50 protein-coding genes and 1 riboswitch (1 of these 51 running past the window's edge) are annotated in these 57,324 nt (G+C 62.4%); of the genes, 32 read left to right on the plus strand and 18 right to left on the minus strand.

The window, feature by feature from the left end; all coding sequences use genetic code 11:
- Nucleotides 1–30 precede the first annotated feature (30 nt).
- Together GGR20_RS13955 and GGR20_RS13960 are read left to right on the plus strand one after the other, a co-directional pair.
- The gene (locus GGR20_RS13955; RefSeq protein ID WP_183311982.1) at nucleotides 31–1,251 is read left to right on the plus strand and encodes an ROK family transcriptional regulator; all 1,221 of its coding nucleotides are present in this window, start codon (nucleotides 31–33) and stop codon (nucleotides 1,249–1,251) included.
- 111 nt (nucleotides 1,252–1,362) lie between these two features.
- Nucleotides 1,363–2,619: an EAL domain-containing protein gene (locus GGR20_RS13960; RefSeq protein ID WP_183311983.1), complete on the plus strand. Its 1,257-nt coding sequence runs from the start codon at nucleotides 1,363–1,365 to the stop codon at nucleotides 2,617–2,619.
- 14 nt (nucleotides 2,620–2,633) lie between these two features.
- On the opposite strand, the gene GGR20_RS13965 is transcribed toward GGR20_RS13960, so the two are convergent.
- Entirely contained in the window at nucleotides 2,634–5,081 is a 2,448-nt protein-coding gene (locus tag GGR20_RS13965) for a methyl-accepting chemotaxis protein (protein WP_183311984.1), read from the minus strand.
- Between the two features lie 223 nt (nucleotides 5,082–5,304).
- On the opposite strand from GGR20_RS13965, the gene GGR20_RS13970 reads away from it, so the two are divergent.
- Together GGR20_RS13970 and GGR20_RS13975 are read left to right on the plus strand one after the other, a co-directional pair.
- A complete protein-coding gene (locus GGR20_RS13970; protein ID WP_183311985.1) occupies nucleotides 5,305–6,171 on the plus strand; it encodes a TIGR01459 family HAD-type hydrolase in 867 nt (288 codons plus the stop codon).
- 8 nt (nucleotides 6,172–6,179) lie between these two features.
- A complete protein-coding gene (locus GGR20_RS13975) occupies nucleotides 6,180–7,154 on the plus strand; it encodes a bifunctional riboflavin kinase/FAD synthetase (protein WP_253560264.1) in 975 nt (324 codons plus the stop codon).
- Here the strand turns inward: GGR20_RS13975 and GGR20_RS13980 are convergent.
- The gene (locus GGR20_RS13980) at nucleotides 7,151–8,224 is read right to left on the minus strand and encodes a helix-turn-helix transcriptional regulator (protein ID WP_183311987.1); all 1,074 of its coding nucleotides are present in this window, start codon (nucleotides 8,222–8,224) and stop codon (nucleotides 7,151–7,153) included. The two genes, GGR20_RS13975 and GGR20_RS13980, sit on opposite strands and share 4 nt — an antisense overlap.
- A gap of 314 nt (nucleotides 8,225–8,538) precedes the next feature.
- Between GGR20_RS13980 and ileS the strand changes: the two genes are divergently transcribed.
- The 5 genes from ileS (at nucleotide 8,539) to rsmD (ending at nucleotide 15,270) form a co-directional block, all read left to right on the plus strand.
- Complete coding sequence (ileS, locus tag GGR20_RS13985) at nucleotides 8,539–11,517, plus strand: isoleucine--tRNA ligase (RefSeq protein ID WP_183311988.1); 2,979 nt, start codon at nucleotides 8,539–8,541, stop codon at nucleotides 11,515–11,517.
- Nucleotides 11,518–11,550: 33 nt separating this feature from the next.
- Nucleotides 11,551–12,087 (plus strand): signal peptidase II, encoded by a 537-nt coding sequence (gene lspA / locus GGR20_RS13990; RefSeq protein WP_253560261.1) that lies wholly within the window; start codon nucleotides 11,551–11,553, stop codon nucleotides 12,085–12,087.
- 86 nt (nucleotides 12,088–12,173) lie between these two features.
- Nucleotides 12,174–12,866, plus strand: a complete 693-nt coding sequence (locus tag GGR20_RS13995) for a hypothetical protein (RefSeq protein WP_183311989.1) — start codon at nucleotides 12,174–12,176, stop codon at nucleotides 12,864–12,866.
- 124 nt (nucleotides 12,867–12,990) lie between these two features.
- The gene (locus GGR20_RS14000; RefSeq protein WP_246349612.1) at nucleotides 12,991–14,709 is read left to right on the plus strand and encodes a pseudouridine synthase; all 1,719 of its coding nucleotides are present in this window, start codon (nucleotides 12,991–12,993) and stop codon (nucleotides 14,707–14,709) included.
- A gap of 6 nt (nucleotides 14,710–14,715) precedes the next feature.
- The gene (rsmD, locus tag GGR20_RS14005) at nucleotides 14,716–15,270 is read left to right on the plus strand and encodes a 16S rRNA (guanine(966)-N(2))-methyltransferase RsmD (RefSeq protein WP_183311991.1); all 555 of its coding nucleotides are present in this window, start codon (nucleotides 14,716–14,718) and stop codon (nucleotides 15,268–15,270) included.
- A gap of 43 nt (nucleotides 15,271–15,313) precedes the next feature.
- Here rsmD and GGR20_RS14010 read toward each other — a convergent pair whose 3' ends face one another.
- The 3 genes from GGR20_RS14010 to GGR20_RS14020 are packed head-to-tail and all read right to left on the minus strand — an operon-like array spanning nucleotide 15,314 to nucleotide 17,346.
- A complete protein-coding gene (locus GGR20_RS14010) occupies nucleotides 15,314–15,736 on the minus strand; it encodes a Fur family transcriptional regulator (RefSeq protein ID WP_420827451.1) in 423 nt (140 codons plus the stop codon).
- On the minus strand, nucleotides 15,720–16,538 hold the full coding sequence (locus GGR20_RS14015) for a metal ABC transporter permease (RefSeq protein WP_183311992.1): 819 nt from the start codon (nucleotides 16,536–16,538) through the stop codon (nucleotides 15,720–15,722). The genes GGR20_RS14010 and GGR20_RS14015 overlap by 17 nt, the downstream gene beginning before the upstream one ends.
- On the minus strand, nucleotides 16,528–17,346 hold the full coding sequence (locus tag GGR20_RS14020) for an ATP-binding cassette domain-containing protein (RefSeq protein WP_183311993.1): 819 nt from the start codon (nucleotides 17,344–17,346) through the stop codon (nucleotides 16,528–16,530). Before GGR20_RS14020 ends, GGR20_RS14015 begins: the two co-directional genes overlap by 11 nt.
- A 195-nt stretch (nucleotides 17,347–17,541) precedes the next feature.
- Here GGR20_RS14020 and GGR20_RS14025 point away from each other — a divergent pair, with 195 nt between their 5' ends.
- Entirely contained in the window at nucleotides 17,542–18,579 is a 1,038-nt protein-coding gene (locus GGR20_RS14025; protein ID WP_183311994.1) for a zinc ABC transporter substrate-binding protein, read from the plus strand.
- Nucleotides 18,580–18,733: 154 nt separating this feature from the next.
- Here GGR20_RS14025 and GGR20_RS14030 read toward each other — a convergent pair whose 3' ends face one another.
- On the minus strand, nucleotides 18,734–18,988 hold the full coding sequence (locus GGR20_RS14030; RefSeq protein WP_183311995.1) for a DUF2164 domain-containing protein: 255 nt from the start codon (nucleotides 18,986–18,988) through the stop codon (nucleotides 18,734–18,736).
- 304 nt (nucleotides 18,989–19,292) lie between these two features.
- A riboswitch (cobalamin riboswitch) is annotated at nucleotides 19,293–19,511 on the plus strand.
- A 149-nt stretch (nucleotides 19,512–19,660) separates the two neighbouring features.
- Between GGR20_RS14030 and GGR20_RS14035 the strand changes: the two genes are divergently transcribed.
- The 5 genes from GGR20_RS14035 (at nucleotide 19,661) to cobO (ending at nucleotide 26,559) form a co-directional block, all read left to right on the plus strand.
- Complete coding sequence (locus GGR20_RS14035) at nucleotides 19,661–20,332, plus strand: energy-coupling factor ABC transporter permease (RefSeq protein ID WP_183311996.1); 672 nt, start codon at nucleotides 19,661–19,663, stop codon at nucleotides 20,330–20,332.
- 70 nt (nucleotides 20,333–20,402) lie between these two features.
- Nucleotides 20,403–21,452, plus strand: coding sequence for a cobalamin biosynthesis protein CobW (gene cobW, locus GGR20_RS14040; protein WP_183311997.1), 1,050 nt, complete (start codon nucleotides 20,403–20,405; stop codon nucleotides 21,450–21,452).
- Nucleotides 21,453–21,455: 3 nt separating this feature from the next.
- On the plus strand, nucleotides 21,456–25,358 hold the full coding sequence (gene cobN, locus GGR20_RS14045; RefSeq protein ID WP_183311998.1) for a cobaltochelatase subunit CobN: 3,903 nt from the start codon (nucleotides 21,456–21,458) through the stop codon (nucleotides 25,356–25,358).
- A complete protein-coding gene (locus tag GGR20_RS14050) occupies nucleotides 25,355–25,921 on the plus strand; it encodes a hypothetical protein (RefSeq protein ID WP_183311999.1) in 567 nt (188 codons plus the stop codon). Before cobN ends, GGR20_RS14050 begins: the two co-directional genes overlap by 4 nt.
- Nucleotides 25,922–25,950: 29 nt before the next feature.
- On the plus strand, nucleotides 25,951–26,559 hold the full coding sequence (gene cobO, locus GGR20_RS14055) for a cob(I)yrinic acid a,c-diamide adenosyltransferase (protein ID WP_420827452.1): 609 nt from the start codon (nucleotides 25,951–25,953) through the stop codon (nucleotides 26,557–26,559).
- Here the strand turns inward: cobO and GGR20_RS14060 are convergent.
- Together GGR20_RS14060 and GGR20_RS14065 are read right to left on the minus strand one after the other, a co-directional pair.
- Nucleotides 26,556–27,026: a hypothetical protein gene (locus tag GGR20_RS14060; protein WP_183312001.1), complete on the minus strand. Its 471-nt coding sequence runs from the start codon at nucleotides 27,024–27,026 to the stop codon at nucleotides 26,556–26,558. The two genes, cobO and GGR20_RS14060, sit on opposite strands and share 4 nt — an antisense overlap.
- Before the next feature lie 40 nt (nucleotides 27,027–27,066).
- On the minus strand, nucleotides 27,067–27,960 hold the full coding sequence (locus tag GGR20_RS14065) for a cation diffusion facilitator family transporter (RefSeq protein ID WP_183312003.1): 894 nt from the start codon (nucleotides 27,958–27,960) through the stop codon (nucleotides 27,067–27,069).
- 288 nt (nucleotides 27,961–28,248) lie between these two features.
- Between GGR20_RS14065 and GGR20_RS14070 the strand changes: the two genes are divergently transcribed.
- Nucleotides 28,249–28,722 carry a cobalamin biosynthesis protein gene (locus GGR20_RS14070; RefSeq protein ID WP_183312004.1) on the plus strand — a complete coding sequence of 158 codons (474 nt, stop codon included), beginning with the start codon at nucleotides 28,249–28,251 and terminating at the stop codon, nucleotides 28,720–28,722.
- On the opposite strand, the gene GGR20_RS14075 is transcribed toward GGR20_RS14070, so the two are convergent.
- Nucleotides 28,653–29,384, minus strand: a complete 732-nt coding sequence (locus GGR20_RS14075) for a cobalt-precorrin-6A reductase (RefSeq protein WP_183312006.1) — start codon at nucleotides 29,382–29,384, stop codon at nucleotides 28,653–28,655. The genes GGR20_RS14070 and GGR20_RS14075 overlap by 70 nt on opposite strands.
- Before the next feature lie 70 nt (nucleotides 29,385–29,454).
- On the opposite strand from GGR20_RS14075, the gene cobA reads away from it, so the two are divergent.
- From cobA to cbiB, 4 genes are read left to right on the plus strand one after another with little or no spacing between them, the layout of a single operon-like run.
- Nucleotides 29,455–30,267, plus strand: coding sequence for a uroporphyrinogen-III C-methyltransferase (cobA, locus tag GGR20_RS14080; RefSeq protein WP_183312007.1), 813 nt, complete (start codon nucleotides 29,455–29,457; stop codon nucleotides 30,265–30,267).
- Entirely contained in the window at nucleotides 30,254–31,549 is a 1,296-nt protein-coding gene (locus tag GGR20_RS14085) for a cobyrinic acid a,c-diamide synthase CobB (RefSeq protein WP_183312008.1), read from the plus strand. The genes cobA and GGR20_RS14085 overlap by 14 nt, the downstream gene beginning before the upstream one ends.
- 7 nt (nucleotides 31,550–31,556) lie before the next feature.
- Nucleotides 31,557–33,011 (plus strand): cobyric acid synthase, encoded by a 1,455-nt coding sequence (locus GGR20_RS14090; RefSeq protein WP_246349615.1) that lies wholly within the window; start codon nucleotides 31,557–31,559, stop codon nucleotides 33,009–33,011.
- A gap of 3 nt (nucleotides 33,012–33,014) precedes the next feature.
- Entirely contained in the window at nucleotides 33,015–33,977 is a 963-nt protein-coding gene (gene cbiB / locus GGR20_RS14095; RefSeq protein ID WP_183312009.1) for an adenosylcobinamide-phosphate synthase CbiB, read from the plus strand.
- On the opposite strand, the gene cobU is transcribed toward cbiB, so the two are convergent.
- Nucleotides 33,970–34,506, minus strand: a complete 537-nt coding sequence (cobU, locus tag GGR20_RS14100) for a bifunctional adenosylcobinamide kinase/adenosylcobinamide-phosphate guanylyltransferase (protein ID WP_183312011.1) — start codon at nucleotides 34,504–34,506, stop codon at nucleotides 33,970–33,972. The genes cbiB and cobU overlap by 8 nt on opposite strands.
- A 276-nt stretch (nucleotides 34,507–34,782) precedes the next feature.
- Here cobU and GGR20_RS14105 point away from each other — a divergent pair, with 276 nt between their 5' ends.
- From GGR20_RS14105 to edd, 4 genes are all read left to right on the plus strand, one after another.
- Nucleotides 34,783–35,724: a BadF/BadG/BcrA/BcrD ATPase family protein gene (locus GGR20_RS14105; RefSeq protein WP_183312013.1), complete on the plus strand. Its 942-nt coding sequence runs from the start codon at nucleotides 34,783–34,785 to the stop codon at nucleotides 35,722–35,724.
- A 13-nt stretch (nucleotides 35,725–35,737) separates the two neighbouring features.
- On the plus strand, nucleotides 35,738–37,222 hold the full coding sequence (zwf, locus tag GGR20_RS14110) for a glucose-6-phosphate dehydrogenase (RefSeq protein ID WP_183312014.1): 1,485 nt from the start codon (nucleotides 35,738–35,740) through the stop codon (nucleotides 37,220–37,222).
- Nucleotides 37,219–37,914, plus strand: a complete 696-nt coding sequence (gene pgl / locus GGR20_RS14115) for a 6-phosphogluconolactonase (protein ID WP_183312015.1) — start codon at nucleotides 37,219–37,221, stop codon at nucleotides 37,912–37,914. The genes zwf and pgl overlap by 4 nt, the downstream gene beginning before the upstream one ends.
- A 123-nt stretch (nucleotides 37,915–38,037) precedes the next feature.
- The gene (edd, locus tag GGR20_RS14120; RefSeq protein WP_183312016.1) at nucleotides 38,038–39,852 is read left to right on the plus strand and encodes a phosphogluconate dehydratase; all 1,815 of its coding nucleotides are present in this window, start codon (nucleotides 38,038–38,040) and stop codon (nucleotides 39,850–39,852) included.
- On the opposite strand, the gene GGR20_RS14125 is transcribed toward edd, so the two are convergent.
- A complete protein-coding gene (locus GGR20_RS14125) occupies nucleotides 39,845–40,978 on the minus strand; it encodes a citrate synthase (RefSeq protein ID WP_183312018.1) in 1,134 nt (377 codons plus the stop codon). The genes edd and GGR20_RS14125 overlap by 8 nt on opposite strands.
- Nucleotides 40,979–41,062: 84 nt before the next feature.
- Here GGR20_RS14125 and GGR20_RS14130 point away from each other — a divergent pair, with 84 nt between their 5' ends.
- Nucleotides 41,063–42,136 carry a citrate synthase/methylcitrate synthase gene (locus GGR20_RS14130; RefSeq protein ID WP_183312019.1) on the plus strand — a complete coding sequence of 358 codons (1,074 nt, stop codon included), beginning with the start codon at nucleotides 41,063–41,065 and terminating at the stop codon, nucleotides 42,134–42,136.
- On the opposite strand, the gene GGR20_RS14135 is transcribed toward GGR20_RS14130, so the two are convergent.
- The gene (locus tag GGR20_RS14135; RefSeq protein WP_183312021.1) at nucleotides 42,112–43,668 is read right to left on the minus strand and encodes a VOC family protein; all 1,557 of its coding nucleotides are present in this window, start codon (nucleotides 43,666–43,668) and stop codon (nucleotides 42,112–42,114) included. The two genes, GGR20_RS14130 and GGR20_RS14135, sit on opposite strands and share 25 nt — an antisense overlap.
- Entirely contained in the window at nucleotides 43,665–45,479 is a 1,815-nt protein-coding gene (gene mutL, locus GGR20_RS14140) for a DNA mismatch repair endonuclease MutL (protein ID WP_183312022.1), read from the minus strand. Before mutL ends, GGR20_RS14135 begins: the two co-directional genes overlap by 4 nt.
- 689 nt (nucleotides 45,480–46,168) lie before the next feature.
- On the opposite strand from mutL, the gene GGR20_RS14145 reads away from it, so the two are divergent.
- The 4 genes from GGR20_RS14145 to GGR20_RS14160 all read left to right on the plus strand — a co-directional run bounded on the left by GGR20_RS14145 (nucleotide 46,169) and on the right by GGR20_RS14160 (nucleotide 50,898).
- Entirely contained in the window at nucleotides 46,169–47,626 is a 1,458-nt protein-coding gene (locus tag GGR20_RS14145) for a TadE/TadG family type IV pilus assembly protein (protein ID WP_183312023.1), read from the plus strand.
- Nucleotides 47,627–47,871: 245 nt separating this feature from the next.
- Nucleotides 47,872–49,509 (plus strand): alpha/beta hydrolase, encoded by a 1,638-nt coding sequence (locus GGR20_RS14150; RefSeq protein ID WP_338084931.1) that lies wholly within the window; start codon nucleotides 47,872–47,874, stop codon nucleotides 49,507–49,509.
- Between the two features lie 82 nt (nucleotides 49,510–49,591).
- On the plus strand, nucleotides 49,592–50,434 hold the full coding sequence (locus GGR20_RS14155; RefSeq protein WP_246349616.1) for a DMT family transporter: 843 nt from the start codon (nucleotides 49,592–49,594) through the stop codon (nucleotides 50,432–50,434).
- Nucleotides 50,435–50,445: 11 nt separating this feature from the next.
- A complete protein-coding gene (locus GGR20_RS14160; RefSeq protein ID WP_210283190.1) occupies nucleotides 50,446–50,898 on the plus strand; it encodes a nucleoside deaminase in 453 nt (150 codons plus the stop codon).
- On the opposite strand, the gene GGR20_RS14165 is transcribed toward GGR20_RS14160, so the two are convergent.
- Both GGR20_RS14165 and GGR20_RS14170 read right to left on the minus strand, forming a co-directional pair.
- A complete protein-coding gene (locus GGR20_RS14165; RefSeq protein ID WP_183312026.1) occupies nucleotides 50,895–51,377 on the minus strand; it encodes an SRPBCC family protein in 483 nt (160 codons plus the stop codon). The two genes, GGR20_RS14160 and GGR20_RS14165, sit on opposite strands and share 4 nt — an antisense overlap.
- Nucleotides 51,374–51,709: an ArsR/SmtB family transcription factor gene (locus tag GGR20_RS14170; RefSeq protein WP_183312027.1), complete on the minus strand. Its 336-nt coding sequence runs from the start codon at nucleotides 51,707–51,709 to the stop codon at nucleotides 51,374–51,376. Before GGR20_RS14170 ends, GGR20_RS14165 begins: the two co-directional genes overlap by 4 nt.
- Before the next feature lie 170 nt (nucleotides 51,710–51,879).
- Here GGR20_RS14170 and GGR20_RS14175 point away from each other — a divergent pair, with 170 nt between their 5' ends.
- Genes GGR20_RS14175 through GGR20_RS14185 form a run of 3 tightly spaced genes read left to right on the plus strand, consistent with a single transcriptional unit; the run spans nucleotide 51,880 to nucleotide 53,562 of the window.
- On the plus strand, nucleotides 51,880–52,338 hold the full coding sequence (locus GGR20_RS14175; protein WP_183312028.1) for a hypothetical protein: 459 nt from the start codon (nucleotides 51,880–51,882) through the stop codon (nucleotides 52,336–52,338).
- The gene (locus tag GGR20_RS14180) at nucleotides 52,338–52,571 is read left to right on the plus strand and encodes a helix-turn-helix transcriptional regulator (protein WP_183312029.1); all 234 of its coding nucleotides are present in this window, start codon (nucleotides 52,338–52,340) and stop codon (nucleotides 52,569–52,571) included. The genes GGR20_RS14175 and GGR20_RS14180 overlap by 1 nt, the downstream gene beginning before the upstream one ends.
- Nucleotides 52,572–52,590: 19 nt before the next feature.
- Nucleotides 52,591–53,562: an NAD(P)-dependent alcohol dehydrogenase gene (locus GGR20_RS14185; RefSeq protein ID WP_183312030.1), complete on the plus strand. Its 972-nt coding sequence runs from the start codon at nucleotides 52,591–52,593 to the stop codon at nucleotides 53,560–53,562.
- Nucleotides 53,563–53,564: 2 nt separating this feature from the next.
- On the opposite strand, the gene GGR20_RS14190 is transcribed toward GGR20_RS14185, so the two are convergent.
- The 3 genes from GGR20_RS14190 to GGR20_RS14200 all read right to left on the minus strand — a co-directional run.
- A complete protein-coding gene (locus GGR20_RS14190; protein WP_338084932.1) occupies nucleotides 53,565–54,677 on the minus strand; it encodes a patatin-like phospholipase family protein in 1,113 nt (370 codons plus the stop codon).
- Nucleotides 54,589–55,860 carry a phosphoribosylamine--glycine ligase gene (gene purD, locus GGR20_RS14195; protein WP_183312033.1) on the minus strand — a complete coding sequence of 424 codons (1,272 nt, stop codon included), beginning with the start codon at nucleotides 55,858–55,860 and terminating at the stop codon, nucleotides 54,589–54,591. Before purD ends, GGR20_RS14190 begins: the two co-directional genes overlap by 89 nt.
- 153 nt (nucleotides 55,861–56,013) lie before the next feature.
- Nucleotides 56,014–57,324 carry the 3' portion of a glutamate--cysteine ligase gene (locus GGR20_RS14200; RefSeq protein WP_183312035.1) on the minus strand. It continues 60 nt past the right edge of the window, so only the last 1,311 of its 1,371 coding nucleotides appear in the window; the start codon falls outside the window, past its right edge; it ends in the stop codon at nucleotides 56,014–56,016.

A 57,324-nucleotide genomic window follows, 5' to 3' on the forward strand; every position in this document is an offset into this window, starting at 1 on the left:
TGCCAACCAAACAGCGTTTATCTCTGCGCCATGCGTGACCTACCCGATCAGGATGTGTTCGAACCAATTGTGCGCGGCATCACCCAATCGGGGGTGCGGCTGGCCAATGAACGCGCGGTTCTGACCCTGATTGCAGGCATTCCCGGCGTTTCGAACGCAGACATTGCCCGCCGCTCTGGTCTGGGGCCCCAAACCACAGCGCGCATCCTTGCCGATCTCGAAACGCGTCACCTCATCACTCGCGGCGAGGTGTTACGCGGGCGACGTGGCCAACCCGCGACCCCCTACCAACTCAACCCGCAAGGTGGTTATTCGGTGGGCGTGGAGATCGGCTGGCAGCACGTCGAAATTCTTCTGCAGAATATCGCCGGCCAACCCATCGCGGCCACGCGGCGCTTCCACGACTATCCTAATCCCGAGACAGTCTTCACCGAAATCGCCGCCGACGTCGAAGCGCTGGTCTCAAATCTCCCCGATGACCAGCGCGGCCGAGTCGCAGGGGTAGGGGTTACCTCGCCGGGAAATTTCGGCCCCTTGCTTGCCCATGTGGGAGCGCCCCCATACACCATCGATGCATGGGCCGAAATTGATGTGGGACCACGCCTGACACAGGAGACCGGCTTGCCCGCGCTCTGGGTCAATGATGGCAGTGCAGCAGCCTGGCGCGAGATCACCGCCCACCCCGCGCCGCGGCCCAAGGGCCTGGCCAGCTTTTTTGTCGGGACCTTCGTCGGCGGCGGTGTTGTGTCCGAGGGGGCGCTGGTAGAAGGACCATATGGCAATGGTGCCGACTTGGGCGCGATTGTCGTGCACGATCGGGCAGGCAAACCGGCGTACCTGCACCTAGCGGCCTCGCTTCACGCCCTTGTCTTGAAAGCCATCGATGCGGGTTATGCTGCGCCCGTGGGGTCGCCGCGCAAATGGGACTGGGCTGCGCTCGCGCCGGTGGTAACGCAATGGCTCGATGATGCCGGCCACGCGCTTGCGCAAGCCATTCTGAGCACCACGGCCATGACCGAGGTGGATATTGTTGCGCTCAACGGCGATCTGCCCGAATCGATCCTGTCGCGCCTCGTGGAGTCCACCAGTATCCATCTTGCCCAGTTTCCCGTCTTGCTCGCCCATCGGCCACGACTGACCACGGGTTTGGGTGGGCCCTCGGCAGTTGCGCTGGGAGCGGCCCAATTGCTGTTGTTCCGGCGGCATTTTTCACGCGCCTGGGAGTTGTTTGACCCCGCTCAGGAAAAATAGGCCGGGGGAAGCGCATTTGCGGTGCTTTTTCCCAGATGTCGGGGGTGCTAAGTAAAACAGGCCGAATCCCGGCGAATGACAAGGGGTTTCAGGTCCGCCGTGCAGGCACTTGTGTATTCGTTCATTGCGCTATCCGCAGCCGGATTGGGGGCGTTGGCCTATTTTGGCCTGACCTTCACCCCGGCCAATGCGATTCTTGTCGCTGTAGTGTTCGGTTGCGCCTGTGTCGTGCTGATGGAGCGTGTGCTGCGCCAGCGCGCCGAAAACCGCCTCGAACGAGCCATAGAAGACTTGTCCAGGCTGCTTTCGACTGATGCCCAGGCGGGCGCCGTCCTGGGGCAGCGCATCAACACCATTGCCGATCTCAATCCGGGCCAGCGGCTGGAAACGGTGGAGGCCGACATCTCCGTGCTCGGCACGGTCATCCGCCAGGTCGCCGAGGCTGTCGCCGAGGTCGAGGACAAACTGGCCAAGGTCAATGCCACGCGTCCGGCCGATACCCGCCCATCCGATGCGCGTATGATTTCGGCGCCACCGCCTTCGCCTGCTACCCCAATTGTCGTGCCAGACCCCGAACCGGTTATTCCGCTCGAAGTTTTGCGCCAGGCCATCGAGGAAAACCGCCTCGTCCACCACATTCGGCCCATTGTGCGCCTGCCGCAGCGCCGCGCCATTGGCTATGACTTGGTGCCCAGGCTGATGCTCGAAGATGGCGAATTGGCCGATGCGCCCGATTTCATGCCGCGTCGCGGCGGCAAGGACATCATCCGGCTTGTCGAGGGGACCGGGTTGGTTGAGGCCGTCGCGATTGCCCGCCGCTCGCGCACCGGCGGTCGACCGGCCGTTCTGCATATCCCACTGTCGCGGGCCAGCCTCGGCGACGAGGCCTCGGCCGAGCAATTGCTGGCCACGCTCGATGCCAATCGCGCCATTGCCGACGCCCTGACGTTTCTGGTCAGTGAGAGCGAGTGGCTGGAACTGACCACGCGCGAGCGTGCCGTAGTTGAACAGATTGCGCGCAAGGGCGCCGGATTCTCCCTTGCCCGCATGAAGTCGCTGCGTATCGATTTGGCCGATGCCGCTGCACTCGGCGTGCGGTCCCTGCGTGTCGACGCGGCCAGCTTCATCGAAAGTCCGGACCGGTTCACCGACTTCCACATTTCCGATATCGCCAACTACATGGCGCGCTTCGAAGTGTCGCTGCTGGCGACCGGCATCACCAGCGAACGGCAGATCGTCGAACTGCTCGACAATGATATCCTGCAGGTTCAGGGCGACCATATCGCAGCCGCCGGCCCAGTTCGCAGCGATCTGGTTCTCGAACCGGCCCGAGCGTCCGCCCAGCCATTGCGCCGGGCGGAGCTGTAACTTCAGCGAATCTGCTAGCGGCCCAAACCGCCAACCGCCCGCTTGAGCCCACCCAGCAGCCTGCGTGCGCCGCTTTGCTCGGGCTCCGTAGTAGCTGCGCGCGCTTGGTCACTGCTGCGTCCGAGCGTGAAAATGCCGATCACCCGGTCCAGTTCTCCCGCTTGGACTTCGGTTTGCTCGATCGCGGCATTGGTTTCTTCGACCAGGGCCGCATTGTGCTGGGTCATTTCGTCGAGCTGGCGCACCGCGACATTGACCTCTTCGATGGCCGAGGCCTGCTCGCGGCTGGCGCGCGCCATGCCTTCAAGCAGGCTGGCATTGGCGCTGATCCCGCTCTGCACTGCCAGCAGGCGCTCTGCCGCTTCAGCCACCAGCTTGGAACCACCCTGCACTTCGTTTGCGCTCTGTTCGATCAACACCTTGACCTCCGAGGAGGCCTGGGCGGCACTCTGAGCCAAGCGTCGCACTTCGACGGCCACCACAGCGAAACCCTTGCCCGCCTCGCCGGCACGTGCAGCTTCCACCGAAGCGTTCAACGCCAGCAGATTGGTCTGGAAGGCGATGTCGTCGATCAGACCGATAATATTAGAGATTTTGGCCGAGGACTGGGTAATGCGCGCCATCGCGGTATTGGCTTCACCCATCACTGCGCCGCTGGCTTCGGCTTCCGTGGACACGGTACGAGCTTGCTTGCTGGCCTCGGCCGCTTCCACGGCGTTCTGCGCTACGGTATCGCGCAATTGTTCCATCGTGGCCGAGGTTTCCTCGATCGTGGCGGCCTGTCGCGTGGTGCGTTCGCTCAGATCGTTGGCGCCCGATAGAATTTCGCCGGTGGCGGTCTTGAGAGCGCCTGAAGTGTCCCGCAATTGGCTGATAATCTCCCCCAATTGCTCGGCTACCCCATTGGTGTCTGTCTTGAGCTTGTCGAAGGCGCCTTTATAGGTGCCGGTCACCCGTAGGCTGAGATCAGCCTTGGCCAGCGCCGCCAGCACTTCGCCGGTTTCGCCGATGCCACGATCGACCGTTGAGAGCAGCTCGTTGACATTGCTCGCCAGCCGCTTGAGGTCGGGGTCGGCCATTTCAGTATTGGCGCGAAGCGTGAAATCGCCCTCAATGGCCGCGCCGACCACACGGTCGATATCGGCTTGCAGCTCCTGCATGCGCAGTGCCTGGTCGGCCCGCTCCTCGTTCAGACTATCTTCGCTGGCCCGCAACTCGGCGATCCTCAAGCCGTTCTGGCGGAACACTTCCACCGCCTTGGCCATGTCGCCCAACTCGTCGGCACGCTCGAGGCCCGGCACATCGGTTTCGAACTGGTTGCCGGCGATCTCGCTCATCGTATTGGTCAGCCTGGCGACCGGGCGGGTAATGGTCCGCGCGATCAATACGCTGCAGAGCGCCGAAAGGGCCAGCAGCACCGCACCAATCACGATCATGGTGTTGCGCAGGCCCGCCGAGGGGGCAAGGATTTCCGCAGTGTTCTCCACCGCCACCACAGCCCAGTCCGAGCCGCCAAAAGAGAGCGGGCGGGCCGCCGCCACATGTGAACCGCCGTCGAAATCGGGCAGCACCCCGATGCCCGGCGTGCCATCGAGTGCAGCCGCCACCACTGGGCCGTTCAATGACAAGGTCAGTGCTTCATCCGCTTCCGTTCCCGGAGGGTTATTGCGCACCAGTCCGTCCTGACCCACCAGAAAGACACGCCCGCTCTCGCCTAGCCCCTTGGTACGGGCCAGCACCTCGCTGATCCGTCCCAGCGGCATCTGATAGGCCAGCACGCCCGCCTGCAGGCCCTGGTCATAAACCGGCGCGGCAATAAAGCTCGCCGGCGCATCATTGCTCGGGCCATAGGGGGCAAAATCGGTCAGGAACACATCGCCAGGATTGCCTACCATTGCGGCGCGCACCACCTTGCCCAGATCCGAGTCCGCCCAGAGCCCGCCATTCTCGGCGAAGCTCGTGCCGAAATCGGTTTCCTTCTGCACCGAGTAGACGTTGTTGCCACTCAGGTCGAACAGGAAGACATCGTAATAGCCGCGCGTCTGCAGCAAGTTGCGAAATTCATTGTGCTGGGCGCGGTGGATCTGGTCATAGACCGAAAGTTTTTCCGAAGTGTCGAGCAACAGGCGCTCCCCATTGGGGTGCGGATTGTTCGCCACATAGGCGTTTTGCAGCAGATCGGCAGGTACCCCCTGGCTCTTAAGCGAATGCACGGCCCCGGTGAACGAATAGATCGCCGCGGCCACATCCTTGCGGCCGGCGAACAGCATCAGGTCCTGCCGCACTTCGGACAGATAAGCATCGAGCGCCGCCGTGGCATTGTCCGCCGCCGAATTGAGGCGCTGCTGGGCCTGGCTTGTGACGATGGCATCGCCACTGAAATAGGCTGCAATGCCCAGGCCGGCGCCGGTAGCCACCGCGATGCCGATGACCAGGATCGGCAGGCGAAGAGAGAGTTTCATTTTGCTGAACATCGAAGGGTTGTACCTGCTTCTAGCGTGCACCGAATAACCTTGTCCGTTCGCAGCCCCCTTCCGCGCCCAGATCGTGGGCAGATCATAGGAAATCAGTGGTTAACGAAGCGAGTCTGCGTGTGTCACAGGGCGGCCATATCTGCTTTTTGCTTGATCCTGCGCCGCAAACTGCCACATAGGACCCCATGTGCCACACCAGCCAAGGCAACCCATGACTCAGCCCCTGCCAACCATTTCCGGCCTCTCCGAACTATCCGGCCGCTATGACGCCGTGCTCAGTGATGTCTGGGGGGTAATCCACAATGGGGTCTCGGCCTTTCCCGAGGCCGTCGAGGCGCTGCGGGCGTTCCGCCGGGCCGGGGGCAGGGCGGTGTTGATCACCAACGCGCCACGCCCCTCCGCGCCGATCGTCGCCATGCTCGATCGTCTCGGTGTGCCGCGCGACGCCTATGACGCAATCGTGTCCTCGGGCGACGCGACCCGCGCCATGATTGAGAAATATCGCGGCAAGGCTATCCACCATGTTGGTCCGCCGACCGAGGACGACGCCCTCTATGAGGGGCTGGACCTGCGTCGTACCGATGCGGAGGAGGCAGAGGTTGTCGTGGTGACCGATCTCGACACCGATGACGACACCCCCGAAATGTATCGCGAGCGGGCCAAGCTTTGGCTCAATCGCAGACTGCCCATGATTTGCGCCAATCCCGATCGCGTGGTCGAACATGGCGACAAGATTATCTATTGCGGTGGCGCTTTGGGTGACCTCTACTCAGCCATGGGCGGCATGGTGCACATGGCCGGCAAGCCCTATCCGCCGATCTACGAACAGGCCTTTGCTTTGGCTGAAAAGGCCGCCGGCGGCACACTGGACAAGTCCCGCGTTCTTGCCATTGGCGACAGTGTGCGCACCGATGCGGCCGGCGCAGCCCAGTTCGACATCGACCTGCTGTTCGTTACTGGGTCCATCCATGCCGCTGAGCTCGACGCCTTCGGCAAGCCCGACCCGCAGGCCATTGCCGATCTGATCGCACCCAGTCGCGCCCGCGTCGCCGGCTATCTGCCGCGTCTGGCATGGTGAGACCTGAAGTGACCGGCTTCACCCGCCTTTTCAGCCTCGCCGATATCCCCCGGGACCTGCGCGGCGCCTGCGTGGCGATTGGCAATTTCGATGGGCTGCATCGTGGCCATCAATCCATCGTGGCAGCCTTGCGGGCCCGCGCCGAAGCCGCCGGCGTCCCGGCCCTGATGCTGACCTTTGAGCCGCACCCGCGCGATGTTTTCGCGCCGTCGCCCTTCATGTTCCGCCTGACCCAGGGGGACGCCAAGGCGCGTCTGGCCAAGGCAATGGGGCTTGATGGCATCATCATCCTGCCTTTTGACAAGGCGTTTTCGCAGAACGAGGCGGAAGTGTTTGTCGAAACCATGCTGGTGGAACAACTCGGCGCCCACAGCGTGATTGTCGGCGCCGATTTCCATTTCGGCCGCCAGCGCCGTGGCACCCCTGCTTTTCTGCGGTCGTCCGGCGAGCGCTTGGGCTTTGATGTTGAAATATTGGACCTGATGGATGAGAGCGATGAACCCATTTCGTCTTCTCGCATCCGCGCCGCCCTGTCCGAAGGCGCAGTGACCGCCGCCAACCGGCTTTTGGGCTATCACTGGTTTTTTGAAGGCTGCGTGGTCAAGGGCGACCAGCGGGGCAGGGAGCTCGGCTTCCCTACGGCCAACACCATGACCCCGACCGGGTTCCAGCTTGCTCAGGGGGTCTATGCCGTCCGGGCGCGCCTTGGCGACCGCCTGCTTGATGGCGTGGCGGCCTTTGGCAAACCCATGTTCGATAATCAGTTGCCGCCTTTCGAAACGCACCTGTTCGATTTCGACGAGGATATTTACGGGCAGACCCTTGCCGTCGCCTTGGTCGGACATATTCGCGGGCAGGAGGTCTTTTCCGGTCTCGACGAGCTGATGGCGGCCATGGATCGCGATGCCACCGAGGCGCGCAGCCTGCTCGCCAATGCCACGCCGATCAGCGCGGTCGACGCAAGGCTTGGCTTCTTCGCCTAGCCATCATGCATCAACAGGCGCACCAGTTCGGTTTGCCGGCGTACCCCCGTCTTGTCGAATATGCTGGTCAGCTGGGAGCTTGCCGTCTTGTCCGATACACCGCGCATCTCGGCGGCCGCCTTGCGGCTGCCGGTTTCCACCACGGCCAGTGCCAGTTCGATTTCGGCCCGGGTCAGACCGAAGCGCTGGGTCAGATCACGCATGCGCTGGCGCATCCGGTCCTTGGGGTCTGTAACCATTAATATCGCGCAGGGGCGCAGGGGCGCGGCGTAGTGCATCTCGGCAGAACACGGGGCGCACTGGACCATCAGATCCCCGTCTTGTCCGGCCACCTGTAATCGCCCACCACCCTTGCCAGTCTGCGCAAGGCAATGCGCGATCAGCCGCACCAGGGCCTCGTGGCTTGCCATGTCGGCGCAGCCGATCTGCCCATCACGGAGCAACAATCTCCCGTCAGTCAGCATGGCCTGGGCCCTCTCATTGCAATCCAGTACCCTTCCGGACCGGTCGAGCAACACGGCGCCCTGACCGGCCATGTCCAGCGTGTCGAGGGTCATGCGATTGGCCAATTGCAGTTGCTCGAGCCATTTCCACCGCTCCACCGCACGTTGCACGTCGGGGGCAATTGCGCGCAGCAACTCGATCTGGGTCCTGGTGATCTCACTGCTTGTATTGATCACGAGCGTTCCAAACCATCCAGTGCTGCTGGCAAGGTTGAGTGCGAGCCCATGAATCAGCTTTTGCGGCACGCAGCACAGGTTGTAGAAATCGCTCCGCCGGAATTCGTCGATCTCGGGCAATGCATCGGTCAGCGTGATCGCCCCCACGCTCTGGCGGGCGACGGCATGCATGATGATGTTATTCTGATGGTAGATATCGCGATAACGGGTGATGAAGTCCGGTTCGGAGCGTGGTGCAAAGAACTCGTCGGTGCTGCCTGGCCGTCCCCCGCCCAGCACTGCTTCACTGGCGCCCAACAGGTCGGAGAGCTTCAGCAGGAAAGCTGGCCATGCCGCTTTCGACGCCGCCGTCGCCTGCAAATCCTCGCGTAGTCGCTCATGTGAGTCCATGCGCGCACCTGCTGATCGGGTTCCACACCGTAGAACGGTTTCGAACTATAGCACATAGTGGGACGCGTCAGTGCAATGCGGTCAGCTAACGGTTAAAGCTGCTGGAGGAAGGTTGAAGCGTTGTCCTTCGTCCCGCCGCTGACAACCGCTTCCCCCCATTGGCCAACCCAAATTTCTGTCCTTTCGGTGATATCACGCCACTGTTCTGGGATCGCGTTGTGCTGGCGTGAATCGGGTCGAGAAAAATCAGTCTTTGCCCCATGCGCCATGCCTTGCTAAAAGGCGCGCAATTCTTCCAAACCGATTGCCGATCCATGAACGACACCGCACCCAGCGCGACCGAAAAAGACTATTCGGCCACGCTCTTCCTGCCGGAAACCGAATTCCCGATGCGCGCTGGCCTGCCCAAGCGCGAGCCCGAATGGCTCAAGCGCTGGGAAGACATGGATATTTATGCCCTGCAGCGCGAGCAGGCTAAGGATCGTCCGCTTTTCACCCTGCATGACGGCCCCCCCTACGCCAATGGCAACATCCATATCGGCCACGCGCTGAACAAGACGCTCAAGGACATGATCTCCCGCTCCAAGCAGATGGCGGGGTTCAACTCGGCCTATGTGCCCGGTTGGGATTGCCACGGCCTGCCCATCGAATGGAAGATCGAGGAGCAGTACCGCGCCAAGGGCAAGGACAAGAACGACGTCCCGGTGGTCGAATTCCGCCAGGAATGCCGCACCTTTGCCGAGCAATGGGTCGATGTTCAGCGCGAGGAATTCAAGCGCCTTGGCATCCTGGGGGAATGGGATAATCCCTATCTCACCATGAGCTTTGACGCCGAAGCCCAGATCGCCCGCGAGCTGATGAAGGTCTCGATGAGCGGCCAGCTCTATCGCGGCTCCAAGCCCGTCATGTGGTCCGTGGTCGAACGCACCGCGCTGGCCGAAGCCGAAATCGAATATCAGGACCACGAGAGCGACACCATCTGGGTGAAGTTCCCAGTGGTTCCTCGGAACATCGTACGCGACGGTGCGGAGATGAAGGCCGATCCCCATCGCACTCCCGAGGCACTTTGGACCGCCTCCGTCGTCATCTGGACCACCACGCCTTGGACCATCCCTGCCAACCGCGCCATCAGCTTCTCGTCCCGCATCGAATACGGCCTTTACGAGGTCACCGAAGCGCCGGCCGAGAACTGGGCCAAGGTTGGCGACAAGCTGATCCTGGCCGATAAGCTGGCTGCAGAAGTCTTCACCAAGGCCAAGGTCACCGGCTTCGAAAGGCGAGCTGCTGTAGCTGCCGACGAACTGGCATCCATCACGGCCACCCACCCTCTGCGCGGCCACGCCGATGGCTACGCATTCGACGTCCCCCTGCTCGACGGCGAACACGTCACCGACGACGCCGGTACCGGCTTCGTGCACACCGCGCCCGGTCACGGCCTGGACGACTTTGGCATCTGGATGGAATCCACCCGCCTGCTCAACGAACGCGGCATCGACCCGAAGATCCCCTACTGTGTCGACGATGGCGGCTTCTACACCAAGGACGCCCCGGGCTTCGAGGGCGCCCGCGTCATCGACGACAATGGCAAGAAGGGCGACGCCAACCAGCGCGTCATCACCGCGCTTGCCGAGCATGGCAACATCATCGCTCGCGGTCGCGTCAAGCACCAATACCCTCATTCCTGGCGTTCCAAGAAGCCGGTCATCTTCCGCAACACCCCGCAGTGGTTTGTCTATATGGACAAGGACATTGAAGGGGAGGCGGGTGATACCCTGCGCGCCCGCGCCCTCAACGCCATCGATGCAACAAAGTTCTACCCTGCCACCGGGCAGAATCGCCTGCGCGCCATGATCGCCGATCGTCCCGATTGGGTCCTGTCGCGCCAGCGCGCCTGGGGCGTGCCGATCACGGTTTTTGTGCACAGGCAGAGCGGCGAAATCCTCCGCGACGAAGCGGTCAATCACCGCATCGCCCAGTCCTTCGAGGAAGAGGGCGCCGACGCCTGGTACCAGCCCGGGGCCGCCGAACGCTATCTCGGCGCCGACTACAAGGTCGAGGACTATGAGATGGTCCGCGATGTGCTCGATGTCTGGTTCGACTCGGGCTCGACCCACTCATTCGTGCTGCGCAACAAGCAGAAATGGCCGCATCTGAAATTCCCGGCCTCGATGTATCTCGAAGGCTCTGACCAGCATCGCGGCTGGTTCCACTCCTCCCTGCTCGAAAGCTGCGCCACCAATGGCCACGCCCCCTATGACAGCGTCCTCACCCATGGTTTCACCATGGATGGGGAAGGCCGCAAGATGAGCAAGTCGCTGGGCAATACCGTTGCCCCGCAGGACATCATCAAGCAGTTCGGCGCCGATATCCTCCGGCTCTGGGTCGCATCGTCCGACTATTCGGAAGATCTGCGCTTGGGCAAGGAGATCATCCAGACCACGGTCGACAGCTATCGCAAGCTCAGGAACTCCCTGCGCTGGCTGCTCGGCAATCTGGCCCATTTCAGGAAAGACGATGTCGTCGATCCCAAGGACATGCCCGAGCTTGAGCGGTTGATGCTGCACCGTCTGGCCCAGCTCGACACCGGCGTCCGCGCCGCCTTCATTGAGTATGATTATCGCAAGGTGGTGACGCTCCTCACCAACTTCATGAATATCGAGCTCTCGGCCTTCTACTTCGATGTTCGCAAGGACACGCTCTATTGCGATCCGATCTCGTCGATCAAGCGCCGCTCGGCGCTGACCGTGCTCGATCATCTGTTCAATGCGCTGACCGCCTGGCTCGCCCCCATTCTGGTCTTCACCATGGAAGAATGCTGGTTGGAACGGCACCCAGAGGAGGGCTCCTCGGTCCATCTGCGCCAGTTCCCCGACATTCCGCAGACCTGGCTGGACAACGAGCTGGCGGCCAAATGGCAGCTCATCCGTGCCGTCCGCCGTGTCGTCACCGGCGCGCTCGAAATCGAGCGTCGCGAAAAGCGCATCGGCTCCTCGCTCGAGGCCGCGCCAAAGGTGTTCCTTGCCGACGCCCGCTATGTGGTCGCGCTTGAAGGTCAGGATCTGGCCGAAATCGCCATTACATCGGCCATCGACGTCAAGCAGGACGAAGGTCCTGGTGAAGCCTTCCGCCTCGACGATGTGCCGGGCGTTTCTGTCATGCCGGCCTTGGCCGAGGGCAAGCGCTGCGCCCGCTCCTGGAAGGTCTTGCCCGAAGTCGGCTCCGACCTGGACTACCCCGACGTCTCGCCGCGCGACGCCCAGGCCCTGCGCGAACGCGCTGCTGCGGGCCTTTGAGCATTGGCCCGCTTGCGCCGCTTTGACACTTCCGTGATCGCCTCCCTCATGGTGGCGATCATCGCCTTTGGGCTGGATCGCGCGCAAAAGGCGTATCATATCGCTGCGGAATGCTACGCCATCGGCCAGGCCGCCTGCGTCAATGTCCCCTATTTCTTCGAGCCGATCACGCTGAACGGCTGGCGCGGCGGTGAAATGCTCAGCGTCACCCCGTTCTTCGACTATGTGCTGGTCTGGAACACTGGAATTTCCTATGGCTTGCTTGACGGCCTGCCGGCCTGGGCCTTGGGTGCGATCATGCTCGTCGCTATTGTGGCGCTCTCGGTCTGGTGGTGGCGCAGCACCGAATTTTTGGTGCGGCTCGGCCTGGCGCTTTGCGTGGGCGGGGCCCTCTCCAACGCGCTCGATCGTCTCATCTATGGAGCGGTGGCCGACTTCTTCCATTTTCACTGGGGAAGTTGGTCATTCTACATCTTCAATGTAGCAGATGTGGCCATCACGCTGGGCGTCATACTGCTCTTTGTTGATCTGCTGGGCCTGTCCCGCCGCCGCATAGCTAAATCGAGCTGAGCGGCAAATCATCACCGTGCTGCCAGAATCTGGTCTTAGTGCTGAGAATGCGCTATAGAGGCCGCCGATATCGTAAGGGAATTTGCATGCGGATCGCATTGACGGGGCAGGGTGCTGCCATTTCTGTCGCCACACGCACAGGTCTTGCTGCTCTCGGGCTGCTGGCCAGCCTGGCGCTTGCGGCCTGTACGACGGTGGAAGGCACCAATGCCCTGACCGATTTTGGCACCTTCGAGCGCGAAGTGATGAACACGACCGCGCGTGGCGTCGGCCTGATCCCGGGCGACGCGCCAAAGGAAGACCTGACCGCTGCGCGTGCACCACTTGTGTTGCCCAAATCCGATGCCAATTTGCCATCGCCCAGAACTCAGGTTGCCGCGGCGCAATTGCCTGCCAATAGCGACACGGTACAAATCGATACCACCAATCTCAGCGAGGCCGATCTGCGCCTGCTGCGTGATGCCCGCGTTGTCGACATGCGCACCCTTGGTGGCCGCCCGTTGACCGAAGCCGAGGCCCGTCAGCTTACCGCCCGCATGCAGGGCGCGAACATGGCCGTCTCGGCCAATAATGAGCGTCCGCTTTACCTCCCGCCGGCGGACTACTTCACCCGCGTCGGCGACGCCCAACTGGTCTGCCGCGCTGCCTCGGGTGAGTTGGTCTCCTTGCGGGATGACCGCTGCCCGGAAGACGTGCGCAAGGCTCTGCAATCTGGCGGCCCAAGGTCCACAGGTCTCGCCTCGCAAGAAGCCAAGTTCACCGATAGGGACAAGCTCTAGCAGGCTCTCTTTCGCATATTTTTAGGGGTCGGACTGATCCGGCCGCTCTGCCTATTTACCGCGCCGCCCGCCACAGCGATCCTGCTCGTGGCATCATGGGTCCCGCATGTCAGAAAGTGCTCCAATGAGCGACACCCCAAAACAACCCGAATCCGCTGATCGTCTGGCAAAAGTCATTGCCCGGGCCGGCCTCTGCTCCCGCCGCGATGCCGAGGGCTGGATTGCCGACGGCCGCGTGGCCGTCAACGGCAAGACCGTGCTCACCCCGGCCTTTAACGTCACCAGCCGCGACAAGATCGAGGTCGATGGCCTGCCGCTCGCCGCGCGCCAGGGTACCCGCGTCTGGCTCTACAATAAGCCGGCTGGTCTGGTGGTGACTGAAAAGGACCCCGAAGGCCGCCCTACGATCTTCGAGGAACTCGACCGCATGGGATTGCCGCGCGTGCTCACGGTGGGGCGTCTCGACATCAATACTGAGGGCTTGCTGCTGCTTACAAATGACGGCGGCCTCAAGCGCGTGCTGGAATTGCCTTCCACCGGCTGGCTGCGCCGCTATCGCGTGCGCGCCTTCGGTTCGGTCACCCAGACCCAGCTCGACAGCCTCAAGCACGGCATTACAGTTGATGGCGTGCAATACGGCCCGATCACCGCCACGCTGGAGCGCGAACAGGGCTCCAACGTCTGGATGGTGCTGGGCCTGCGAGAGGGCAAGAACCGCGAAGTCAAGAACGTGCTGGGTTCGCTGGGCCTCGAAGTGAACCGGTTGATCCGGATTTCCTACGGCCCGTTCCAGCTTGGCGATCTGGCCGAAGGCGGTGTCGAAATGGTCAAGGCGCGCATGTTGCGCGATCAGCTCGGCAAGAAGCTGGCCGAGTCGGCCGGTGTCGATTTCGAAAGCGAAATGCCTGATACCGCCCCGGTCCGCGATGAACGCCCGGTTCGTTCCCCGCGTGACAGGCAGCCGCTGCGTCCACGCCCCCCTATGGGCCGGGACGGCGCGCGGGATCGCGATGAGGGCCGCCCGATGCGGCCGCGCCGCATCCATTTCGAGGATGATGGGCGCGCCCCTGAGGCCTTTGAGCCCAAGGGCGATGGTCGCTCCCGTCGGGATCGCGATGAACAGCCCGCTCGCAGCTTCGGCAAATCCGCCGGCCGTCCCGAGCGGTCCGATCGCCCCGAAGGCCGCAAATCCTTTGGCGACCGGCCCCCCCGCCGCGATGGCGACAAGCCGGCGCGCGGAGGCTTTACGGACCGCCCCAAACGCGACTTTGGTGACCGGCCCGCACGTGGTCCGCGAACAGACCGTGGCTTTGAGGATCGGCCCAAGCGCAGCTTTGGCGACAAGCCGGCACGGGGCGGTTTCTCCGACCGTCCCAAGAAGGACTTTGGCGACCGCCCGAAACGCGATTTCGGTGACAAGCCTGCCCGTCCGCAGGGCGAGCGTCCTGCCCGTGGCCCGCGTCCCGAACGGAGTTTCGATGATCGCCCCAAGCGCGACCATGGCGATCGCCCGCAGCGGCCGTATGGCGACAAACCCGCGCGAGGTCCCCGCCCTGACCGACCCCAAGGCGATCGGCCGGCCCGCGGCGACCGACCCTATGGTGATCGTCCGCAGCGCGCCGACGCCCGCCCGGGCAGTAAATCCTTCGGAGACCGCAAGCCCTTCGCCGGCAAGCCCGGTCGTGCGGCCAAGCCCTATGCCGGCAAGCCTGGCGGCGCGCGTCCTGCGGGCGGCCGTCCCGGTGCCAAGCCCTATGCGGGCAAGTCCGGTGGTCCGCGGCCTACTGGCGGACGTCCCACAGGCGGGCGGCCCTCCAGTGGCCCGCGCAAGCCGAGGGGCTGATCGCGCATGCGCATCGTCGCCGGCAAATTTCGCGGCAAGCAATTGTCATCCCCCACGGATGACAGCATCCGCCCCACGTCGGACCGGGCGCGCGAGTCGATGTTCAACATTCTCGGTTCGCGGCTTGGGCCGGTGCTTGAAGGCAAGCGCGTGCTTGACCTGTTTGCCGGCACGGGGGCACTAGGTCTTGAAGCGCTTTCTCGTGGTGCGGCCCATGTCACCTTCGTCGATACTGGGGCAGAGGCGCGCGGCCTCATTCGCGATCACATCCAGGCCTTTGGCGCCGCCGGCATCACGAAGCTGCTGCGCCGCGATGCCACCGCGCTCGGCACGCCCGGTACCTTTGGTCAGTTCGACCTGATCTTTCTCGATCCACCCTATGGGCAGGGACTGGGCGAAAAGGCCCTTGCTGAACTCGCCGCCAATGGCTGGATCGCGCCCGGCGCCACTATCGTCTGGGAAGAAGCGGCCAATGTCGGGGTCACCATTCCCGTTGGCTTCGAGCTCGACGACACCCGTGAATATGGCGCGGCAGCCGTGCGGTTTCTGACTTTCGGCTAACGGCAGCAATGCAGCCTTGAAGAGAAATGCGGCAGCCCGTGCGTCAGGCCGCCGCCTTCAGGCACACCGCGCATTTGCCGCGAATTTCCATGGTTGTCCGCTCAACCTTGAAGCCGGTCGCCCCGGCCCACGCGCTCAGTCGTTCTTCGGTCACCGCATCGGCGAATTCATCGACCTTGCCGCAACCCTCGCAAATGGCAAATGCGATCAGCCCCTTCCGATGGCAATGCGCGTCTGCGCAGGCCACGAAGGCGTTGAGGGATTCCAGCCGATGCGCCAGTCCGCGTTCCACCAGCTTGTCCAGCGCCCGATAGACCTGCAATGGCGCGCGCAGGCCTTCGCTGCGCAACAGATCGAGAATGTCATAGGCCGAGAGTGGCGCGGGGGCGTGGTTGAGCGTGCCCAGGACCAGCTCCTGGTTCCGGGTCAGGTCTGCGGGCATGACATGGTCATGTGCCATAATGATCTCTCCTGCCAAACAGCCGCGCCGTGGGCACCACCAGCGACAGTAAAAACAGCGCCAGCGCCATCACCACGATGGATGGTCCAGAAGCGGTATCCCAGGTCCGGGACCCGAACAAGCCGCCCACCACCGAAAGCCCGCCCAGTGCAGCTGCGACTACGGCCATCATTTCGGGGGTGGCACTCAGCCGGCGCGCTGTTGCGGCCGGAATGATCAAGAGTGACGTAATCAGCAGAACCCCCACCAGTTTCATGGCAATGGCAATGACACTGGCCATCAGTAGCATCAGGATGATGCGGCTGACTTCCGGGCGCAACCCTTCGGCCTCGGCCAGCTCGGGGCTGACCGTTGCCGCCAGTAGCGGCCGCCAGTTCAGCACCAGAATAGCGAGAATGCCGGCACCCCCACCATAGATGATCGCGATGTCTTCCACCGAGACGGCCAGGATGTCGCCGAACAAAAAGCCCATCAGGTCGATCCGCACCTGGGTCAGGAAGCCGACAATCACCAGTCCGACAGCCAGGCTCGAATGGCTGAGAATCCCCAGAAGGGCATCGGTCGACAGCGTGTTCTGCTTCTGCAGCAGCAACAGTGCTCCCGCCACCAGCGCTGCCACGGCAAATACACCCAGCGTCACATTGACGGAAAGCAGGATCGACAAAGCGACGCCCAGCAGCGCCGAATGCGCCATGGTGTCGCCAAAGTAGGCCATGCGGCGCCACACCACGAAACAGCCAAGGGGCCCGGTTACCGCGGCCAGACCCACCCCGGCAATCAGGGCGCGGGAAAAGAAATCACCGAACATGGTCGCGCTCCCCCCGCTCGTGCTGACGGCCGTGGGAATGCTCATGCTCCCCATGCGCGCCGACCACGCAACCGTCCTCGTGGTGCTCGTGGTCGTGATGATGTTCATAGATCGCCAGTGCCGATCCGGCCCGGTCGCCGAACAGTCGCAGATATTCGGGACTGGCCTTGACCGCATTGGGCGTGCCTCGGCAGCAGACATGGCCGTTGAGGCAGATGACAGTGTCCGTTTCAGCCATCACCACGTGCAGGTCATGGCTGATCATCAGGATTCCGGCTTGTGTGGTGTCGCGGATCTGCCGGATCAGCTGATAAAGCGCGACCTCGCCCGAAAAATCCACGCCCTGTACCGGCTCATCCAGCACCAGGAGGTCGGGCTTGCGGATCATCGCGCGGGCAAACAGCACCCGCTGAAACTCGCCGCCCGATAGTTCCTGCACAGCCGCTTTGAGCAGGCGTGCTGCCCCCACCGCCTCGAGGGCTTCCCTGATCTCGTCAAGTGAAAACCGTCCCGTTAATGTCATCAGCCGTTCAACGGTCAGTGGCAGCGTCCAGTCGATGGCCAGCTTCTGGGGCACATAGCCGATGGTCAGGCCCGGCTTGCGGGTCACCATGCCCATGCTCGGTCGCAAAACGCCCGTCACCATCTTGGCCGTCGTCGATTTGCCCGATCCGTTCGGTCCGATCAGCGTGACGATCTCGCCCCGTGATATCGTCAGGTCGACGCCTTCCACCAACACCCGTCCGCCACTCCGCACACCGGCGCTGGCAAGGGTGATCAGGGCTTCTCTCTGCCGATGGTCATGCATGAATTCAGGGTATCCTTCGCTCCTTCCCCTTCTTCAGGGGAAGGTCCGGTGGGGGTCGCTGGTCCACTTCGCGTGCTCGATGAAAAGCCCAGCAACCCGTCTTGACGCCAATCAATACGTTATAGCATAACACTGCTGCAAGCGTAATAACATAACACTTCGCTCTCGACCCATTCGTTGCCAAGAGGCCAGATCATGACAAAATTCACCCTCCCTCTCGCCGCCTTCGCAACCCTGATGCTCACCGGCACAGCGCTGGCAGCGCCCAGTGTCGTGGCGTCCACCAAGCCCGTCCACTCGCTCGTCTCCGCCGTCATGGGTAACACCGGCACCCCGGCGCTCATTGTCAAAGGCTCTGCCTCGCCGCATACCTATTCGCTGCGCCCCTCCGATGCGGCGGCCCTTGAGGCAGCTGATATCGTGTTCTGGACCGGCCATGGCATGGAGCTTTTCCTGGCCGACGCTCTCGAAACCTTGTCCACCAATGCCCAGGTGGTCGAACTGGCCGAAGCCCCCGGCATCGAATTGCTGCTTGTCCGCGAGGGTGGGGCTTTCGAAGCCCATATGCATGACGGGGAAGACCACGAACACGACCATGAGGAAGAGGGCCATGAGGAGGAACATGGCCATGACAACCACGACCATGACGACCACGGTCATGGCCATGACGATCAGAGCGGCGGCGCGCACGATCACGAAGGGCACGACCATGCTCATGGCGAAGGCGATATGCACTTCTGGCTCGACCCCGAAAACGCTAAGCTGATGGTCGCCCATATTGCCCAGACGCTGTCCGCCGCCGATCCCGACAATGGCGCCGCCTACGCCGCCAATGCCGAGGCCGAAACGGCCCGGCTCGACGGCCTCTCAGCCGAACTGACGGCCACTCTTGGGCCCGTGGCCGAAAAACCCTTCATCGTGTTCCACGACGCCTACCAGTATTTCGAGAACCGCTTCGACTTGACGGTTGCCGGCACCGTCACCGTCTCGCCCGAAGCCATGCCCGGCGCCGCCCGCATCGACCAATTGCGGGCCAAGGTGGGAGAGCTGGGCGCCACCTGCGTTTTCGCCGAGCCCAATTTCGAGCCGGCCATCGTCCGTACCATCGTCGAAGGCACCGAGGCCAAAGCTGGCACTCTCGACCCTGAGGGCAGTGCGCTGACCGAAGGCCCGGACCTCTATCCCGAGCTCCTGCGCGGCCTGGCCAATGGGCTGGTCGACTGCCTGAGCTGAAGCGCAAGCTGATGCCAGGCTTGGTTCAGGTCTAGAGTAGCATGATGTCCCCGTGAAATCTCGGGGGCGACAGGCCGACCGGCCGCGCCGGCGTCGAGCACTCGTGCCGATTACCAAAGGGCCTGCTCCGATGCACCGGGACAGGCAGGCGCAATCAGCGCAAGTGTTTGGTCACCTGCTCGAGCGAGAAGATCTCGTCGCTGACATCATCGATCTTTTTCCTCACCAGCGCCTGCGCGTCGTAGAGACCGCGATTGTAGAAATAGGCGCCCATCTTCTCGGCGAAAAATCCCATTAGCAGTTCCGCCGGAATGGCGCCGATCGATTGGTCCAGCTCTTCGCGGAAATAGTCCTGGATCTCCCCGACAATGGCCCGGGTTTCCTCGCGGCTGAACGTAATCGGTTTCATGGCATTGCTCCTTGCTTCAGGAGCCGTTCATAGAGCGAGTCGCTTCTTGTTGTGGATGTCGGCTTGCGCCAGTCTGGCGCCAATGGAGGAGACCACACCGTCACCCTGCGCCCTGCCTCTTGCTCCTGATGCTGCTCGCCGGCCCGGTTGTTGCTGCCGAGATTGCCTGCGAAGGCGATCGCCCGGTGCAATCCAACAGTCCTTTGCTTGATAAGGTCAACGCACGAGTGGATCTGATTTGTCAGCTACCCCCATCCCAACTATCGCGAGTAAGCTCGGCATTGACCGGCGGCCCGGCTGCGCCTAACACTGCCATCAGGTTGGTTCCCCGCGCGCAAGTGCGCAACGGGATCAAAAGGGAACACGGTGCGGCGTACCCATCAGGGACCAAATCCGTGGCTGCCCCCGCAACTGTAAGCGGCGAGTGCCCGCCAAAAGCCACTGATCTTCTTTGGGAGATTGGGAAGGTGGTGCGGCACACTGACCCGTGAGCCAGGAGACCTGCCAGCCTCTGATCGAATACTCGACTGTCGGTGGGACAGATGGAGGCCAAGATGTTCAAGCCGTCCGGCTAGCCCTGGATCGGGACCCGGTGTCCCACGCGCCATGCTGCGAGAGCATCATCGCGCGCTGTTGCCACATCCTTGTCATTCTCATTCTGGACTCCTGATCATGCATATCGAACCCGAGCTCGTATCCCCCGAAAAAATGCTGTTGGCCTATGGCACGGCTGCCGCTGCCGGTGCCATGACGGTCAAATTCGCGGTGGACGCCATCGCCGAACGCGGCGTTGCTTCCCTGGCGGCGCGAACCGTGCTGGTCTCAGCCGCCGTCTTCACGTTCTTTGAGATTTTTCCGCACTTCCCCGTAGGCATCAGCGAGGTACATTTCATCCTCGGCTCGACCCTGCTGCTGGTCTTTGGCGCGGCACCTGCCGCCATCGGCCTGGCGATTGGGCTGCTGCTTCAGGGACTGTTCTTTGCGCCATTTGACCTGCCGCAATATTTCGCCAACGTGACGACGCTGGTGGCGCCTTTGGTGGCCATCAAGTTCCTGGCCGATCGGATCATTGCGCCGAATACCCCCTATGTGGATTTGCGCTACGGTCAGGCGCTGGCCTTGTCCGCCGTCTATCAGGGCGGCGTCGTGGTCTGGGTCGGCTTCTGGGCGCTCTACGGCCAGGGTTTTGGCGCAGAAAACCTCACCTCCATCGCGAGCTTCGGTGGCGCCTACATGCTGGTTGTCCTGCTTGAGCCTCTGGCCGATCTGGCGGTTCTGGCTGGTGCCAAGCTGGTACGGGGACTGGCAAAGACCGGTCTCGTAACGCCGCGCCTCTACGCCTGAGTTTCGTTTCAATTCCAAAGACGCGCGTCCCCCGCAGGAGGCGCGTCTTCTTTATGCAGGCGAACCTGATATGACCACCAAGATTCCGACCACTGTCATCACCGGCTTTCTCGGCGCCGGAAAAACCACCCTTGTGCGCCACATGCTGGCGCACGCGCCCAAGGGCAAGCGCATTGCCCTCATCATCAACGAATTTGGTGATCTGGGCGTGGACAAGGATATTCTCGCCGGCTGTGGCGATGAAACCTGCCGCGAGGAGGACATGGTCGAACTCTCCAACGGCTGCATCTGTTGCACCGTGGCCGATGAGTTCATTCCCACCATGCAGGCCTTGCTGGCCCGCGAGGAGAAATTCGATCACATCGTCATCGAAACTTCGGGTCTCGCGCTGCCCCAACCGCTCATCCGCGCGTTCAACTGGCCCGAAATCAAGGCCCAGGTCACCATCGACGGCGTCGTCACCGTCGCCGACGCGGCCGCCCTCGCCGAAGGCCGCTTTGCCAGCGACGAAGCCGCCGTAGATGCCCAGCGCCGGCAGGACGAAATGCTCGACCACGAGACCCCTCTCGGGGAATTGTTCGAGGACCAGCTTTCCGCCGCCGACATGATCGTCATCAACAAGACCGACCTGGTCGATCCAGCCATGCTCGATGTGGTGGAAGCCAATATTCGGGCCGAACTCAGGCCCGGCGTTGGTGTCATCCGGGCCGCCAATGGCCATGTCGATATCACGGCGCTACTCGGCATGGGCATGGGCTCCGAAGACGATATTGCCAACCGCCCCAGCCACCACGAGCTGGAACATGGCGGGGAAACCCATGAGCACGACGATTTCGATAGCTTCTCCCTGACTTTGAACTCTATTCAAGGCAAGGATCACCTGCTTACGACCATTGAAGCGACCATCAAGGCACATGACGTTCTCAGGCTCAAGGGCTTCGCTGCCGTCCCCGGAGCTGCCGCCCGCCTCGCCATCCAGGCCGTGGGCCCCCGTGTCACCGCCTATTTCGACCGGCCCTGGAAACCCGGCGAGGCCAAGGTGACCTCGCTCGTCGTCATCGGCGAACAGCCGCTCGACCGCGCCGCGATTACCCAAAGCCTGGAGCAGGCGGCGGCCTGATCCATGCACCTTCTCTCCGCCCAGGCCGGCGCGATCCAGCAGGAGGGCGAGGCCATCGACCTCGCCCAGTCCCCCGGGGACTACGTCTTCGCATCTTCGGCAGACAGCGAACTGACCATGCTGGCGGGCGCCGCAGACCGGGCAGGGGAGACCGGACTACGCCTCGCCAATACGCTGCGCCTCTCCAACAATTTGTCCGTCGATATGTGGCTGGAGCAAACCGTCGCTCATGCCAGGCTGGTCGTGCTCCGCCTCATCGGCGGCGCGGCCTATTTTCAGTACGGCGTGGACGAACTGACCGCCCTTTGCGCCAATCGCAACATACCCCTCGTCCTCCTCCCTGGCGACGCCAATCCCGATCTGCTCCTTCGCGACCGCTCCACCATCCACCCCGACGACTGGACGAGCCTGCACCACCTCTTTATCGCCGGCGGCCCCGACAATGCCGACGCGATCCTGGAGGCCTTCAGAACGCTGGCAGCGGCTTCACCTCTCTCACTGGGGGCGAGGTCGGCGGCATCGCCGCCGGGTGAGGGGCTTTCGAGCGTCCTGCAGGGCAAATCGCTCCGGTGGAGCGATTTGAGAGAGAAAGGCCAGGAGAGCTATGCTCGACTGGACAGAGGAAGCGCCCCGCACCCGTTCCCCCGCTTCGGCCTTTGGCACCCAAAAACCGGCATGACCGATGAAGCGGGTCTTCGCGCCACCCAGGAACGGCCACCGGCCGACTCCTCCCCCTATCAGGGGGAGGCCGGGAGGGGGTACTTCGATGCAACGCCTCACATCCCGATCCTCTTCTACCGTGCCGCCCTCGAAGGCGCCGGCACAGCAACGCTCGAAGCCCTTATTGCTGAACTGGAAACACGCGGGCTGGCCCCGGTTCCCATTGTCGTTTCCTCGCTCAAGGAGGCAACCTGCATAGCCTTCGTTCAGCAGGTCTTCGCCACCTTCCCACCGGCCGCAATTTTCAACCTCACCGCCTTTGCCCTCGGTGTCGCCGATCTCGATGAGGCATCGAACCCCTTCACCGGCACCGATGCCCCGGTGATCCAGCTCATCCAGTCCGGCCGTTCCGAGAGTCAATGGGCCGCCGACCCGCAGGGCCTCTCGTCGAAAGACATGGCGATGTATCTCGTTATGCCCGAAGTCGATGGCCGCATTGGCGGTCTTCTGGTGGGCCACAAGGCCGACGCCGTCTGGCACGAGCGAACCCAGTGCCCGCTTTCCGCCTATGCCCCCGACCATGGTGGCATCAGCCGCGCCGTCGATCTCGCGTTTAACTGGGCTCGCCTCCGCGCCGCCTCCCGCGCCGAACGCAAGGTCGCTTTTGTCCTCGCCAATTATCCTATCCGCGATGGTCGCCTCGCCAATGGCGTCGGCTTTGACGCCCCCGAGTCTACCACGCGCATGCTGATGGCAATGGACAAGGCGGGGTACGATCTCGCCACGGCCACAGGCGTGGCGGCCTACCCAAAGTCCTCCTCCGATCTCATCGCCTGCCTGCAAGCGGGCCCCACGAACGCCAGTCCCCAACGCGGCCATTCCGACGCGGTCCTGCCGGTCAGCCGCTACATGGAACTCTTCACCGCGCTACCGGTCGAAATTCAGGAAGCGGTCACCGCCCGCTGGGGCGACCCGACGACTGATCCCTTTATCCGGAACAACGCCTTTCACCTGCCAGCCCATCGTTTCGGCAATGTGACTCTCATGCTCCAGCCCGCTCGCGGCTATCATCTGGATGAAACCGAAAGCTATCACGATCCGGCCCTGGTGCCGCCGCACGCCTACATCGCCGGCTATCTTTGGCTGAGGCATGAGTTTGGCGCCCATGCCCTGATCCACAATGGCAAGCATGGCACGCTCGAATGGCTACCCGGTAAGTCGGCGGCGCTCGATGCTGATTGCTATCCCGACGCCCTCTGGGGCCAACTGCCCCATTTCTACCCATTCATCGTCAACGACCCGGGCGAGGGGACCCAGGCCAAGCGCCGCACTGGGGCTGTCATTATCGATCATCTGGTGCCCCCGCTCACTCGTGCCGAGACCTATGGCCCGCTCAAGGATCTCGAAGCTCTGCTCGATGAATACTATGCAGCCTCGGGCATGGATCGGCGCCGCCTCAACGATCTCAAGCGCCGTATTCTTGATTTCACCCGCGACAGCCGGCTCGACCAGGACATCAGCCTGCCCGAAGGCGAGACCGAAGCTCTGATCAAGATCGACAACTTCCTTTGTGACTTAAAGGAAGCACAGATTCGCGACGGCTTGCATGTGTTCGGGGCCTCGCCCGCGGGAGGGTTCGCGCGAGACCTCGCCGTCGCATTGGCCAGAGTACCCCGGGGAGAAGCGCCCGGGGATAATTCCCTCATTCGCGCCCTCGCCGATGATTTGAAGCTCGGTTTCGACCCGCTCACCGCCAAGCTGGGCGATCCCTGGACCGGGCCTTCACTGGACGCCCCGACTTCCATGCAGGGAAGGGTGCGTCGGGTTGGCGACATGGTCGAGCAACTCGAACTGATCGCCGCCGACCTCGTCGCCGGCACGCGCAAGTGCCCGCCCGATTGGCTCGCCACCCGCGCTGTTCTCGACACTGTCGAAACCATTATCAAGCCCCGCCTCGCCGCCTCGGGACCTGCAGAAATGCAGGCTTTTCTCGAGGCGCTCGACGGCAGGTTCATCGCCCCCGGCCCCTCCGGCGCCCCCTCACGCGGCCGCCTTGATGTCCTGCCCACGGGCCGCAATTTCTACTCGGTTGATGCCCGTGCTGTCCCCACTCCCAGTGCCTGGGAACTCGGCAGAAAATCGGCAGAGAGTCTGGTCCTGCGCCATCTGCAGGACCATGGCCACCACCTCGCAGCCGTAGCCCTCTCGGTCTGGGGCACGGCCAATATGCGCACCGGCGGGGACGATATCGCCCAGGCGCTTGCCCTGATTGGCGCGCGCCCCACTTGGGACCCGGGCTCGCTGCGCGTCTCGGGCTATGAAATCATCCCGCTGGCCAAACTTGGCCGCCCCCGCGTTGACGTGACCCTGCGCATCTCCGGCTTTTTCCGCGACGCCTTCCCGGCCCAGATTGCGCTGTTCGACCGGGCCGCCCGCGCCATTGGTGCGCTGGACGAGCCGAGCGAAGACAATCCCATCGCTGCCCGCATGCGCGCCGAAGCGCTGGGACTAATGGCCGAGGGCAAGTCCGAAGCAGATGCTTCGCTCGAAGCAGGCGCCCGAATTTTTGGTTCCAAGCCTGGCACTTACGGCGCCGGCCTGGGTCAACTCATCGACAATGGCAATTGGACCGAGAAGGCCGATCTCGCCAATCAGGCGCTCGCCTGGGGGCAGTATGCCTATGGCGCCAAGGCGGCGGGCCTGCCCATGCGGACCCGATTTGCCGCCCGGCTTGGCCAGCTAGACGCCATCATCCATAACCAGGACAATCGCGAGCACGACCTGCTCGACAGCGACAACTACTACCAGTTCGAGGGCGGCCTCTCAGTCGCCGCCGAAACCCTTTCGGACCGCAAGCCAGCGACCTATCACAACGATCATTCGCGGCCCGAACAGCCCAGGATTCGGACACTCGACGAAGAAATCAGCCACGTCATGCGCTCCCGCGTGGTCAACCCGAAATGGATCGCCGGCATGCAGCGCCACGGCTATCGCGGTGCCTTCGAAATCATCGCCACGGTCGATTTCATGTTCGCCTTCGCCGCCACGACAGGCGCGGTAAAAACCCACCATTTCGACCTCGCATTCGAGGCCTTTGTCGAGGACGAGGTCGTGCGCAACTGGCTGATCGAGGCCAATGCCTATGGCTACGACGAACTGCTCGCCAAGTTCAACGACGCCCGCCAGCGCGGCCTCTGGTTGCCACGCTCAAATTCCGCCTATGCTTTCCTTTCGGGGGAAGCATGAACAACACGATCATCTATCTCATTGGTCACTATGGCGTGGGCAAATTCACCATCGCCCGGGCCATCGCCGAAGCCACCGGCGCGCGTGTCTTTGACAACCACCTGGCCAACAACGTCATCTTTTCGCTGATCCGGGAAGACGGGAAGACCAAGATACCGGAACGGGCCTGGGACCTGATCATGACCATCAGGCGTCAAGCCCTTGTCGCCATGACTGAACTGGCCCGGCCGGAGGCCTGCTTCATCCTGACTAACGCGCTCATGGATGCCGACCCGATGGACCGGGCAGCATTCTCCGAAGTGCAGGCTGCTGCCGAGCAGCGTCGTGCTTGCTTTGTGCCGGTTACCCTCTTGGCTTCCGACGCCGCGCACGACATACGTATCCCTTCGCCTGATCGCGAGCAGCGCCTCAAGATGACCGATGCCGACGGCGCCAAGAATGTGCGCGCAACGCGACAACTGCTGCGCATCACCCATCCCCATCACCTCACGATCGATACTACTGATCTGCCGCCACCGGAAGCGGCACGTGTCATCATCGACCACGCGGAGCGCCTCGCATGACTGACAAACCCGCCAAGAAAACCGACCTGATGACCGAGGCGGAGCGCGACGCGTATCATGCCGAAAAAATGAAGAAGAAGAAGGCAGCACGGGACAAGATCCTGTCCACCAAGACCGAGGAGAAGGGGCTGCTCATCGTCCATACCGGCAAGGGGAAGGGTAAGTCGACGGCGGCCTTTGGCATGGTGTTTCGGGCCCTGGGCAATGGCATGCGCGTCGGGGTTGTGCAGTTCGTCAAGGGCGTCTGGAATACTGGCGAGCGCGACGTGCTCGACAAGTTCCCCGATCAGGTGACCATCAATGCCATGGGCGAGGGCTTTACTTGGGACGTTGCTGACCGGCAGCGCGATCTCGCGGCTGCGCGGAAGGCCTGGGATCAGGCCAAGGCGCTTATCGCTGACCCGGACTACGACATGGTGCTGCTCGACGAGCTCAATATCTGCCTGCGCTACGACTATTTGCCGCTTGAGGAGATCATCGAAACACTGGGCAATAAGCCGCGGGAGAAGCACGTCATTGTCACCGGCCGCAATGCCAAGGACGAACTGATCGAAATCGCCGATCTGGTCACTGAGATGACCGAAATCAAGCACCATTTCCGGGCCGGCGTTAAAGCGCAGAAGGGCATCGAGTTTTAGCAGCCCATTGGCATGAAAGATCGCGTCAGTCCGTCGATGACGCCGTCCATCGCTGCCAGATCACGAACATTGTATTCGATCAGGTAGGCGGCATAGCTGGCCCCGTCGCAGAGCGGAATCATGCGCTGATAGAAGATACGGTGATCGCGTTGGCCAGAGAACACCGCCCATTGCGGTGTCGAGGCCTGATAGGTGATCGCCCAGTTTTCCTCGTTGGCGAAGCGTTGCCGCTGTGCGACCTCGGCTTCGAAATCTTCGAGAAGACGGCCGCCCCAGACAGTAAGGACCTGCTCTGACTTCAAAAGGTAAAAGGCCTGCCCGTCGCCATTGTCGCTTTCGCCCCCGCCTTCATAGCCGGGCGGAATATCGAGTTCATAGCCGAAGCGCTCGTTGGCATAGTGCGCCCAGAATTGCGCCATGGCAGGCGCGGCGGTCAGCAGCAAGACAATGGCAATCAAATAGCGCATGGCACGACTGTGCCTTTCCTTCCGCCACCGAGCAACCCACTCAGAGGACAACAATGCCGGCATGCTTGGCCTTGTCTTCCGGCTCGACATGAATGGTGATCTGCACATCCTGCACCGCCTCGCGTAATTTGCTTTCGATGCGGTCGCAGATGCCATGGGCATCGTCCACGCTCATGGCGCCGGGCACCACCAGGTGAAAGTCGATAAAGGTCATCTTACCGGCCTGCCTGGTACGGATGTCATGCGCCTCGATTGCCCCATCGGCGCTGGTCGCAATCACCTCGCGAATGGTTTTTTGTGTTTCGCCGGGCACGGCCACATCCATCAATCCGCCGACGCTGTCCCGGATCACGCCCCAACCTGACCACAGGATGTTGAGCGCTACCAGTAAGGCCAACACAGCGTCCAATTGCGCCCAGCCGGTGGCGTAGACCAGTATCAGCCCGGCGACCACGCCGAGTGTCGAGATGACATCAGTCATCAGGTGTTTGCCGTCGGCAGCAATGGCAGGAGATTTCGCAGCCCGCCCCTGACGCAGCAGCACAAAGGCCCAGACCAGGTTTATCGCCGTCGCCACGCCACTGACTGCCAGTCCCTCGACGGGTGCATCAGGCATCTCCGGCGCCAGAAAGCCCGTGATCGACTCCCTCAAGATCAGGATGGCGGCCACAATGATCATCACGCCCACCAGTACAGCGGAGAAATACTCTGCCTTGTGATAGCCATAGGGCAGGCTGGCATCGGCCGGGCGCTGGGCCAGACGCACCGCAATCAGCGCGCCGATGGCAGTCACCACATTGACGATGGATTCCAGCGCATCAGAATAGAGCGCAATAGAGCCGGTCAGCCACCAGGCCAGGAATTTCAGCCCGAGCACAACCAGCCCCACCAGAATGCTCGACGCGGCGATGGCCAGGGTGCGGTCGGCCGCCATGGTGCTCTCCTTGGTCTTGAATATTGGCCATAGCGGACCCGTCGCCGGGTCGCAAGTCATTGTATTTGCGAACGATTTTCAGAGGCATTTGTAGTTGCCGGACTTTCGGACGATGCCGGGGGCAAGCCATTGATTGACCAAGAACTTTGTCCGGCCTAGAACCGACAGCAGCGCAGCGTTCCCTTGATGGAACTGAAACAGAGCTCGGTGCGGTCGACCAATTTGCGGGACAAAGACCGGGGCTGCTCCGGTTTTTGAGTGAAGCTGCCTCGTTCGAACGAGGCAAAAATGGTTGATTCTTCGTCAGACCCATTCACGGGGACCGCACCGGCTGGCATTGTCGTCGGCATCGGCCTGCGCGCGGGGGCTCAGGGCAGCGACGTCCTGCAATTGATTGACACATGTCTGGCCGAGGCAGGCTTTGCCCGCACCAATGTCGCGGCCCTGGCCACGCTGGATCAAAAGCAGACGCATCCCGCCCTCCACCACGCCGCGGCCACCCTTGGCGTGCCCGTTCTGCCCGTGGCTGCAACCGAGCTTTCGGCCGATGTGCCCAATCCATCGCAGCGCGTACGACGCCACAGCGGTGTCAACTCGGTTGCGGAAGCTGCGGCCATGCAGTTCGGCCCCCTTGTGCTCGAAAAGCACCGCAATGCCAGCGTGACATGCGCTCTTTCGCAGATCGACCAGCCTCAGGGGGCGACAATACCGAGCGCCGCCAGCGCCGCCTCCACGCTGTCCACCTCATCGGCGGAACCATAGATGGGGCGCTCGATCATCACGACCCGTACGCCCAATTGCTGCGCCGCCTCGAGCTTGGCTGCGGTTTGTCCGCCGCCCGAATTCTTGCTGACCAGATGGGTAATGCCATGACGGCGCATCAGGGCCATCTCTTCATCCAGCCGATAGGGCGGGCGGCTGACGATCAGCTCTGCATGGGGAGGCAGCGGCGCGTCCGGCGCCGCAATGACCCGCGCAAAAATTCGGCAGTCCCGGCGTTCAAGGAACAGGTCGAGCCCGGCATGCCCCGTCGTGAGCAGCACATTGGCATTGGGCGGCAGAGCATCGGCAGCCTCCCGCGCCGATCCCACAATGATCCAGTTCTGACCCGGCAACGGTATCCACGCGGGGCGCATCACGCGCACCAGCTTGACGCCGCTGGCTTCGGCCGCAGCCACCGCGTTGATGGAAATCTGCCTGGCATAGGGGTGCGTGGCGTCGACCAACCGCTCAATGCCAGCGGCGCGCAGATAGGCGCCCAGCCCGGGAATCCCGCCAAACGGTCCCATCCGCAACTGCCCCTGGGGCAGGATCGGATCCGGAGTGCGTCCCGCCAGCGAGGTGATGGCGTCATAACCCGAGCCGACCAGCCGGTTGGCCAGTTCCCGCGCCTCGGCGGTTCCTCCCAGGATCAGGATTTTCATCGTTTGTCTTTCGCTTCCCGATACCACTGTGCCCGCCCCAGTCCTTGCACTCAAGGTCCCGCGAGGGGCAATGACTGAACTTCGCGTCGACGTACTGGCCAATGCTGATTTTCCGAATTTTGCACCCGGCTCCGTCTGGCTCGTCGGCTCGGGGCCCGGCGGGCCGGGCCTGCTGACCCTGCTCGCCTGGCACGCTTTGGGACAGGCCGATGTAATTGTCCACGATGCCCTGGTCTCCACCGATATCCTCGCACTTGCTCCCCACCACGTCACCCGTATTCACGCCGGCAAGCGTGGCGGCAAGCCATCGCCGAAGCAGGCCGACATCACCATCCGGCTGATCGAATTGGCGCGCGAGGGCAAACGCGTCCTGCGGCTGAAGGGGGGCGATCCCTTCATGTTCGGCCGAGGCGGCGAAGAAGCCATGGCCCTGGCCCATGCCGGAATTCCCTTTCGCATTGTCCCAGGCATATCCTCAGGCCTGGGCGGCCTCGCATATGCGGGTCTTCCGGTCACCCACCGTGATACCAATCACGCAGTCATCTTCGTCACCGGCCACGATGAAACGGGCGCCGTACCAAGCGCGGTCGATTGGCCTGCCGTAGCCCGCGCCGCACCGGTGATCGTCCTGTTCATGGCCGTCAAACACCTGCGCGCCATTGCTAGTCAACTCATTGGGGCGGGGCGGGCGCCGACCGAGGCTCTGACCATCGTCTCCAATGTCGCGCGCGCCGATCAGAGCGTGCTCGAAACGACCCTGGGCGAAGCCGGGGCATTGAAGCATGTTCCGACCCCGGCCATTGTGGTCATAGGGCCAGTGGCGCGCTATCGCGCCACGCTCGATTGGTATGTCGAAGAGGCACGCAGACATGTCTTTGGCTAGGGGCTTGGTCGTTTCGGCCCCGCGCTCGGGGTCCGGCAAGACGGTGATTACGCTTGGCCTGCTCGCGGCTCTGCGTCGACGAGGTATGGTTGTGGCGCCGGCCAAGTCCGGACCTGATTATATCGATCCGCAATTCTCAGGTCGCGCCGCAGGGCGGGAAGCGATCAATCTCGACCCTTGGGCCATGCCGAGCGATCAATTGCGGGCACTGGCTGGCCAGCAAGCCACCGGGGCCGATCTCCTGCTGGTTGAAGGGGCGATGGGCCTGTTTGATGCGGCTGCAGATGGACAGGGTTCCACGGGCGATCTGGCGCAAACGCTCCAGCTTCCGGTGATTCTCGTCGTTGATGTTGACCGGCACAGCCAATCCGTCGCCCCACTGGTGGCTGGCTTTGCCCAGTGGCGGCCGGGTGTCACCGTCGCCGGGGTCATCCTCAACCGTGTCGCAAGCGCCCGCCATGAGCGCATGCTCGTCTCAGCGTTGCGCGAAACCGGGCTTCCGCTTTTCGGCGCAATTCCACGCCGACCTGAACTGGTCACGCCAGAGCGGCACCTGGGTCTCGTGCTGCCTGAGGAAACCGGCGATTTCGAGAGCTTTCTCGACTATGCCGCCCGGACCATAGAGGATTTCATCGATCTCGACGGCCTGCTTGCCCATGCTACGCCGCTGCGGGAGCATGGCGCCCCAGCGGCCGTCCTGCCACCTTTGGGTCAGCACATGGCCATCGCGCGCGACGCCGCCTTCGCCTTTGCCTATCCGCATCTGCTCGATGGCTGGCGCGCCCAAGGAGCAGAACTGAGCTTTTTTTCGCCCTTGGCAGATGAATCTCCAGCTGCCGATGCCGACGCGATATTCCTGCCTGGCGGCTATCCCGAACTGCATGGCGCCGCACTTTCCGCGGCCGACACCTTCAAACAGGGCCTACTGTCCTCGCGAGACCGCGGCGTGCTGATCTATGGCGAGTGCGGTGGCTTCATGGTGCTGGGACAAGGGATTGTCGACAAGGATGGCGCGACCCATGCCATGTCGGGCCTCCTGCCGGTGACGACCCGCATCGATCGGCCAAAACGGGTGCTGGGCTATCGTCGCCTGCTGCACGAAAGCGCCTTGCCATGGTCATCGGGGCTCAATGGCCACGAATTCCACTACTCATCCGCCAAAACCTCCGGTCTGCCACCCCTTTTTGAGGCGCTCGATGCCGAAGGTATCCGCCAGCCGCCCATGGGCGCGGTCATGGGGCGGGTGATGGGGTCTTACGCCCACGTCATCTCTGCGCCATAAGAGCACCATGACCAAGGCTATCATGTTCATGGGCACAGGCTCGGATGTCGGCAAGTCGCTGATTGTGGCTGGCCTTTGCCGTGGGCTGAGCAATCGTGGCGTCAGGGTCGCGCCCTTCAAGCCGCAAAACATGAGCAATAATGCTGCTGTGACGACGGACGGTGGCGAAATCGGCCGCGCCCAGGCCTTGCAGGCCCGCGCCGCCCGCCGCGATCCAATTACGGCGATGAACCCGGTGCTCTTGAAGCCCGAGAACGAGACAGGTTCGCAAGTGGTGGTGCGCGGTCAAAGGCGCGCCAGCCTTTCCGCGCGGCAGTACTGGACCGATCGCGGTCAATTACTGCCCGAAGTTCTTGAGGCTTTCTCCGAGCTGGCTGCTGATGTGGACATCGTGCTGGTCGAGGGCGCCGGCAGCGCCTCCGAGATCAATTTGCGCGCTGGCGATATTGCCAATTTCGGTTTTGCCCGCGCAGCAAATGTCCCCGTGGTGTTGATCGGCGACATCCATCGCGGCGGAGTTATCGCCTCCATCGTCGGCACTCTGGCGGTTATCGAACCCGGCGATGCTGCGCTGGTTCGGGCCAGCCTCATCAACAAATTCTTCGGTGACCCGACCCTGTTCGAGGCGGGAAAAACCTTGCTCGTCGAGCGGACCGGACGACCATGTTTTGGGCCTGTGCCGCACTTTGCCGATGCGACCAAACTGCCGGCGGAAGATGCGTTGGCGCTTGAAACCTATGCGGGCGGCACCGGCGACTACCATATCGTGGTTCCGCGCCTGCCGCGTATCGCCAATTTCGATGATCTCGACCCCTTGCGGGCCGAACCCGGTGTGACACTGTCCCTGGTGCAGCCGGGGCAAACCATTCCGCGTGACGCAAATCTTATCCTGCTGCCGGGTTCCAAGGCCACCCGGGCCGACCTCGCTGCGCTGCGCGCCAATGGCTGGGATATCGATGTACTCGCTCATCACCGAGCCGGAGGGCGTGTCATGGGTATTTGCGGTGGTTATCAAATGCTGGGTCGAACCATAGCGGACCCGGATGGCATTGAAGGCGCGCCGGGCAATAGCGATGGCCTGGGTCTGCTTGCCGTCGACACCGTGCTCGCACCCACTAAGCAGTTGCGAACCGAGCAGGCCGTCCATTTGGCCAGCGGCGAAACCTTTGCCGGCTATCACATGCATATGGGCGTCACGAGCGGTCGCGATACGGCGCGACCATTCGCCCAGATTGGCAGTGATACCGATGGTGCCGTCAGCGTCGATGGTCGGGTATCCGGCACCTATTTGCACGGCCTGTTTGCCGCCGACAGCTTTCGCCACGCCTTCCTGGGATCCGCCGGCCCGGACCTCGATTATGAGGCAGGCGTGGAAGAAGCACTCAATGGCCTTGCACGCCATCTCGAAGCCCATATCGATATCGACCAACTCCTGGGTTTGGCCGAACCGATAGAGATCTGAGACATGGACCCGTTGATTTCCCCCTTGGCCCTGGCCATCGAACGCCAGCTTGGCTATCCGCAAAAGCTGCTTGAAAGCATCGGTCACCCGGTCATGTGGTTCGGCAAGCTGATCAGTTTCTGCGAGCAACGGCTGAACACCGCCAGCCGAAGCTCAAGACAGCGCAAGCTGGCGGGAATTGTTGCGCTAGGGCTGCTGCTCCTGTCCGTTCTCATTGTCACCATCGGTATCCGCACCATTCTGTCCTGGATCCCCCTGGGCTGGGCCCTCGAGATGCTGCTGGCCACCGCATTTCTGGCGCAAAAGGAGCTAGGGCGCGCCGTCGAGGCCGTCTCGGACGCCTTACGGACCTCGCTGGCCGCCGGACGAGACGCCGTCAGCCATGTTGTGGGGCGCGACCCACAGGCGCTGGATGAGGCCGGAGTGGCCCGTGCCGCTGTCGAAACCCTGGCCGAAAGTACTTCCGACGGTGTCGTGTCGCCCTGGTTGTTTCTGGTCCTGTTCGGCCTACCCGGTATTGCCGTCTACAAGGCCGTCAACACCGCCGATTCCATGATTGGGCATCGCGATGAGCGCTATCGCGACTACGGTTGGGCCGCCGCCAGGCTGGACGATCTGCTCAACTGGATACCGGCGCGGCTCAGCGCCGTGCTCATCACGGCTGCATGTTTTTTCACCCCCGGGGCCAGTCCCGGCCGTGCCTGGGCAACGGCGCGGCGCGATGCGAGCAAACACGATTCGCCTAATGCGGGCTGGCCCGAAGCAGGCATTGCCGGCGCGCTGGGTTTCCAGCTTGGCGGTCCCAGGTCCTATGATGGAGAAGTTGTTGATCTACCGGCCTTCGGCAGTGGAAAGACCAGTCTGGGGCCCAGCGACATTCTGCTGGCGCTGCTGCTTTATCGCCGTACGCTGGACGTGCTGCTTGGGCTGAGTTGCCTTTTGGCACTGATGGCGCTGCTTAGCTGAGCGAGTCGGGGGTATCCCCCTTCATGGTAAGCGGTAGCCCCGCGGCGATGAAATAGACATCGTCGCAGATCTCGGCCAGCCGTTGGTGTGTTGAGCCGGCCAGGTCCCGGAATGTACGGGCCATGGCGTTGTCGGGGACAATCCCCAGTCCCACCTCATTGGATACCAGAATGATCTTGGCCTGCTGGATTTCTTCCAGCGTGGCATAGAGCTCGCTGACGGCCGCGGCGACATCGTCATTGGCAAGAAGGAGATTGGTGATCCAAAGGGTCAGGCAATCGACCAGGATGACATCGTGCGCCATGGCGGCCTTGAGCAGGGCATGGGAGAGCTCGACCGGCTCTTCAATCGTCGTAAAGCGCTCGCCCCGGCTGGCTTGATGGCTGCGGACCCGATCATGCATTTCCGAATCGAGAACGCTGGCTGTGGCAAGATAGGCGGGCTTGGAGCCGGCGTGCAGAGCTAACCCCTCGGCGAAGGCGGTTTTCCCCGAGCGCGCGCCGCCCAGGACCAGGCAATGTCGTGTCATGGTCAATCCTCGTTCGGCCGCGCCGCTGCCCATACCGGTTAGACTACCTTCGTCCCAAACGTGTCGGGCTTGCAAGGCGTTCCCCTGCTTTACGCCCTGTGCAGGGGTGCTTCAGTGGGCTGACTAGGCAAGGCCATTTTCTTGGCGTCTGCTACTTTCGTCGTAGCTCCTTTCGCATTATGGTCCGCGCCGAACTGACCACCTAGATTGAGCGAAGCGGGGCACGGCATTCGTCTGTTGCCATCGATTATCCTCACACCCACGGAGATGCCTTTCGTGCCGCGATATTATCTTGGCGTTGACGGTGGCGGCACCAATTGCCGCGTGCGCCTGGCCAATGAACATCTGGAAACGCTGGCAGAGGTCAAGAATGGCCGCTCGAACCTGCAGATCGACGGCGGTGAACCGGCCTACAAGGCCATCAGCGCCGGCGCGCGAGACGTGTTCAAAGCGGCCGGAATCGATTTTGCCGAAGCGGCAAATACCCATGCGTGCTTCGGCATGGCCGGTGGCCGCATGGATTCGGCGCGCGATATGTTTGCAGCCCGCCCCTGGCCCTTTGCCGGGGTGAAGGTTTATGACGACATCGACATCGCCCATGCCGGCGCTCTTGGGGGTGAGGAGGGCGGTGTCGTCATAATTGGCACTGGTTCGGCCGCTATGTCCATTGTCGATGGCACCCGCCATCAGGCTGGTGGTTGGGGCTTTCACATTGGCGACCAGATGAGCGGCGCCATTCTTGGCCGCGAATTGGTGCGTTATGCCGTCGAGGCCGAAGATGGCCTGGTCGAAGCCTCCCCGCTTACAAAGGCGGTCATCGCCGAACTCGGTGGCGACAACCAGACGGCGATGACCTGGTCTTTTGCGACCGAGATGAATCTCAAGCTGTTGAGCCGCGATGGGTCGGAAGGCTGCGACGATGCCCTAGTGGGCCGCGCGCCGGGCGAGTTTGGCAAATTGATGCCGCTCTTTTTTGACCATCTTGAACAGGACGACCCGGTGGCCCGGAAGCTTCTGGCCATCCAGATTGGCTACATCGACACCTATGTGAATTGGTTCAAGGGCCACGGCGCCTCGGTCATGGCCGTTGTCGGCGGGTTGGGGCAGCGCCTGTTTCCGATTTTGCAGCAACACTATGGTGACTTTGTCGCTTTGCCCAAATACGAACCTCTGCATGGCGCGGTGATCCTCGCCAAACAGAATTTCGCGTCAAACTAAGGGACCCTCCGCTTTGTCCAGCCGCATCATTCCCGTCCAACCCTTCGATTACGTGGTGTTCGGCGCCACCGGAGACCTGACCAAGCGCAAGCTGATCCCGGCGCTCTATCATCGTTTCTTGGATGGTCAATTCGACGAGCAGAGCCGCATCATCGGCGTCTCGCGCTCCAAGTTCAGCGACGCCGAATTCCAGAAACTGGCAGGCGATGCCGTCGCCCAGTTCGTCGAAAAGGACTATCAGGACGCCGCTGTTACCGAGCGTTTCCTGAGCATCTTCTCTTATGTGGTCAATGACGTCTCCGACCAGGCTGGCTGGGGCGACATCAAGAAGGCGCTGCGCGACGACCCAGGTGTGGTCCGCGCCTTCTATCTGGCCGTGGCGCCCGATCTGTTCGAGCCGATTGCCGAGCAACTCGAAAAGACCGGTGTCTATCGCCGTGATGCGCGTGTCGTCATCGAAAAGCCATTGGGCCACGACCTGGCCTCGTCCATCGAGATCAATGACGGCGTCGCCAAGATCTTCAAGGAAGATCAGGTTTACCGCATCGACCACTATCTCGGTAAGGAGACTGTGCAGAACCTGTTGGCGTTGCGCTTTGCCAATACGCTGTTCGAACCAATCTGGAATTCGGCCCATATCGACCATGTGCAGTTGACCGTGGCCGAAAGTGTCGGCGCCGGCACGCGCGGCTACTATGACGAGAGCGGCGCCCTGCGGGACATGATTCAGAATCACATGCTGCAGCTGCTATGCCTGGTGGCCATGGAGCCGCCTGCCAGCGACGATGCCAATGCCCTGCGCGATGAAAAGCTTAAGGTGCTGCGGGCGCTGCGTCCCATCACCAATGGCGAAGTGGCGGCCAAGACCGTGCGCGGCCAGTATCGCGGCGTGAAGTCCGAGACGGCTGCAGTTGCCAGTTATCAGGACGAACTGCCCGAGGATAAGAAGGGCAGCCACACCGAAACCTTCGTGGCGCTCAAGGCCGAGATCGACAATTGGCGCTGGGCCGGCGTGCCATTCTACCTGCGTACCGGCAAGCGCATGGCTGAGCGCGTGTCGGAAATCTGCATCCAGTTCAAACCTATCCCGCACTCGATCTTCGATCATGCCGAAGGCGCGCCCAAGGCCAACAAGCTGATCATCCGCCTGCAGCCCGATGAGGGGGTCAAGATGATGATGATGATCAAGGACCCCGGTCCCGGTGGCATGCGGCTGCGTCAGGTGCCACTCAATCTCAGCTTTGCCGAGACCTTCACCGAGCGTACACCTGAAGCGTATGAGCGCCTGCTGCTCGACGTTGTGCGTGGCAACCAGACCCTGTTCATGCGCCGCGATGAACTCGAAGCGGCCTGGCAGTGGGTCGATCCGATCCGCCAGGCCTGGGATCGGGCTTCCGAACCGCCGCAAACCTACACCGCCGGTACCTGGGGGCCGAGCGGCGCGGTCGCGCTGATCGAGCGCGACGGCCGCACCTGGTATGAGGGGCCCAACTCGTGAGCATTGAGCGTCGCAGCTTCGCCGATAAGGGCACTCTCGCCAAGGAACTGACTGAGTCCGTTGTCGATCGCATCCGTGCGGCCATCGCGGAACGCGGCGCTGCATCGATAGCGGTCTCGGGAGGGTCCACGCCCGGGAAGTTCTTCCAGACCCTCGGCAAGACCAAGGACATCGACTGGTCCAAGGTGGTGGTGACGCTGGTCGACGAACGCTGGGTCGATGAAACCAGTGATCGCTCCAATGCGCTGCTGGTCAACGAGAAGATGCTGCAGGGGCCGGCCGCCAGTGCGCGTTTCTTTCCGCTCTATTCTGGCGGCGCTGAGCCGACCGACGCCGCAATTGCCAAGACCAACGCCCTATTGGCCGAACTGCCGCAGCCTTTCGCGGCGGTCATTCTCGGTATGGGCAATGATGGCCATACGGCCAGCTTCTTTCCCGGCGGGGATACGCTGGATGCGGCACTGACTGCCTCCGGCCCGACCCTGGCGATCCGGGCGCCAGGCGCCGGCGAGCCGCGGGTGACCTTTACTCTGCCGCGCCTGCTCGAAACCGACGGCCTTTACCTTCATATTGAAGGCGAGGGCAAGGCCGAGGTGCTTGATGCCGCGCTGGGCGACGGACCGGTCGAAGACATGCCGATCCGCGCCGTGCTGCGCTCGGGCGCGCCGGTCACAGTTTACTGGTGCCCATAAGGCTCCTGGGGCGGTCCCCAATCGACCGCCCTGGCCGCTGATGGGTACTGGTATTTTGATGCAAGGATAACCGCGCCAGCGGCCCCCTTCTGGCGCGTCCTTGCCAGCATATGGAGACTTGCCATGACCGTCCGCCAGGCTATCCAGGACGTGACCGACCGCATTGCCGCGCGCAGCCGTGACAGCCGCCGCGACTATCTCAACCGTCTCGATGCGGCCAAGGAACAGGGCGTCTACCGTTCGGCCCTCTCCTGCGGCAACCTCGCCCACGGCTTCGCTGCATGCTCGCCCTCGGAAAAGGCGGCTTTGGCCGGCAACAAGACGCTGAACCTGGGCATCGTCAATTCTTACAACGACATGCTGAGCGCGCATCAGCCCTATCAGTTCTACCCCGACATCATCAAACAAGCGGCCCGCGAAATCGGCGCGACTGCGCAAGTGGCCGGCGGCGTCCCGGCCATGTGCGACGGTGTCACCCAGGGCCAGCCGGGCATGGATCTGAGCCTGTTCAGTCGCGACGTGATCGCCATGGCGACCGCCATCTCGCTTAGCCACAACATGTTCGATGCCGCCGTCTATCTCGGCATTTGCGACAAGATCGTACCCGGCCTGGTCATTGGCGCGCTGAGCTTCGGCCACTTGCCAGCCGTCTTCATCCCGGCCGGGCCGATGCCCTCGGGCCTGCCCAATGACGAAAAGAGCAAGATCCGCCAGCTCTATATGGAGGGCAAGGTCGGCCGCGCCGAATTGCTTGAAGCCGAGAGCAAGTCCTACCATTCAGCGGGCACCTGCACCTTTTATGGCACCGCTAATTCCAACCAGATGCTCATGGAAATCATGGGCCTGCACTTGCCCGGCGCCAGCTTCGTCAACCCCGACACCCCGCTGCGCGATGCCCTGACCCGCGAGGCGACCAAACGCGCGCTCTCGCTCTCCGCCCAGGGCAATAATTATACCCCGATCGGCCACATCATGGACGAAAAGGCCCTCGTCAACGGCCTGGTGGGCCTGCACGCTACTGGTGGTTCGACCAATCACACCATGCATTTGATCGCCATGGCGGCCGCTGCCGGCATTCAGATCACCTGGGACGATATGAGCGACCTTTCCGACGCCACGCCGCTGCTGGCACGCGTTTATCCCAATGGCATTGCTGACGTGAACCATTTCCACGCTGCTGGCGGCATGGGCTTTTTGATCAAGGAACTGCTCAACGACGGCTATCTGCACGAGGACGTCAACACTGTCTGGGGCACGGGCTTGTCGGGGTATACGGTCGAAGCCAAGCTGATCGAGGACACTCTGAGCTTCGAGCAGGCGCCAGACGAAAGCGCGCTGCCTAAGGTTCTGACCAGCACCAAGACCCCGTTCCAGCCCACTGGCGGGCTGAAACTGCTCAAGGGCAATCTGGGGCGCTCGGTCATCAAGGTCTCGGCGGTCAAACCCGAGCATCGCGTGGTCGAAGCTCCCGCCCGGGTATTCCACGGCCAGGAAGGCCTGCAGGCCGCCTTCAAGGCCGGAGAACTGACCGGCGACATGATTGCCGTGGTCCGGTTCTCCGGCCCCAAGGCCATTGGCATGCCCGAACTGCACAAGCTGACACCGGCGCTGGGTGTGCTGCAGGATCGCGGCTACAAGGTGGCCCTGTTGACCGACGGGCGCATGTCTGGGGCCTCGGGCAAGGTACCCGCCGCAATCCACATGACACCCGAGGCTATGGACGGCGGCCCGATCAGCAAGATCCGGGATGGCGACGTGATCCGGCTCGACGCCAATGAAGGCACGCTGACCTTTCTCGGCGACGAGAAAGAGTTTTTCTCGCGCACACCGTCGACCGAAGACCTGCGCCCGCAACATTTCGGCATGGGCCGCGAACTGTTCGCTGGCTTCCGCAACCTGGTTGGCGTCGCCGACAAAGGCGCGAGTGTGTTCAACTGATCTTTGGGGCCGGACCGGAGTAGCGGGCGCGCGGCCGGATCAACGCGCCTGTCTCTACCTGTTCCAGAGCGTGGGCAATCCAGCCCACGCTGCGGGCCAAGGCAAAAATCTGCAGCGGCGCGTCAGCCGGCAGGTCGAACGTTGCGGTCAGCGCGGCCAGTGCGAAATCGATATTGGGCTTTTCGCCGATCAGCCGCTCTCCAGTCGCGGCCAGTTCCGCAAATAGTATCGGCACGTTGAACGCCGCCATCAGTGAATCGGCGCGCACATCGCCATTGGGATAAAGCCGATGCCCGAAACAGGGCAGGGCACTTCCCTGCCGAAGATAGGCGCCCATGGTCTCGGTGGCGCCCAGTCTTTGCGCCTGTTCCACCAATCCCGCCATGCTCTGGCTGGCATTGCCGTGCAGGGGGCCGGATAGGGCTGCCAATCCCGCCAGAACCGCAGCTGAAACAGGCGCCCCGGTCGAAGCCGTGACCCGCGCGGCAAAGGTCGAGGCATTGAGTTCGTGCTCGGCCAGCAGCACCAAAGCGCGGCGGATGGCCTCTGCTGCGTCGGGCCGGTTCCATTGTTCGGCCAGGCGCAAATGCAGCGGTGCATCGCCGGGCGTGGCCACAGCGCTGGCAAGGAAAGAGACGGTCTGTGCAGCGTCCGCAATCAGCACTTTGCGAGTGCGCCCGGCGGTGGGCATGTCAGTCGCAGCCAGTTCTGCCATGGCGCGATAGGCAGCTGGCAAGCCGGGCTCTCCCACCTGCGTCTTGCTGGCAAAATCGGGAAGCACAGCGCCTTGCCAGAGGAGCCTTGCAACCTCTTCTAGCGTCGCCGCTTCGGCCAGGACCACTGCATCCCGGCCACGATACAGCAGCCGGCCACCCGCCACCGTGGCAATCGCTGTCTCCAGCACCGGCTCGCCCCAGGCGATAGCCTCCGCCGCAACGCTTCGCGCTGGTTGCCGCCCTTTCTGCCGGGCGGCCAGCCGTTCGACATCCTCCTGCCGGTAGAGGCTGCGTCTCGGATCGGCGGGGTCGGGCCGCGCGCCAATCCGGCCGCGACTGACATTGGCATAAAGCGTTTGCGGCTTGGTGCCCAGTTGCGCCAGGGCCTGTTCCGCGGAGATCCAGCTCATATGGCCTCACATTGATCAACTGCATCAAGATTGACGTCAATCTTGATTGGCCTGATGTAGGGCAAAAAAGCAAGGAGATGCAACATGTCCGGCCTCGATGATGTCATTGCCGCCGAAACCCGATTATCCGAAGTCGATGGGCGCAATGGGCGCCTGGTGATCTGCGGTCACAGTCTGGATGCACTGGCGGGACAGCAATCCTACGAAGCGGTGCTGACGCTGCTGCTGCCCGATGTGCTGTCTGTCTGCGAAGAGACACTGCGCGCGGAATTGGCGCAAGCAAGGCTGCGAGCCTTTCAGGAGGTGGCAAGTCTCGATACCGATCTGGTCTCCCTATCGGTCACTGAAGCGCTCCGTGCCCTTATGGCAAGGCTTCCAGACGGGGAGGATAAGTCCGTGGCTCTGTTACAGATTGCTGCACCGGCCGTCTTTGTCCCTGCTCTGATCCGAGCCAAGGCGGGACAGCAGCCGATACCGCCCCATGCCGGTCGTGGCCATGCTGCAGACATGCTGGCCATGCTGACGGGGAACCAGCCGGGCGATGAGCAGATCCGGGCCCTCGACACCTACCTCGTGACCGTGTCCGATCACGGGCTCAATGCCTCGACCTTCACCGCCCGTGTCGTTGCCTCGACCCGGGCAGGCTATGCCTCGGCAGTGCTGGCGGCATTGGGGGCGCTCAAGGGACCGCTGCATGGCGGGGCACCAGGACCAGTGCTCGATATGCTCGACGCGGTTGGTGCGCCGGAACAGGCGGCGGGCTGGGTTGCCGCTGAGCTGGGCAAAGGAGAGCGGCTCATGGGCTTCGGGCACCGCATCTACCGGGTGCGTGACCCCAGGGCAGATGCGCTCAAATCCGCGCTCAACCGGCTCGGTGCTTCCGGTGGTATGGATGCCCATCGCCTTGCGCTGGCCGAATCCGTCGAGAGCGCGGCGCTGACAGCATTGCGGGCAGCCAAGCCGGATCGTGCGCTGGAAACCAATGTGGAATTCTTCACCGCGCTTCTGCTCGAAGCGCTCGGTTTCCCGCGCGATGCCTTTACCGGCGTGTTTGCCGCCGGTCGGATCGGCGGCTGGGTCGCCCACTCCCGTGAGCAGATCGAGACCGGTCGGCTGATCCGTCCGCAGTCGCGCTATGTCGGACCAAAGGCGGCGTGATCGAGCCATTCGGTGATGGCCGGTGGGTCATGTGGCCCGAGTTTATGACCACCGGAAAGAATACGGGTGGTCACCAGGGCGCCGGATTTTGCCAGCGCCTCCGCCAGCCTTTCGCCTGCCGGGCGAAAGGCGTCTTTTTCGCCCAGGATGATCAGGACTTTCGTCCCGGACAAATTGGTCTCCGGCATCTCATCCAGCACCATGACCGGCCGCAGCAGGATTGCCCGCTGGACCATCCCCGGATGCAGCAGCATGGACGCCCCGAGCAGGTTCGCGCCATTGGAATAGCCCAAAGCAACCAGTCGCTCCGGATCTAGTTGGTAAGAGCCGTGGGCTTCTTCGAAAAACGCGTCCAGCGCGCCGGATTCGAACCGGACGTCCTTCTGGTCGAAGATCGCGGGCCCCAGGGCTCGGAACCAGCGGCGCGTCCCGTCCTCGGTGCTGCGCCCGCGCAACCCCAACAGCGTGGCGTTGGGTGCCGCATTATGCGCCAGCGGCATCAGGTCGGTCTCGTCTCCGCCCGTACCGTGCAGCAAAACCAGAGTTGACCCGTCCGGTCGGCCTGGAGTGAAGAAGCGATGCTTGTAGATAAGATCGCGATAAGCAACGCGCTCTTCCTCCGGCAGGCCGAATTGGGGCAGCATTACCTTCATCGCTTCGGGATCCGGCGTGTCCGGCGGCAGGAACAGCGTCTGGCCAAGCGTCTCGATGGCTTCGTCCAGCGTGAAGCCGGGCCCATCGCTGGCCATCTCGATCAGCACATTGCCCGGTTCGCGCACATAGAGCGAGGTAAAGTAGTTGCGATCATGCAGCGTAGTGAGGCTTGAATTGCGCTTGCGCAACTCGGCTTCGACCGCCTCGACCTCGGCAGCATCAGCAGCGCGCACCGCGACGTGATCTGCGGTTCCCGCGCCCGGTGCACCTGGCCAAAAGCCGGCTGCATCGCGGATATCGATCACATCGCCGATATCGGATACCATGCGCTGGATCGGACCTTCGCTTGCGCCCTTTGCAAAGCCGAAATAGCGGCCAAGATAATCGACACTTTCCTCCTGCACGTCCGAAAGCAGGGTCACCCCGCGAATGCGCTTGATCCGGTACACGATTGGAATATCGCCCTCCGGCATCTCCAGCGCAGCGACGTCGGCGCTGACCAGCTTGATCAAGAATCCATCGGGGTCTCGCAGTCGCAGCACCGTTTCGCCGAATTCCTGCCCCGTGCCCTCGACCTTGACCTGATGCGTCAAGGCCCGCTCCAGCCAATAGCCGATTGAGCCTTGTGGGATGGCAAGCGCGATTTCGCTGACCTGGCCGGCGCCGGCCTGTCCGGCCGAGCCGCCCTGCCAGACCAGAAAGGTCAGCAGTGAGCCCGGACTGGCGGCGAAATCGCCGTAGAAGAGATGCAGCTGGCGCGCATCCTCATAGCCGCCGGTCTGCTTGACCAGCCGGAGGCCGAGAAAGCCGATATAAAAGTCGACATTGGCCTGCACGTCGGCGGTGATCAGGGTCACATGGTGGATGCCGCTGGTCACCGGCTCCTCCCGAACAGGCGTTCGATATCGCCCTTTTTCAGTTCCACATAAGTGGGGCGCCCATGGATGCACTGGCCCGAATGGGGCGTTGCTTCCATGTCGCGGAGCAGGGCGTTCATCTCGTCGACCCGCAGGCGCCGACCGGAGCGGACCGAACCGTGACAGGCCATGCGGCCGATAATAGCCTCCATTCGCGCGGTGAGGGCGGCGGTGCTGTCCCATTCGGCCAATCCGTCGGCCAGATCGCGGACAAGGCCGGAAATATCGGGATTGCCGAGCAGTGCCGGGGTCTCGCGCACGGCAATGGCGCGGGGGCCGAAGCGGTCGAGATAGAGCCCGAACTTTTCCAGTTCGGGGGCCGCTTCCTCGAGGCGGGCACAATCCTCCTCGGGCAATTCGACGATGACCGGGATCAATTGCGCCTGGCTGGCGACGGGGCCGGAGGCGAGCTGGGCCTTGAAGCGTTCATAGACCAGTCGTTCATGGGCCGCGTGCTGATCGACCAGAAGCAGGCCGTCACCGTTCTGGGCGATGATGTAGTTGTCGAACATCTGTGCCCGCGCCGTGCCCAGGGGATGGTCGACCGGTTCGGCGGCAGGTTCGAAAGCCTCCACGCGGGCACTGGGTGCGGTGAAGCCGGCAAGCTGGCCAGATTGCCGGTCGAAATTGAGCGGGGCCCGGTCGGGCTGCCAGTCGAAGCGCTGCGGCTGGTAAGCGGATGATTCCGGAGCGACCGGGGCAGGGGCCGATGGCTCGGCCATTTCCGGCGCGCTGAAGGCCCCCAGAATATCTTCAGCAACGCTGGTCGAGGCCTTGAAGCCGGCGCTGGCGAGGGCCGTGCCAATTGCCTTGATGACAGCGCCGCGCACCGCGCCCTGATCGCGAAACCTGAGCTCCGCCTTGGCGGGATGCACATTGACGTCTACTTCGGCCGGGTCGATGGCGAGATAGAGTGCCACCACTGGGAAGCGGTCGCGGAACACGTAGTCGGCAAAGGCGGCCCGAACGGCGCCGACCAGCACCTTGTCGCGTACCGAGCGGCCATTGACGAAATAGAACTGTGACAGGGAATTGGCCCGCGTATAGGTGGGCAGACCTGCCATGCCGGCCACCACGATACCATGCCGGGCGGTGGCGAGGGTAACCGCGTTCTCGACGAAATCGGCGCCCATCACCTGGCCCAGCCGACCTCCGAGCGCACCTTCCCCGGTGACTGCGGGCCAGTTCGAGGCCGTCCGGTCCGAGCCTTCGAGCACGAAATGCACCGCCGGATTGGCCATCGCCAGGCGCTTGATCACATCGGTGATGGCGGCGGTTTCCGAGCGGGCGCTCTTGAGGAATTTCCGCCGCGCCGGGATCTGGGCGAAGAGATCCTTGACCTCGATGACTGTGCCCCGGTTCATCGCCTGCGGCATGGGGCCGCTGCGCCGGCCATTGTCGACCACCAGCACGAGACCCGATTCCGCCTCGGCAGTGCGCGAGGCGACCGAAAGGCGGGCGACCGAGCCGATGGAGGCCAGCGCCTCGCCGCGAAAGCCCAGGGTGCGGATATCGTCGAGATCATCGGCACCGAGCTTGGAGGTGGCGTGACGTTCCACCGAAAGCAGCAGATCATCCCGGTCCATGCCGTGTCCATCATCGGCAATGCGGATCAGGTCCATGCCGCCATTGGCGGTGGTGATGGTGATGCGCCGGGCCCCCGCATCGATGGAATTTTCCACCAGTTCCTTGACCACGCTCGATGGCCGCTCGACCACCTCGCCGGCGGCAATGCGATTGATCAGGTCTTCAGGCAGCTGGCGGATGGGCAAGGGCGAATCTCCTTGCCCCCAATATAGGGCGGGGCCCGGCGCTTTCCGACCCGCCCGGCACGTTGTGCCCATGCCATTTCGCCGCCCTCTGGCATGGTGGCATGGCGCATCGAATTTTACCCTCTCGCACTAACGGGCGCGCTGAAGCCCCGGCAGGCCCTTGCGGCTTCCGTTGAAACTGGACGTATCCCGAGGCGCGTGCGTCTCAGTAAAACTAGATAAATAGAGACGTCGCCGCCTCGGGATACCGGGTTTCTCCTGCGTGCCGTGGTCCCTTTTGATCGCTCGTCGCAAGGCGCCCGGCCGGCAAGCAGGTGCTGGAGCGACCCAGCACCCAACCGGCTCCCCCCGCAAAAGTTCGCTGCAGTCCGTCCGCCGCGGGAGTGATGGGAAGAGGATAAGGGAGGTTGAGGGGGGGGATTATTTTATGGGCGGCGGGTAAAGACCCCAAATCGGGACTAAAACCCGACCTCGCGGGGAATGTAATTGGACGTTGAACCTTGGGAACAATTGAGTGGCGCTATCACGCTGCGGAGTCCGCTGCGCGGTAGCGGCCAATGGCGCAACGATACGCGCCGACTATCCGTCAAAATAAATGTCTTTCGACGCGCAGACGGAGCGGATCGCTTAATTTATGCGCTTATAATTTACCTTTGACTGTTAACTTGCTCCATCTAACAGGTCGGGGCATGACAGTGCGGATCTTCAAAAGGTTCTGGCGAGACCAGCGGGGAGTATTTGCAGTCGTCTTCGCGATCATGGCCATTCCAGTCATTGCCTTGGCGGGGGCGATGGTGGATTACACCATGTGGTTGTCTGCCAGCACCTCTGCGCAGGGGGCAGCTGATGCTGCGGCACTTGCGGCGGCCAGCTCGAAAGCCGGTTCAGACCGAGAGGTGCATGATATCGCCAGCAAGGTGGTTGCACCTCGTGTCCAGCAGTGGCCGGGAGTTGAACTTGGATCGGCCACATTTGACAGAACTACCCAAGAAGTAAAGGTCAGGATTTCTGGCTCTATCCCCACCTACTTTGTCACGTTGGTGGGCGTGGATTCGTTGCAGATAAATGTAGTCTCGCAGGCAGTGCGAGCCGCAGATGGTTTTCTAGAAGTGGCGCTCGTTCTGGACAACACGTGGTCGATGTCGTCTGGAGACGGCAACGGTATCAGCAAGATCCAATCACTGAAGAGCGCGGCGAACAACTTGCTGACGCTCCTTTTCCAAGGTGCTGTAGAAAATGTGCGCGTCGGCCTCGTTCCCTACGCGGAATACGTCAATGTCGGCCTCCACAATCGCAACCAGCCCTGGTTGAATGTCCCTGCAGACACCTCGTCGACCTCACCCCGTACCTGCGAGACGCGTACAACGCGCAGTAGTTGTACGCGGGGAGAGTCAAGAACCTGTACTAGAACTGTAGATGGCGTAACGGAAACCTACGACTGCACTCCTTACAACTGTAACACCTATGAGGTGCCGCCATACGAAGTTTGCTGGGGTGGCGGTACAACTACGAGGACTTGGCATGGCTGTGTGTTATCTCGTACCCCCGGGACCCTAAGGCTCTCGGACCTTGAACCGCAAACTCCCTACGTCGGCATATCCAGTACAAGTCGACAATGCATGACACAGATCGTGCCTCTCACCTCTGACGAGCAAGCGCTGAGATCGGCAATTGAAGGCATGGAGGTCAATGTCGGCTCCTATCGGCCCCAGACGTATATTCCCGCCGGCATGGTTTGGGGGGTCAATGTATTGTCGCCCACTGATCCGTTCTCCGAGGGAGAGGCATATGATCCAGGTAACGCGAAGCCGCGCAAGGCCATCGTTCTCATGACCGATGGTGACAATACCCTTCGATACTATTCGTCCGACGGCAGACATGTTAATTTCAGCAGCAATACAGAGACTGCAAATACTCAAAAGGCTCAGACGGACCGGGAGACAAATGCCATCTGCTCATACGCCAAGGAGAATGCAATCGAAGTATTCTCTGTCACCTTCGGAGATCTTTTACCAGACTCCGCTCGAATGCTCCTGTCTTGTGCCAGCTCTTCCGATCACTACTTCACCGCTAGAAATTCTGCGGAGCTGAGTGAAGCATTTGAGGCAATCGCAGATCGCTTGAGCGTTGTTCGGGTCACGCGGTAACACTTATCCACCCTTTCGAGGTTTGTCGCACGCGGACCTGCGTTGGTAGGGCGGCGGTGTTCATCTGGTCGAAGCTCCCGACGCCAGCCCACTCCCCGCCACAAGTCAGTCTGAGACCACCGCCTGACAAGCCCTCAGCAACATTGACCTCGTCAGTCTTCCGAGTTCACTTAGTCGCCATGTCCAGTGCTGAATCCCGCCCGCCAAAGGATTGGGTCCAAAGGGCAAATGCCCTTTGGGATGCGGTGGCCTATCATCTCTCGCCACCGGGCCTCTTGGTTGGTTCGATCTTCTTTGCGCTCTCGCTCACGCCCTCCCTTTTGCCACGCACGGAGACGGTGCAGGGCATACTTTCGGGATGCTGTTTTGCCATCGGCTATGGCTTCGGCAATCTGGCGCACTGGTTCTGGGGTTACCTCGGCCTCAAGGTCCCGCCGGGGCGCGTGACGCGCGCGCTGGGGCTCCTGGTCGGACTGGTCTGCTTGGGGCTGGTGCTGGTGGCGCTGTGGTATTCCAATACATGGCAGAACTCGGTGCGCGCGGTGATGAACATGCCGCCGGTGGAGGAAAACCAGCCCCTTCAGATAGCGACCTTTGCCATACCGATTGCCGCAACCATTCTGATTTTGGGCAAGCTGCTGGTGACCGTGATCCGGCTGATCTGGCACTGGTTGCTGCCGCATATGCCGCGCCGGGCTGCCTTTGTGGTGGCAACAACGCTGGTGGCGCTGCTGATCAGCATCCTGGTCAACAATCTCTTCCTGCGCGCGGCGCTGCGGGCGGCCGACAATTTTTATGAACGGCTCGACGCGCTGGTGCAGACAGAGGCCGAGGCGCCGGCGCAATGGTTCCAGACCGGCAGCGCCGAATCCTTGATCGAATGGGAGACAATCGGACGGGACTCCCGCGTTTATGTAAAATCCGGTCCTGACGCCGCCGAGATCGAGGCCATGACCGGCAAGCCGGCGCTGCAGCCGCTGCGGACCTATGTCGGCCTGCGGTCGGCGCCGACGGTGATGGAACGCGCCCAGCTCGCCCTGGCCGAACTGGTGCGTATTGGCGCTTTCGAACGCTCGGTGCTGGTGCTGGCGATGCCGGTGGGCACCGGCTGGGTCGACCCGGCGGCCATCGACACGCTCGAATATCTCCATGGGGGCGATGTGGCGAGCGTGGCGGTGCAATACTCCTATCTCACCAGCGTGCTTTCGCTCTTTATCGAGCCCGAACTGGGCACCGAAACCGCCCAGGCGCTGTTCAACACGGTCTATGACTATTGGACGCAATTGCCGCGCGATGACCGGCCGCGCCTCTATTTGCATGGATTGAGCCTGGGGGCGCTGGCCTCGCAGAATTCCACGACCGTCTATGATGTTCTGGCCGACCCATTCGATGGAGCGCTTTGGGCCGGTCCGCCCTTTTCCAGCCCGATCTGGTCGCGCATGACCGAGAGCCGGCTGCCGGGATCGCCCGCCTGGCTGCCCCGTTTCGGCAATTCCTCGGCGGTGCGTTTCATGAACCAGACGGGCGCGAAGGGGTGGGAGGGCCTGGCCTGGGGGCCAATGCGCATTGTTTTCCTGCAATATGCCAGTGACCCGATCGTATTCTTTTCTTTCGATGCCGACTGGCAGCGCCCGGACTGGTTCAACGCACCACGCGGCCCCGATGTGTCCCCCGCGCTCAACTGGTATCCGGTGATCACCTTCCTGCAACTGGCCCTCGATGCGGCACTGGCGCAAACCCCGCCGGTGGGGCATGGCCATGTCTACGCGCCCGCGGACTATATTGACGCCTGGGTGGCGGTAACGCAGCCCGAGGGTTGGACCGAGCGCGAGCTGGAGGCGCTGAAGGCGGCCATTGATCCCGATAGATACGCGCCGTTCTGAGCATGCGCACCGCAGCAAATCTGCAAGACTGGCCACCAGCTGACGCTTATTGTGGGACCGGGGGTGACGGATGCGCATAGTCATGCTTACAGCGCTGGCGATGATTGCCTTTGCCGCCAATTCGGTGCTGGCCCGGCTCGCTTTGGCCGATGGTGCCATGGATGCGCTGAGCTATACCGGCATGCGCATTCTGGCCGGTGCCGTCATCCTGTTTTTGCTGGTCTGGTGGCGCACGCGGAAAAGCGGGGCAGGCTTGACCCTTGCTGGACATTGGCTGCAGGCGGGGGCTTTGCTTGGCTATGCGCTGGGGTTCTCGTTGGCCTATGGATGGCTGGGCGCAGCGACCGGCGCCTTGATCCTGTTCGCCAGCGTGCAGATCGGCATGGTGGCGCGCGCCATTGCCGTGGGTGACCGGCCTGGCCTGCTCGAATGGCTTGGCCTGCTCCTGGCCCTTGGTGCATTTGCCTATCTCGTTTCGCCCGGTCTCACCGCGCCAGACCCACTGGGTTCCCTGCTCATGGTGTTGGCTGGCCTGTGCTGGGCCGCCTATTCCCTGCTTGGGCGAGGATCGGAGCGGCCGCTGGACGATACGGCGGGCAATTTTCTGCGCTGCGCGCCGGTGGCGATACTGCTGCTGGTGATCGGCATCTGGAATGGCGCGCCGCGATGGGATGGGCTTGCTTATGCCATAGCTTCGGGGGCGATCGCCTCTGGCCTGGGCTATGCAATATGGTATGCGGTGCTTCCGGTCCTGACCCGAACGCGGGCAGCCATCGTGCAGCTTTCGGTGCCCGCTTTGTCGGCATTTGGCGCTGTGCTGTTCATCGGCGAAGCGCTCGACGCGCGGCTGCTGATCAGCTCGGCGATCATTCTGGGCGGGATTGGCATCGCAACGCTGGCGGCGGGCCGTCGCCGGGGAAACTGAGGACGAAACAGATGTCGAGCGCGCCTTCGCCCATGGAACTGGCCCTGGCCCTTGCCGAAGATGCCGCTGCCCAGGGCGAAGCCCCCGTGGGTGCGGTCATCGTCGAGGGCCAGACCGTGCTGGCTGCCGAGCGCAATCGCATGCGGGCGCTGGCCGATCCGACCGCCCATGCCGAGATGCTGGCCATCAGAACTGCGCTGGCGGCACGCGGCACCGGCCGGCTGGATGGCTGCGACCTCTATGTGACGCTTGAGCCCTGCGCCATGTGCGCCGGGGCCATCGCGCATACACGGCTACGCCGGATCTATTTCGCCGCCGAGGATATCAAGGCCGGGGCGGTCGAAAACGGCATTCGCCTGTTCGACCAGCCCACCTGCCACCATCGCCCCGAGGTGATCGGCGGGCTGTCGGCCGGCCGCGCTGAAGCGATGCTCACCGCGTTTTTCAGAAGCCTCCGGGACTAGGCCCCGGCCAGCAACTCTGCGAGTTTGTCGAAGGCCTGGGACCAGCCGCCGCCGCCCGCTGTGCCTTCCGGCACGCCCACATGTGTCATAGTCATCACCGTCTTATCGCCGGCTTCGGCAAGTTCGACGATGACTTCGGTGATGTCCGGGTGTCCCTCAGGCATGCCCATGGCCTGAGGCGCGATCAGCACGCCATCGGCGTCACACAGGCTCTCGGTATAGACCAGGCGGGTGGGCTTGCCGACTTCCTTGTAAACGCCGGTAAACCACATCGTCATGGTGCGGTCCGGTGAGCGCATTTCCATGCAGATTTTCCGTGTGCCACCCACCACCACATCCATCTGGGCGGTCGGCACGGTCATCCCCTTGGGGCCATACCATTTCTTGAACTGTTCCGGGTCGGTCCACATCTCCCAGACCAATTCGATCGGAGCATCGATTTCACGCGTGATCTTCACCCAGTCCGGCGTCTCGGTCATTCGTGGTCTCCCTTAAAATCTTCGATTGCTCTATCCAGGGCATCAAACCTCGCATCCCAGATGTGGCGATATTGTTCGGTCCAGTGGACCACATCCTTCAGCCGCTCAGCATTCAGCCTGCAGGGGCGAAATTGTGCGTCCTTGCCACGGGTAATCAGCTCTGCCTGTTCAAGTACCCTCAGGTGTTTCGAGATGGCAGGCAGGCTCATCTTAAACGGTTCCGCCAAGGTGTTCACAGTCGCCTCGCCCTCGGCGAGCCGCGAAAGGATGGCGCGCCGCGTAGGATTGGCCAGGGCCGCGAACACGGCATCGAGTGCTTCTACGTCTTCCATGAGCGAAGTATTTAAATAATAAGATAATTAAGCAAGTAGTTTATTTGGAGGCGATCATCGTTCATCGCGAGTGTGTGAAATTTCAAACCTGATGTATATTATAATTGACAGAAGGTTCGAAATAATCGATATAGAGAAAAGAATGTTTGGCACGGAGGCCGCGGATGTCGATGCGGGAAAAAGTAGCGTGGATCGCGGTGATCACGTCTGTGATGATTTTTGGCTGGTATTTCTGGAGCGCCTGGGCCGAATTCTCTGCGCGGCAACTGGACGGGGACGCTCTGTTCTGGCGGTTCCTTTGGTGCCTTGGCATAGCAGTCGTCATCATGTTGCCGGCGGCGATGATCGCGGCGCGCCTTGGAGGGCAGGACTTCGACCCCCCGGCCGATGAGATGGAAGTGAGGATCGAGGCGATCTCCAACCGCTATGGGCTGGCGCTGCTCGAAATCCTGCTGGTCGCCACTGTCCTGGCAAGCAAGTGGATTACCGACATTGCCCGCGCTGATTTCACCCCCGATCCCGTGGGGGCTACGGCGATCATGCTGGTCAATCTGATCCTTTTCGTCACCGCCTTTGCGGCAGTGGTGCGCGAGATCATCATTATCATCCAGTACCGGATGTATGCCTGATGCCGGCGCCTCCCCCCATCACCAACACGATCCGGCGGCTGCGCTTTGACAACAACGAAATGACGCAGCAGCAACTGGCCGACGCCATCGGCATGACCCGACAGACTGTCGCAGCCATTGAGCAGAACAAGTATTCGCCTTCGCTCGAAGCCGCCTTCCGCATAGCCGAGGTCTTCGGCGTCGAGATTGGTGCGGTCTTCCAGTGGAAGGCCGGCGGGAAGCAGGACCGGTAGCGGTCCCAAGGAGTCCAATATGAAAGCCTGGTTCGCCCGCCATTATGGTGGCCCTGACGTGCTGCGACTCGAAGAGGTCGACAAGCCGGTCCCCAAGCCCGGAGAAATCCTGGTGAAAGTACATGCGTCCACGGTCAATTCGGCAGACCGACGCATTCGCGCCTGTGACTTTCCACCCGGCATGAAGACCCTTGGCCGACTGGCGCTTGGCTGGAGCCGGCCGCGCCAGCCGATATTGGGAACGGAGCTCTCAGGTGTTGTCGAGGCAATAGGGCAGGGGGTGAGACAATATTCGCCCGGCGAAGCGGTTTATGCTTTTCCTGGCGGCAAGATGGGCGCGCATGCTGAGTATGTCATGTTCAAAGAAGCCGGACCGCTAGCTCATCTGCCAGAGGGCGTCAGCATGCAGACCGCCGCTGCGCTGTGTTTTGGAGGCACTACGGCGCTGAGCTATTTGCGCCGCGCCGGGGTGCGGGAAGGGCAATCCATGCTGGTGCTCGGTGGGGCGGGCGCGGTGGGCTCGGCCATGGTGCAATTGGGCAAGCTGGCGGGGGCGCAGATTACTGCCACCACCAGCGCGGGGAATCTCGACCTCGTCGCGGCATTTGGGGCCGGTAGGGTGATCGACTACCGCCACACCGATGTAGCCCGGCTCGGCGAGCGCTTCGATGTCGTCGCCGACACTGTCGGGGCAATGGACTTCGCTACGGCGCAAAGGCTGCTCAAGCCGAACGGGCGCTATCTTGCCATTTCGGGGGCGATGAAGGAAATGCTCGGTAGCCTGCGCAAGGGGCCGGACGGGAAACGGATGATCGTCGGGCCAGCCGATGAACGGCGCGAGGATGTTATCGAACTCGGCCGCCTGGCCGCGCGAGGGCAATACCGGCCCCATATCGACAAGGTCTACGCCTTCACCGATTTGCCTGCCGCCCATGCCCATGCCGATACAGGGCATAAGCGGGGCAGCGTGGTGGTGCAGGTCGCCGAATAGCGTCAGTCCCTGGGATTACTATCGATCGGCTCGATCCGGTCCTGGATGTAGGCCTCGATCTTGTGCTCCAGCATGCGCTTGAAGCGGTCTTTTTCCGCATCGGCGTGGGCGATGATCTCCCGGACGCGCCAGAATTCCATCGCTCCGATATGGGCAACGCGGGGGCGGATATAGATGTCGGGTGGATAGGCCGCCATCATGTGTGCCGTCAACGAATGCATCATGATCTGCGCCGAGCCGAACCAGATGTCGAGGGCCTTGTGATCGGTCTTTGTGATGTTAGCGGAGGGATCGCCTGCCACATCGATGCCGATCAGGAAGTCGGTGCCGATATCGGCCTGATCGAGGGGCAGCGGATTGACCACGCCCCCATCGACCAGCAAGTGGTTGTTATAGACGACGGGCTTGAAGAAACTCGGAATTGCCAGCGAACCGGCGATGGCGGGGCGCAGCAGGCCTGAATTGAACACCACCTGGTGCCAGGATTGAAAATCGGTCGCCACGACATAGAGCGGCACCTTGAGGTCCTTGAACTCGAGCGGAAAATTGTCCGGACAGAAGGCGTCCACCACGCTGGTGGCTTCGATCTGCATGGAGATGCCATTCTTGAGCATGCCGCCAAGCCCGCGGATCTGCGTGGCCCAGAGGCGGCTGGCGATCGTGCGCAAGGTGCCCAGCACCTCGAAGGAATGTTCGCGCAATTCACGGCCAGTCATTCCCGAGGCCCAGCCCGCGCCAATCAGCGCACCGATCGAGGTGCCGGATATAACCGTGGGTCTGAGGCCGAGTTCGTCCATCGCCTCGATATAGGGGATATGGGTGAGGCCACGAGCCGAGCCGCCGCCCAGGGCTACGCCAATTTTTGGTTCGCTGCTCGTGTTCATCCTGCCACGCTCCGCACCCTTCATGCGCAGCCGTTCCACCAGCGCCATGCCGCGCTGTTGCAGGGGCGTCAGCGGGCGTTGCTGCGGGGCCGCGTCAAAGACGGTTCGCAGCAAGCTTAGCGTTTTAAGATTGAAGAATGGTTCAGCCTTCTCGGGCGATTTCCCGCCAGCCGATGTCGCGCCGGCAGAAGCCTTCTGGCCAATCAATTGCGTCCACGCCTCTGTAAGCACTTGCTCGTGCCTCTTTAACCGATGCCCCGAGCGCGGTGACATTCAGCACGCGCCCACCATTGGCTAGTAAACGGGTGCCATCACGCTTCGTTCCGGCGTGGAAGACCGTCAGCGCATTATTGTCGAGGCCGTCGACCCCCTTGATCTCGCTGCCCTTGCCATAACCGCCGGGATAGCCTTCGGCGGCTATGATGACTGTCAGCGCAAACTCGTCCTTCCAGGCGACATCATGGCCCGCCAGACTACCGGTGGCGACGGCGTAAAGCAGGGGCACGATGTCGCTTTCCATACGCATCATCATCACCTGGCACTCCGGATCGCCGAAGCGCGCATTGTATTCCACCAGCTTGGGACCGTCCTCGGTCAGCATCAGCCCGGCATAAAGGACGCCCGCATAGGGCGTGCCGCGCTGGGCCATGCCGCGCACAGTAGGCTCAACGATGCGGGCCATTGTCTCGTCGTAGATTTCGCGGCTCATCACCGGAGCCGGGGAATAGGCGCCCATGCCGCCGGTATTGGGGCCCGTGTCGCCGTCAAAGGCGCGCTTATGGTCCTGCGCGGTAGTAAGAGGCAGGATTGCGGTGCCGTCGGTCAACACGAAGAGGCTGACTTCCTCGCCCTCCATGAATTCCTCGATGACCACCGACGCGCCAGATTCGCCAAAGGCCCCGGCAAAGCAATCGACAATGGCGGCCTCCGCCTCCTCGACGCTCATCGCCACGGTGACGCCCTTGCCTGCGGCCAGGCCGTCGGCCTTGATTACAATGGGCGCCCCTTGCGTATAGAGATAGGCTAGAGCCGACGCCTCGTCTTCGAACCGACCATAGGCGGCGGTGGGGATGTCGAATTGGTCGCACAGCGCCTTGGTGAAGCTCTTCGAGCCTTCGAGTTGGCCGGCCTCCTTGGAAGGGCAGAAGCAGGTTATGCCTGCCGCTCGGATATCGTCGCCCAATCCAGCGACGACCTGCGCATCCGGGCCAACGACGACAAAATCAATAGCATGTTCCTGCGCTGCGGCAATGACGGCGGGATGATCGGTAATGTCGATGTTGAGGTTGGTGGCCAGCCCTTCGGTCCCGCCATTGCCCGGCGCGACAAACAGGGTATCGACCATAGGCGACTGCGCGATCTTCCAGGCCAGGGCATGTTCGCGCCCACCCGAACCAATGACCATTACGCGCATGTCTCGCCTCCGTGCCGTTTGCGGGCGTGATGCAGGAAAGTACGGGCTAGGGCAAGGGGTTCTGTGGTTGGGCGGACGGCACCTCTACCCGGATGGTGCAGCCGCGTTGGTCAGGGGCATATCAGTGCAGGAGGCAGTCTTGGCCTCTAGCGCCTAAAGCTCGGCTTCCTTGAAGATCCGCGTCAGATCGCCCTTCCATTCGCCATGGAACTTGTCGAGCCAGCGCTGGGCCGGGACCTTGCCGCTGCGCACGGTTTCTTCGAGCGGAGCCAGATAGATGGTTTCGTCCTGGCCTTTGGCGTTGAGGCGGTTGCGTCGCACCAGACCCGCCTCGGCAATACCGACGGCCTGGGCGGCGACATCGAACAATGACGATCGATCAAACGGCGTGTCGAGCCCGAGCCTTGGCACTTCGCGGCGCAGATGCTCACGGTCGTCATCGCTCCAGTTGCGCACCAATTCCCAGGCGCCTTCCAAAGAGATGTCGTCATAGAGCAGGCCCGTCCAGAAGGCGGAAAGCGCCACCACATGGGCCTCGTCGCCCATATCGGCGCCACGCATCTCCAGGAACTGCTTGAGGCGCACTTCGGGGAAGATGGTCGAAAGGTGATCCTCCCAATCCTTGATGGTCGGCTTTTCGCCGGGAAGCTGCGGCAAGCGGCCATCGAAAAAGTCGCGGAAGCTCTCGCCGGCAACATTGATGTACTTCTTGTCGCGGATGACGAAATACATCGGCACGTCGAGCGCGTAGTCGGCATAGCGTTCAAACCCGAATCCGGGCTCGAACACGAAGGGCAGCATGCCGGTGCGCTCATCGTCAGTATTGCGCCAGATTTCGCTGCGGAAGCTGAGATAGCCGGTGTCGCGACCGCCCGCGAATGGTGAATTGGCGAACAGTGCGGTGGCAACCGGCTGCAGCGCCAGCGAGACGCGCAGCTTCTTGACCATGTCGGCTTCGCCGGAGAAGTCGAGATTGGTCTGCACCGTGGCCGAGCGATACATCATCGAGGTGCCCAGCGTGCCGGTCTCACCCATATATTTGGTCATGATCGCATAGCGCGACTTGGGCATGGAGGCGATCTCGTCCACCGCCCAAATCGGAGTGACACCTAGCCCGAGAAAGTGAATGTCGAGGGGCTCGGCGACTTTTTTGGTCACGCGCATGTGCTCGCTCAATTCGGCGGCCGTGCCATGCAGGTCGGCCATAGGCGAGCCGGAGAGCTCGAACTGCCCACCCGGTTCGAGCGAGATGCCGCCTGCGATCTCGTCATTGCGCAGGCCGATGGGAAGGTCCCCGTCGTAGAACGGATGCCAACCAGTCTCCTTCTCGATGCCTTCCAAAAGCGCTCGAATACCCTGTTCGCCCTCATAGGCGACCGGGCGCAGCGGATTGGTGTGGAACACGTGTTTTTCGTGTTCGGTGCCGACGCGCCATTGATCCGCCGGCTTGGCGCCGCGTTCCAT

It is taken from the genome of Devosia subaequoris (genome assembly GCF_014197055.1).
Lineage (GTDB): Bacteria > Pseudomonadota > Alphaproteobacteria > Rhizobiales > Devosiaceae > Devosia > Devosia subaequoris.

Coding starts and splice junctions, on each gene's coding strand:
- GGR20_RS14130 (WP_183312019.1), top strand. CDS start 41,063: ATGTCCGGCCTCGATGATGTCATTGCCGCCGAAACCCGATTATCCGAA.
- cobU (WP_183312011.1), bottom strand. CDS start 34,506: ATGACACGACATTGCCTGGTCCTGGGCGGCGCGCGCTCGGGGAAAACC.
- GGR20_RS13995 (WP_183311989.1), top strand. CDS start 12,174: ATGCGGATCGCATTGACGGGGCAGGGTGCTGCCATTTCTGTCGCCACA.
- GGR20_RS14035 (WP_183311996.1), top strand. CDS start 19,661: ATGCATATCGAACCCGAGCTCGTATCCCCCGAAAAAATGCTGTTGGCC.
- GGR20_RS14085 (WP_183312008.1), top strand. CDS start 30,254: ATGTCTTTGGCTAGGGGCTTGGTCGTTTCGGCCCCGCGCTCGGGGTCC.
- cobO (WP_420827452.1), top strand. CDS start 25,951: ATGACCGAGGCGGAGCGCGACGCGTATCATGCCGAAAAAATGAAGAAG.
- ileS (WP_183311988.1), top strand. CDS start 8,539: ATGAACGACACCGCACCCAGCGCGACCGAAAAAGACTATTCGGCCACG.
- GGR20_RS13965 (WP_183311984.1), bottom strand. CDS start 5,081: ATGAAACTCTCTCTTCGCCTGCCGATCCTGGTCATCGGCATCGCGGTG.
- GGR20_RS14015 (WP_183311992.1), bottom strand. CDS start 16,538: ATGTTCGGTGATTTCTTTTCCCGCGCCCTGATTGCCGGGGTGGGTCTG.
- GGR20_RS14020 (WP_183311993.1), bottom strand. CDS start 17,346: ATGCATGACCATCGGCAGAGAGAAGCCCTGATCACCCTTGCCAGCGCC.
- edd (WP_183312016.1), top strand. CDS start 38,038: ATGACCGTCCGCCAGGCTATCCAGGACGTGACCGACCGCATTGCCGCG.
- cobA (WP_183312007.1), top strand. CDS start 29,455: ATGACTGAACTTCGCGTCGACGTACTGGCCAATGCTGATTTTCCGAAT.
- cbiB (WP_183312009.1), top strand. CDS start 33,015: ATGGACCCGTTGATTTCCCCCTTGGCCCTGGCCATCGAACGCCAGCTT.
- GGR20_RS14165 (WP_183312026.1), bottom strand. CDS start 51,377: ATGACCGAGACGCCGGACTGGGTGAAGATCACGCGTGAAATCGATGCT.
- GGR20_RS14065 (WP_183312003.1), bottom strand. CDS start 27,960: ATGGCGGCCGACCGCACCCTGGCCATCGCCGCGTCGAGCATTCTGGTG.
- GGR20_RS14050 (WP_183311999.1), top strand. CDS start 25,355: ATGAACAACACGATCATCTATCTCATTGGTCACTATGGCGTGGGCAAA.
- GGR20_RS14160 (WP_210283190.1), top strand. CDS start 50,446: ATGTCGAGCGCGCCTTCGCCCATGGAACTGGCCCTGGCCCTTGCCGAA.
- GGR20_RS14090 (WP_246349615.1), top strand. CDS start 31,557: ATGACCAAGGCTATCATGTTCATGGGCACAGGCTCGGATGTCGGCAAG.
- GGR20_RS14070 (WP_183312004.1), top strand. CDS start 28,249: ATGGTTGATTCTTCGTCAGACCCATTCACGGGGACCGCACCGGCTGGC.
- GGR20_RS14125 (WP_183312018.1), bottom strand. CDS start 40,978: ATGAGCTGGATCTCCGCGGAACAGGCCCTGGCGCAACTGGGCACCAAG.
- GGR20_RS14075 (WP_183312006.1), bottom strand. CDS start 29,384: ATGAAAATCCTGATCCTGGGAGGAACCGCCGAGGCGCGGGAACTGGCC.
- GGR20_RS13970 (WP_183311985.1), top strand. CDS start 5,305: ATGACTCAGCCCCTGCCAACCATTTCCGGCCTCTCCGAACTATCCGGC.
- GGR20_RS14000 (WP_246349612.1), top strand. CDS start 12,991: ATGAGCGACACCCCAAAACAACCCGAATCCGCTGATCGTCTGGCAAAA.
- GGR20_RS14060 (WP_183312001.1), bottom strand. CDS start 27,026: ATGCGCTATTTGATTGCCATTGTCTTGCTGCTGACCGCCGCGCCTGCC.
- GGR20_RS13955 (WP_183311982.1), top strand. CDS start 31: ATGCGTGACCTACCCGATCAGGATGTGTTCGAACCAATTGTGCGCGGC.
- GGR20_RS14030 (WP_183311995.1), bottom strand. CDS start 18,988: ATGAAACCGATTACGTTCAGCCGCGAGGAAACCCGGGCCATTGTCGGG.
- rsmD (WP_183311991.1), top strand. CDS start 14,716: ATGCGCATCGTCGCCGGCAAATTTCGCGGCAAGCAATTGTCATCCCCC.
- GGR20_RS14185 (WP_183312030.1), top strand. CDS start 52,591: ATGAAAGCCTGGTTCGCCCGCCATTATGGTGGCCCTGACGTGCTGCGA.
- GGR20_RS14025 (WP_183311994.1), top strand. CDS start 17,542: ATGACAAAATTCACCCTCCCTCTCGCCGCCTTCGCAACCCTGATGCTC.
- cobW (WP_183311997.1), top strand. CDS start 20,403: ATGACCACCAAGATTCCGACCACTGTCATCACCGGCTTTCTCGGCGCC.
- GGR20_RS14155 (WP_246349616.1), top strand. CDS start 49,592: ATGCTTACAGCGCTGGCGATGATTGCCTTTGCCGCCAATTCGGTGCTG.
- GGR20_RS14180 (WP_183312029.1), top strand. CDS start 52,338: ATGCCGGCGCCTCCCCCCATCACCAACACGATCCGGCGGCTGCGCTTT.
- cobN (WP_183311998.1), top strand. CDS start 21,456: ATGCACCTTCTCTCCGCCCAGGCCGGCGCGATCCAGCAGGAGGGCGAG.
- GGR20_RS14145 (WP_183312023.1), top strand. CDS start 46,169: ATGACAGTGCGGATCTTCAAAAGGTTCTGGCGAGACCAGCGGGGAGTA.
- GGR20_RS14170 (WP_183312027.1), bottom strand. CDS start 51,709: ATGGAAGACGTAGAAGCACTCGATGCCGTGTTCGCGGCCCTGGCCAAT.
- GGR20_RS14175 (WP_183312028.1), top strand. CDS start 51,880: ATGCGGGAAAAAGTAGCGTGGATCGCGGTGATCACGTCTGTGATGATT.
- purD (WP_183312033.1), bottom strand. CDS start 55,860: ATGCGCGTAATGGTCATTGGTTCGGGTGGGCGCGAACATGCCCTGGCC.
- GGR20_RS13980 (WP_183311987.1), bottom strand. CDS start 8,224: ATGGACTCACATGAGCGACTACGCGAGGATTTGCAGGCGACGGCGGCG.